This window comes from Bacillus sp. FSL R5-0434, from assembly GCF_038004745.1.
Classification (GTDB): Bacteria; Bacillota; Bacilli; order Bacillales; family Bacillaceae; genus Bacillus; species Bacillus halotolerans.
Genome location: NZ_JBBORV010000001.1, coordinates 35,001 through 92,671 on the forward strand (window position 1 = coordinate 35,001; position 57,671 = coordinate 92,671).

Sequence of the window (57,671 nt, forward strand, 5' to 3'; positions counted from 1 at the left end):
ACGATGGACGAAACGGTTAAACACCATCAAACATGTATTATTTGCGAACAAGAGAAAAGCAGAGGGATTCATCTTTATACAAAATTCATATGCTTAGATTGTGAGAGAAAAGTAATTTCTACAGCAACTTCCGATCCTGACTATGCCTATTATGTCAAAAAACTAAAGAGCATTCATACACCGCCATTATATTCTTAGACCTGAGAAGGTCTTTTTTTGTACCATTTTTCACTTTATATAAAGCAATGGATACGATAAAAGAACATGAAACTTGTTTAGGGACTAAACGTAGTAGATAATAATGTTAAATATGAAATACTCACAGGAGTCGATGAAGTGATGCATAAATTTCTTCAATTTTTGATATGGAGTTTCACAAGCAGTGCGACTTTTGTTTTCATAGGATTATTGAGTTTTTTTGGTTTAAACCAATCACTTTTTTTATCTTTTGTATATGGCGCCTCATCAGCAGCTCTCGTATACACAGCGGGTTTATGGAATGCAAGACGGTTATTTCTTAAAAAACATGAACTGACGGGAAGAGAATATGCGTACATCAAGAAAAATCTTGAGGAAGCAAGGCAAAAAATAATCCGTCTTAGAAAAGCTTTATTTCAGGCGAAAAGTATTCAGATGTTTAAGCAAAATGCAGAGATGCTGAGACTTGTCAGAAGGATCTATATATTAACCAAAAAAGAGCCAAAACGGTTTTATCGGGCTGAGCGTTTCTTTTATCAGACTCTAGATTCTGTTGTGGAACTGACTGAGAAATATGCTTTTCTTTCTTCCCATCCGAAAAAAAACAAAGAGCTTTCGATGTCGTTGAGTGAAGTGCGTATCACACTTGCTGAATTGACGAAGCGTTTAGAAGAAGATTTAACTCAATTAATGGGCGACGAAATTGGTGAACTGCAATTTGAATTAGATGCAGCGAAGCATTCTTTGAAAAAATAACGGAAGGGGCAAGGACGGTGAATAAAGATCGAAGCGAACTTCAAATAGACGGATTGTTGGCAGACCCTTTTGGAGATATCGAAATACCAAAGGGGGAGGCTGTCGAATCAGGGAAGCAGCCAGTGCGGCTTGTCGATGTTCTGCCAGAAGAAAACAAAGAAAAAGCATACCAGCTGGCTGAACAGATTGATCATAACAATATGAACAGTATTGTCTTATATGGTTCACAAGCTCAGTCTAAGCTGCTGAATTTTTCTCATACGATGATTGATCATGTTCAAAAGAAGGACGTCGGGGAAATCGGTGAAATCCTTGGTGAGCTGATGAAAAAGCTGGAACAAGTAAATCCAGATGAACTGCAGTCTAAGAAAAAAGGTTTCTTGGCACGCATGTTTGGGAAAGTGTCTCATTCTCTTCAGGAGGTACTGTCAAAGTATCAAAAGACCAGTGTGCAGATAGACAGAATCAGTTTAAAACTTGAGCATTCAAAAAATGCATTACTCAGTGATAATAAGCTGTTAGAGCAGTTATATGATAAAAACAAAGAATATTTTTCTGCACTGAATGTTTATATTGCTGCTGGTGAATTAAAGCTGGATGAATTAAGAACGAAAACAATTCCTGAACTGAAACGACAGGCCGAATCAAGTGAACATAATCAAATGGCCGTTCAAGAAGTAAACGATTTGATCCAATTTGCTGACCGACTGGATAAAAGAGTACACGATTTGCTCTTGAGCAGGCAAATTACCATACAAAGCGCTCCGCAAATCAGGTTAATTCAAAATACGAATCAGGCATTAGCTGAAAAAATCCAGTCATCCATTGTAACTGCAATCCCGCTTTGGAAAAACCAAGTAGCGATTGCATTGACACTCTTACGGCAGAGAAACGCTGTGGATGCACAGCAAAAAGTATCCGATACAACAAATGACCTTTTGCTAAAAAACGCGGAGCTTTTAAAAACGAATACAATTGAAACAGTGAAAGCCAACGAACGAGGGATTGTTGATATTGATACTTTAAAGAAGGTGCAGGAAAGCTTAATCAGTACGCTTGAAGAAACGCTGACGATTCAAGAAGAAGGGCGGCTCAAACGCCGACAGGCTGAAGAAGAGCTCATGATGATGGAAGGCGATTTGAAGCAAAAGCTGCTCGCGATAAAGGAAAGGTAGTTTACCAGTAAGTCTTAGCTTTAAGTTCTGTCATAGGAACGATATAATAAAGAGTAAGAATACACATTCAAGGGATTGTTTTAATGAACACACCTTTATATCATGCACTGATTCAACATGCGAGAAGGAATTCTCATTCATTTCACGTTCCGGGACATCACAATGGAGATGTCTTTTTTGATGAGGCTAAGACCATATACAACCCGCTTCTTACAATTGACCTGACTGAACTATCCGGGCTTGATGATTTGCATCATCCTTCAGGTGTGATTAAGGAAGCCCAAGATCTTGTCAGCCAATTGTATGGATCGGCAGAAAGTTTTTTTCTTGTGAACGGCACGACTGTCGGAAACTTAGCGATGATTTTATCAGTTTGTGATCCTGGAGATACGATCCTGATCCAAAGAAACTGCCATAAATCTGTCTTTCATGCTGTTGATTTGGCTGGAGCTGAGCCGGTTTATCTCGCACCTGACATTGATGAAATAATGCATGTGCCTACGCATGTTTCGCTTGATACGATAAAAGAAGCTCTAAAGGCATATCCAAATGCGAAGGGGTTGGTGCTGACCAATCCCACATACTATGGACATAGCGCAGATTTGACTGAAATCATTTCAGAGGCCCATCAATACGGGATTCCTGTGCTGGTGGATGAAGCGCATGGCGCGCACTTTGTTTTAGGGAAGCCTTTCCCGGCTTCAGCGTTGCAAATGGGAGCGGATATTGTTGTTCAGTCGGCGCACAAAACGCTGCCTGCCATGACGATGGGGTCTTATTTGCACCTCAATAGCAACAGGATTGAACGGAACCGGGTAGCGGATTACTTGAATCGTTTACAAAGCAGCAGCCCGTCTTATCCGATAATGGCTTCATTGGATCTTGCCCGCGCTTATCTGCAGCATATGATAGATGAACAAAAGCTTTCTGACGTTCTGCAGCATATTCAATCGATTAAACAAACGTTTGATTCACTTGCATATGCTGAAGCGGTTGAACCGGCCAATCAACGGATTACAACGGATCCGCTGAAGCTCACCATTCGTTCCAAATGCGGCCATTCAGGTTTTACACTGCAAAAAATATTTGAGTGTGTCAACATATTCACAGAGCTTGCCGATGAAAATCAGGTGTTGCTTGTTCTCCCTTTGGGAGGAAAACAGAGAATCGATTCTGAAACAATTAAGAAAATTGATCATGAGATCGAAAAGACTCCATCGGACCAGATGAATGTTTCTGCAGAATGGGAAGCACAGCCTATTACTGTAATGCCTTATCCAAAAAAGGTTTTAAACACGTTACAGAAAGAATATGTGGGTTTTGATAAAGCGGCAGGCCGGCTGAATGCAGAGGATGTTATACCTTATCCGCCGGGAATTCCGATGATTATGGCTGGCGAAAGAATCACAAGGGAAAGCGTGCAAAAGCTCAGCCGCTTGATCAGCATGAAAACGCATGTTCAAGGGAATATGAAAATCAATGAGAAGCAATTACTTGTTTATATAGAAGAGGAGAAATCATGAGCGGTTTATTTATTACTTTTGAAGGTCCTGAAGGCGCGGGAAAAACGACTGTCTTGCAGGAAATAAAAAAGATACTGGCAGCAGAAGGCCTTCAGGTTACAGCAACACGGGAACCAGGCGGCATAGATATCGCAGAACAAATTCGAGAAGTTATTCTAAACGAAAACAACACGTTAATGGATCCGAAAACAGAAGCTCTCTTATATGCAGCTGCAAGACGTCAGCATTTAGTTGAAAAAGTAACACCTGCTTTAGAGCAGGGGCATATTGTACTTTGTGACAGATTCATAGACAGTTCACTCGCATACCAAGGATATGCAAGAGGCCTTGGGATTGATGAGGTTCTTTCGATTAACCAATTCGCCATTGGGGATATGATGCCTCATGTCACAATTTATTTTTCAATTGATCCGGAAGAGGGCCTGAAGCGTATTGATGCGAACGGCTCTCGGGAGAAAAACAGGCTCGATCTGGAAAAGTTGAGCTTCCATACAAAGGTTCAGGAAGGTTATCGGGAGCTGATGAAACGTTTTCCAGAAAGATTTCATTCAGTTGATGCAGCACAATCGAAAGACCTCGTTGTTCAGGACGTTCTAAAGGTTATCAAAGAAGCGTTGAAAAAAATTCAATTGTGACCTGTTTCTCATTAGTTGATATAATAATGTAAACGAGATCATTGTTGTTTCCAATCTAAAGGAGGCCTTTACAGATGAAATTAATAGTGGCAGTTGTACAAGATCAGGACAGCAACAGACTTTTGAAAACTTTAACAGATCACAACTTTAGAGTCACAAAGCTTGCGACGACGGGAGGATTTCTTAAATCAGGAAATACAACGTTTATGATTGGTGTCGAGGATATTCGGGTCGATAAAGCATTGAGCCTCATTAAAGAAAACGGACAGAAACGTGATCAGATGATTGCTCCTGTATCTCCAATGGGCGGAAATGCTGATTCATATGTCCCTTATCCAGTCGAAGTTGAAGTTGGCGGAGCGACAGTGTTTGTCCTTCCAGTCGATGAATTTCATCAATTTTAAGGATTTGAAACTGTGAAAATTAATAAAGATATACGCACATTTATAGATAATAAGCAGCTTCCTTCTATGAAAACAGCTGAGATTTCAGCATCTTTTAAAACATCAATGGAGAACCAAAGCAGCAAATTGAAGTTTGATCAGCTGACCAGGATGTTAACGGACATAGAAGCATTTGGGAAAAGACTGACGAAATCACGGAATTTTAAAGACTTGGCAAGATTTAAAGGGCTTGTGAAACGTTTTGTCAAAGAAGCTGTTGACAGCGGCCTTTCACATGAAACGTCGAAAAGCTTTGATCTTTACGGAAACAGCAGAACGCTGGGACTTGTGAAAGAAATAGACGAGAAATTGATAAAGCTTACTGAAGAGATGATGGATCAGGAAAAACCGGCAATTGATTTGCTGGAGCGTATTGGCGAAATAAAAGGTTTATTGATTAACCTTTACACATAGAGAGTGATACAATGGCAATATCCTGGAAGGAAATGACCGAGCTTCAGCCCAGAGTAATGAAGCTTTTATATAATAGTATTGAGAAGGACAGACTATCACACGCTTATTTATTTGAGGGCAAAAAAGGAACAGGCAAGCTGGAGGCCGCAATGCTTCTTGCGAAAAGCTTTTTTTGTCTGGAAGACGGAGCAGAGCCTTGTGAGAACTGCAGAAATTGTAAGCGGATTGAGTCGGGGAACCACCCTGATCTCCATCTGGTCCAGCCTGATGGGTTATCGATTAAAAAGGCGCAAATTCAAGCGCTGCAAGAAGAGTTTTCTAAAACAGGGCTTGAATCGCATAAAAAGCTGTACATCATATCCCATGCAGATCAAATGACGGCTAATGCGGCAAACAGCCTGCTGAAGTTTTTAGAGGAACCGAACAGAGACACAATGGCCATCCTTATCACTGAGCAGCCTCAAAGGTTATTGGATACCATCATTTCAAGATGCCAAACCCTTCCTTTTCAGCCTTTGCAGCCCAAAGCAATTGAAGACCGACTGATAGAACAGGATGTCTTGCCTCATATGGCGAGGCTCGTGGCGAACATGACCAACAATGTAGCAGAAGCAGTCGAATTAAGTCGAAATGATGAGTTTGCAGAGTCTAGAGCGAAAGTGATAAAATTGTATGAAGTCTTACACCAGCGGAAAGGACATGCCTTTTTCTTTATTCAAGATCAATGGATGCCCTTTTTCAAAGAAAAAACCCATCAAGAAATGGGTCTTGATATGCTCTTATTGATATATCGCGATGTGTTGTCCATCCAAATAGGAAATGAAGATAAATTGATTTATCAAGACTTATTCCAATCAATAAAACAGCATGCGCTACAATCAACACAACAAAGCGTTACGAACCAGATACTTGCTGTTTTAGAAGCAAAGAAACGGCTTCATTCCAATGTGAATGTGCAGGGATTAATGGAGCACTTGGTGTTAATGTTGCAGGAGGGATAAGCTTGTACAATGTAATTGGCGTCCGCTTTAAAAAAGCGGGTAAAATATATTATTTCGATCCGAATGGATTTCATATAGAACAAGACAGCTGCGTAATTGTAGAAACTGTCAGAGGTGTTGAGTACGGCCAGGTTGTTGTCGCGAATAAACAGGTGGATGAGCATGATGTTGTGCTTCCGCTCCGTAAAGTGATACGCGTGGCTGACGAGCGCGATCTTCTCATTGTAGAAGAAAATAAACAAGAAGCTTTATCAGCATTTGAAATATGCCAAAAGAAAGTGATAGATCACGGCTTGGATATGAAGCTGGTCGATGTGGAGTTTACGTTCGACCGTAATAAAGTGATTTTTTACTTCACTGCTGACGGCCGAGTAGACTTCAGAGAACTTGTAAAGGATTTAGCCTCCATCTTTAAAACAAGGATTGAGCTTCGCCAGATTGGGGTGAGAGATGAGGCAAAAATGCTCGGAGGAATCGGCCCTTGCGGCAGAATGCTTTGCTGTTCAACATTCCTCGGAGATTTTGAACCTGTGTCCATTAAGATGGCGAAGGATCAGAACCTATCCTTAAATCCAACAAAGATTTCTGGTCTTTGCGGACGTCTGATGTGCTGTCTGAAATACGAAAACGATGAGTATGAGACTGCAAAGGAACAGCTTCCGGATATAGGGGAAATGATTACGACAGCAAACGGGCCTGCAAAAGTCGTCGGGCTGAATATTCTGGAACGGGTGCTTCAGGTGGAACTGATGAACCGTGAAAAAGTGATAGAATATACTTGGGAAGAGCTCTTGGAAGAGGGCGTCGTATCCGCACAAACCACAGATTAACGAGGTGTGGAACCTTGGATAAAAAAGAGTTATTTGATACCGTCATTAACTTAGAAGAACAAATCGGCTCGCTTTACCGGCAGCTGGGGGATTTAAAGCAGCATATCGGTGAGATGATTGAAGAAAATCATCATTTACAGCTTGAAAATAAGCATTTGCGTAAACGGCTGGACGATACGACGCAGCAGATTGAAAAGTTTAAAGCTGATAAAAAAGAATCAAAAACACAGAAAACAGAGCAAGCTGATATAGGGGAAGGATATGATAATCTGGCACGTCTGTATCAGGAAGGATTCCATATCTGTAACGTCCACTATGGAAGCGTCAGAAAAGAAGATTGTCTTTTCTGTCTGTCATTCTTAAATAAAAAATAAGGAAAAAGGCTTCCGCATCAGACGGAAGCCTTTTTCAAAGGTGCTGGAAAGGATAAGAAAATGGTTTCATTACATGACGATGAAAGATTAGATTATTTGCTGGCAGAGGATATGAAGATTATACAAAGTCCAACGGTGTTTGCTTTTTCATTGGACGCTGTGCTTCTCTCCAAATTTGCTTATGTTCCGATTCAAAAAGGAAAAATTGTTGATCTGTGCACCGGCAACGGCATTGTGCCGCTGCTGCTGAGTACAAGGTCAAAAGCAGATATCCTTGGTGTTGAAATTCAGGAAAGATTGCATGATATGGCTGTCCGCAGTGTGGAATATAACAAACTGGAGGATCAAATTCAGATCATACATGATGATCTGAAAAACATGCCTGAAAAGCTGGGGCATAATAGATATGATGTTGTTACCTGCAACCCGCCTTATTTTAAAACACCGAAACAGGCCGAACAAAATTTGAATGAACATCTCCGTATCGCACGACATGAAATTCACTGTACATTGGAAGATGTCATTTCAGTCAGCAGTAAATTGCTAAAGCAAGGAGGAAAGGCGGCGCTTGTTCACCGTCCGGGCCGGCTTCTCGAAATTTTTGAATTGATGAAGGCTTATCAAATTGAGCCGAAGCGTGTTCAGTTTGTCTATCCGAAACAAGGGAAGGAAGCCAATACCATTTTGGTTGAAGGCATAAAAGGCGGGCGGCCAGATTTGAAAATACTTCCTCCGCTGTTCGTGTATAACGAACAAAACGAATACACAAAAGAAATCAGGACCATTTTATATGGAGACAAATAACCATTTCTTTTATGTTGTACAGTGCAAAGACAACAGCTGGTATGCAGGGTATACCAACGATCTGCAGAAACGGCTGAAAACTCACAACGATGGAAAGGGCGCAAAGTATACAAAAGCGAGACGCCCGGTTGATTTAATTTTTGCTGAGGCATTTGCAACGAAGCGGGAAGCCATGCAGGCGGAATATTACTTTAAAAAACTGACCCGCAGAAAAAAAGAGCTTTATATAGAAGAAAAACGGAACAGCAAGGAGGCTGTATATGTTAAGGCGCCAGATGAGCTTTAATGGAAAGTCGGATATGGGGATTCTTTATTTGGTTCCGACACCTATCGGAAATCTAGAGGATATGACATTTCGTGCGATCGAAACGCTTAAATCAGTGGATGCGATTGCTGCAGAAGATACGAGGCAAACAAAAAAGCTTTGCCATGTATATGAAATTGAAACACCGCTTGTCAGTTATCACGAACATAATAAAGAAAGCAGCGGCCACAAAATCATTGAATGGCTGAAGTCCGGGAAAAACATAGCGCTGGTCAGTGACGCCGGACTGCCGACAATTTCTGATCCTGGAGCGGAAATCGTCAAGGACTTTACGGAAATGGGCGGTTATGTTGTTCCTCTGCCGGGGGCCAATGCCGCATTAACAGCGCTGATCGCTTCAGGAATTGTACCGCAGCCTTTCTTTTTCTACGGATTTCTCAACAGGCAGAAAAAAGAAAAGAAGAAAGAACTCGATGTCCTCAAAAAACGGCAAGAAACGATTATTTTTTATGAAGCACCTCACCGATTGAAGGAAACCCTGTCTGTGATGTTAGACATATTAGGAGATCGGGACATTGCGGTGACCCGTGAACTCACTAAGAAATATGAAGAGTTTATAAGAGGAACAATATCCGAAGTGATAGACTGGGCAAATGAGGATCAGATCCGCGGTGAGTTTTGTCTTGTGGTCGAAGGCAATAAAGCTGAGGAAGCAGATGAAGAAACACATTGGTGGGAGAACCTATCTGCAAAAGAACATGTCGAGCATTACATCTCAAAGGGAGCGACATCAAAAGAAGCCATTAAAAAAGCGGCTGTAGATCGTAACGTCCCAAAACGTGAAATGTATGATGCATACCATATTCAGCAATAAAAAAAACGTTCTTGTGTCATAACAAGAACGTTTTTTGTGTAAAAAATGATTATTTAAGGTTTTGAAGCTGGTTTTGGATTTCGCTGATGATTTGCTCAGCGCCTTCTTTGCTTAGTACCAATTTGCCGCCAGCAAGTTTAAGGTTATCGTCAGAAACTTCACCAGTTACTTGGCAAGTCATGTTTGGTTTATATTTTTTAAGGATGATTTTTTCATCATCAACATAAATTTCAAGAGCATCTTTTTCTGCGATTCCAAGAGTACGACGCAGTTCGATAGGAATCACTACACGTCCTAATTCATCAACTTTACGTACAATACCAGTAGATTTCATAAACATTCTCCTCCCAAGAGATAATTATTGTTTAAATTATATTTTTCTTCGTCATTATTCGACAAAATCCTTACCTTCATAGCATAACAAGGTTTCCAATAATCGTCAATCCTTTTGTTTACTATTGATTGTAAGATTTAGTTCTTATAGTCAGTAATGGCTTTGAAAATACCGGAATAACAGCATTTTATAATTTTCTAATAAAGCTATTATCCTATGAAAAATCCTTTTAAATCAAGACTTTCGAACCAAGGTTTTTTATACCGTAAGATTATATACGACAAAATTCGACATGAACAGACTTTTTTTATTTTCATTAAACATTTTTAATTTTAATTATTCTTTTTAGGGGCATACGTATATATCCTTGATCTTAAAGGCTAAGATGGTATCATAGATAAAGGATAAATATAAAAATAGGTAATCATATATGATTTGCACTTATCGCCGCTCTCGTCCTTTGGGCGGGAGCTTTTTGACATTCTGATTGGGAGGTTTCAAGATGCCGCAAGAAAACAATACATTTTACATTACAACACCGATTTATTATCCGAGCGGAAAATTACATATCGGCCATGCGTATACGACAGTCGCGGGTGACGCAATGGCTCGCTACAAACGATTAAAAGGCTTTGATGTTCGCTATTTAACGGGAACGGACGAGCATGGGCAGAAGATTCAGCAAAAAGCTGAACAGGAAAACATTACGCCTCAGGAGTATGTGGATCGCGCAGCGGCAGATATTCAGAAACTGTGGAAACAACTTGAAATCTCAAATGATGACTTTATCCGCACAACTGAAAAACGGCATAAAGTCGTCATAGAAAAGGTGTTTCAAAAGCTTCTTGATAACGGGGACATCTATCTTGATGAATACGAGGGCTGGTACAGTATCCCTGATGAAACATTCTATACGGAAACTCAGCTTGTGGATATTGAACGAAATGAAAAGGGAGAGGTTATTGGCGGGAAAAGCCCTGACAGCGGGCACCCTGTTGAATTGATCAAAGAGGAATCCTATTTCTTCCGTATGGGGAAATATGCTGACCGTCTTTTAAAATTCTATGAAGAAAACCCAACCTTCATTCAGCCGGAGTCACGTAAAAACGAGATGATTAACAACTTCATCAAACCCGGCCTTGAGGATTTAGCTGTTTCACGCACCACATTTGACTGGGGTGTGAAGGTGCCGGAAAATCCAAAACATGTTGTGTATGTTTGGATCGACGCACTATTCAACTATTTAACAGCACTCGGTTATGATACAGAAAATGATGAGCTATATCAAAAATATTGGCCTGCCGATGTTCATTTAGTTGGTAAGGAAATTGTGCGATTCCATACCATTTATTGGCCGATTATGCTGATGGCTCTGGATCTTCCGCTGCCGAAGCAAGTATTTGCGCATGGCTGGCTTTTGATGAAAGACGGAAAAATGTCGAAATCCAAAGGCAATGTTGTTGATCCAGTCACACTCATCGAACGCTACGGTTTAGACGAGCTTCGTTATTACCTGCTTCGCGAAGTGCCATTTGGATCTGACGGTGTCTTCACGCCGGAAGGTTTTGTTGAACGGATTAACTATGACTTAGCGAATGATTTAGGTAACCTTTTGAATCGTACTGTTGCTATGATCAATAAATATTTTGACGGACAAATCGGTTCTTATAAAGGTGCCGTAACGGAATTTGACCAGACGCTTTCTTCTGTGGCTGAGGAAACAGTGAAATCATATGAAAAAGCAATGGAAAATATGGAATTCTCGGTGGCTCTTTCAACGTTATGGCAGTTGATCAGCCGTACAAATAAATACATTGACGAAACGGCTCCATGGGTTCTTGCCAAAGATCCTGAAAAAGAAAAAGAACTGCAGTCGGTTATGTATCACCTTGCTGAATCATTGCGTATTTCAGCCGTACTGCTTCAGCCGTTCCTGACAAAAACACCGGTAAAAATGTTTGAGCAGCTGGGCATCACGGATGATGCTTTAAAAGCCTGGGACAGCATTACTGCTTTCGGCCAGCTTAAAGATACAAAAGTGCAAAAAGGCGAACCGTTATTCCCGCGTTTAGAGGCAGAAGAAGAAATTGCATACATCAAAGGGAAAATGCAAGGCTCAGCTCCAGCTAAAGAAGAGAAAAAAGAAGAAGAGCCGCAAGAGGTAGACCGTTTACCTGAAATTACGATCGATCAGTTCATGAATGTCGAACTTCGTGTGGCAGAGGTCATCGAAGCAGAGCCAGTGAAAAAAGCAGACCGCTTACTGAAGCTCCAGCTTGATCTAGGCTTTGAGAAACGCCAAGTCGTATCCGGCATTGCAAAACATTATAAGCCTGAGCAGCTTATTGGAACAAAACTCGTATGTGTAACAAATCTAAAACCGGTTAAGCTGAGAGGAGAGCTTTCTCAAGGAATGATCCTTGCAGGAGAAGCAGACGGCGTATTAAAAGTCGTATCCATCGATCAGTCCTTACCAAAAGGCACAAGAATTAAATAATGATAAACAAAAGGTGTTTCACGTGTAACAATTCGTCGAACACCTTTTGTGTTTCGACAAGAAAGGAGTTTTTCATTTATGTTATTTGACACACATGCGCATTTAAATGCAGAACAATACAACACAGATCTAAAAGAGGTTATTGAGCGGGCGAAAGCTGAAAAAGTGGACCGTATTGTAGTCGTCGGTTTTGACCGGCCGACCATTACCCGGGCGATGGAAATGATTGAGGAATATGATTTTATTTATGCAGCCATCGGCTGGCACCCAGTTGATGCCATTGACATGACAGAGGAAGATTTGGCTTGGATTAAAGAGCTTTCTGCTCATGAAAAAGTGGTAGCGATAGGAGAAATGGGCCTGGATTATCATTGGGATAAATCTCCTAAAGATGTTCAAAAAGAAGTATTCAGAAAACAAATTGCCTTGGCGAAAGAGGTCAATCTTCCTATTATTATTCACAACCGTGATGCGACAGAGGATGTTGTTGCCATTTTGAAAGAGGAAGGCGCAGACGAAGTCGGCGGCATCATGCATTGCTTTACGGGCAGTATCGAAGTTGCAAGAGAATGTATGAAGATGAATTTTTATTTGTCATTTGGCGGTCCTGTCACCTTCAAAAATGCGAAGAAACCGAAGGAAGTTGTAAAGGAAATTCCGAATGATAGGCTGCTGATTGAAACTGACTGTCCGTTTCTTACACCAACTCCTTTTCGAGGGAAAAGAAATGAGCCAAGCTATGTAAAATATGTGGCGGAGCAGATTGCTGAATTAAGAGGAACAACCTTTGAAGAAATTGCATCAATCACGACTGAAAATGCAAAAAGACTTTTCCGTATAAACTGACAAAAAACGCTAGCAGGTTTTGTAAGAGCTTGTCCGTTCCGGCGTTTTTCCATAAAAGTTCTACATGCTTTCTTCTCCTCATAGGATAGGTTTGTCGACAAGTCTTTCTTCCGTTTCTCGGTGTGTTTCAGGATAATGAAGAAGACACTGAGCTTTTAGGAGAAGGAGAAGGGAGGGTTGACAGCCTTTTAGATACTCTATATAATCTCTCCGAGGAGAAGGAGGCGTTTTTCATCACACAAAAAATGAAAAAGCTGTTTTCCGTAAAGCTTAGCAAAAGCAAAGTCATTCTGGTTGCTGCTTGTTTGCTGCTGGCGGGAAGCGGGACTGCGTACGCAGCTCATGAGCTGACGAAACAATCAGTCTCAGTTTCTATCAACGGCAAAAAGAAAAATATACGCACACATGCAAAAACAGTCGGTGATCTTTTAGAAACACTCGATATAAAGACAAGAGACGAAGATAAGATCACACCTGCTAAAAAGACACAGATAACAGCAGATATGAATGTTGTGTATGAGGCTGCAAAACCTGTGAAGCTTACTTTAAACGGGGAAGAAAAGACATTATGGTCAACAGCAAAAACGGTCGGTGCATTACTGGACGAACAAGATGTTGATGTGAAAGAACACGATCAAATTGACCCTGCAATAGATACAGAAGTTTCGAAAGACATGAAAATTAACATAGAACCTGCGTTCCAAGTCACTGTGAACGATGCGGGGAAAGAAAAGAAGATCTGGACGACTTCGACTACGGTCGCTGACTTTTTAAAACAGCAAAAGATGAACATAAAAGACGAAGATAAAATCAAGCCTGCGTTAGACGAAAAGCTAACGAAAGGAAAGGCTGATATTACAATAACTCGTATCGAAAAGGTCACCGATGTAGTTGAAGAGAAAATAGCGTTTGATGTGAAAAAACAAGAAGACGCATCTCTTGAAAAAGGGCAAGAAAAGGTCGTCCAAAAAGGAAAAGAAGGCAAGCTCAAAAAACATTATGAAGTCGTAAAGGAAAACGGCGAAGAAGTTTCCAGAGAGCTTGTAAAAGAAGAAACAGCCGAGCAAAGCAAAGATAAAGTGGTTGCGATCGGCACAAAGCAAAGCAGTCCGAAGATTGAAAAGGTCAGTGCTTCTGGCGATTCAAAACCAGTTGTGTCTCGGAGCAATGAATCAACCGGCAAAGTCATGACAGTATCATCTACGGCTTATACGGCAAGTTGCAGCGGATGTTCAGGACATACGGCTACAGGCGTTAATCTGAAAAATAATCCTAATGCAAAAGTCATCGCAGTAGATCCAAATGTCATTCCGCTAGGCTCAAAAGTCCACGTTGAAGGATATGGATACGCTGTTGCTGCTGATACGGGCTCAGCGATTAAAGGCAATAAAATAGATGTCTTTTTCCCTGAGAAATCATCGGCTTACCGATGGGGAAATAAAACAGTTAAAATTAAAATCTTGAATTAATATATACTTATCTATACAGAGGGTTTTGCGCCCTCTGTTTTTTTCGTTATAATAGACGAAGTGTATTTTCTGCTTATTAGACGCTCGAAATATGAAAAAGTTTCATCAATATACAAAAGTTTTTATTTTGTCTTGGAGGAAATAATGAAAATTAAAGAGATCATTGTGGTCGAGGGGCGTGACGATACGGCCCGCATCAAATTGGCTGTTGATGCAGACACAATTGAAACAAATGGTTCAGCCATCGGTGATCATGTAATTGAACAAATCCGTTTGGCCCAGGAAACCAGAGGAGTCATTATCTTAACGGATCCGGATTTCCCGGGAGAAAAAATACGAAAAACCATTTCCGAGGCTGTACCTGGCTGTAAGCATGCATTTTTGCCAAAGCATCTTGCGAAACCTAAGAACAAACGGGGAATTGGCGTAGAACACGCATCGATTGAAAGCATCAGGGCATGTTTAGAAAACGTGCACGAAGAAATGGAAGCACAGCCGAGTGAAATTTCTGCTGAAGACCTGATTCACGCCGGGCTGATTGGCGGATCTGAAGCAAAGCGCCGCCGTGAACGTCTTGGTGATTTGCTGAAAATCGGATATACAAATGGCAAACAGCTTCAAAAACGGCTGCAAATGTTTCAAATTAAAAAAAGTGATTTTATGAGTGCGCTCGATACCGTCATGCGGGAGGAACAGAATGAATAAAGATATTGCGACACCGATTAGAACGAAAGAGATACTGAAGAAATACGGTTTTTCTTTTAAAAAGAGTTTGGGACAGAATTTCTTAATCGATACGAACATTTTAGACAGAATTGTCGACCACGCCGAAGTGACAGAGAAAACCGGTGTCATTGAAATCGGCCCGGGAATCGGGGCTTTGACTGAACAGCTTGCCAAGCGGGCGAAAAAGGTCGTGGCATTTGAAATTGATCAGCGTTTATTGCCGATCCTTAAAGACACGCTCTCCCCTTATGACAATGTCACTGTCATTCATCAAGATGTGCTTAAGGCTGACGTCAAATCGGTCATTGAAGAGCAATTTAAGGACTGTGATGAGGTGATGGTTGTAGCCAACCTTCCTTATTATGTGACAACGCCGATTATCATGAAGCTGCTTGAAGAAAACCTTCCGCTGAAGGGGATTGTCGTTATGCTGCAAAAGGAAGTGGCCGAACGTATGGCAGCTGATCCTTCATCTAAGGAATACGGTTCACTTTCTATTGCTGTGCAATTTTATACAGAGGCCAAAACGGTGATGATCGTTCCGAAAACGGTATTTGTTCCTCAGCCTAATGTAGATTCAGCAGTCATTCGGCTGATTCGCCGCGACGGCCCGGCAGTGGATGTAGAAAACGAAGCCTTTTTCTTTCAGTTAATTAAGGCGAGTTTTGCTCAGCGCCGTAAAACATTGCTTAATAACTTAGTGAACAATCTGCCTGATGGAAAAGCAAAAAAACCAACGATCGAGCAAGTGCTGGAAGAAACGAATATTGACGGCAAGCGCCGAGGTGAATCCTTGTCTATTGAGGAGTTCGCTGCGCTGTCTAACGGATTGTACAAAGCCCTTTTTTAAAAGGGCTTTTTGTTTTCGCACCACATGGACTGCCGCTACATAGGCTAGAGAAGGACCTTAAAATTCAATGATAAGAAAAACTTGCACTCAGCGAAAAAAGGCGCTTTTCTCAAGGCTCTTTCTTTCATGATGAGGCTTAGTCTATGTGTGGAGTGAGGAACGTGCAATTTCAAATAGGGGATATGGTAGCCAGAAAATCCTATCAAATGGATGTTTTGTTTCGCATTATAGGGATAGAGCAAACAAGTACAGGGAATTCAATCGCCATTTTGCATGGTGACGAAGTCAGGCTGATTGCTGATGCGTATTTTTCTGATTTGGTGGCCGTGCAAAAAGATGAGCAGCTGATGCGAAAAAAGAAAGATGAAAGCAGAATGAATGAATCACTTGAGTTGCTCCGTCAGGATTATAAACTGCTGAGAGAGAAACAGGAGTACTATGCAACAAGCCAGTATCAGCATCAGGAGCACTATTTTCATATGCCGGGCAAGGTGCTTCATATGGATGGTGATGAGGCGTATTTAAAAAAATGCCTGAGTGTCTATAAAAAAATCGGTGTGCCGGTTTACGGCATTCATTGCCACGAAAAGAAAATGTCTGCTTCTATAGAAGAATTGCTCGACAAATATCGACCTGACATCTTGGTGATTACCGGGCATGATGCATACTCCAAGCAAAAGGGCGGCATTGATGATTTGAGCGCATACAGACATTCAAAACACTTTGTCGAAACAGTTCATAAAGCCCGAAAAAAAATCCCTCACTTAGATCAGCTTGTTATTTTTGCGGGGGCTTGCCAATCCCACTTTGAATCACTAATAAGAGCGGGGGCGAATTTCGCGAGTTCTCCTTCAAGAGTAAACATTCACGCTCTTGATCCTGTATATATCGTAGCGAAAATCAGCTTTACGCCTTTTATGGAACGAATCAATGTATGGGAAGTGCTTCGGAATACACTGACAAGAGAGAAAGGACTTGGAGGCATTGAAACAAGAGGAGTACTGAGGGTCGGAATGCCTTATAAGTCCAATTAACCCCGGATAGATGATTTATTCGGGGTTTTTATTTTGCATAATGATACATAATTTACCGAAACTTGCGGAAAATATTTGAGGAATCATAGAATTTTGTCAAAATAATTTTGTTGACAACGTCTTATTAACGTTGATATAATTTAAATTTTATTTGACAAAAATGGGCTCGTGTTGTACAATAAATGTAGTGAGGTGGATGCAATGGCGAAGACGTTGTCCGATATTAAAAGGTCGCTTGATGGAAATTTAGGTAAAAGGCTGACGTTAAAAGCAAACGGTGGCCGCCGAAAAACGATTGAGCGCTCGGGCATTTTAGCTGAGACGTACCCTGCTGTTTTTGTGATACAACTAGATCAAGACGAGAACTCGTTTGAAAGAGTTTCATACAGTTATGCTGATATTTTGACTGAGACTGTTGAGCTGACATTTAATGATGACGCGGCAAGTTCAGTAGCATTTTAACGGGCAGTGAACTTTTTGTTTACTGCTTTTTGTTTTGCCTTTTTTTGGTTTCCATTAATTCTCTCGATATTTTCACTGTCATTAAACAAAAGATATAAACGGTCACATTTTATCGTGACGTGCACGAATCGTTATCATCTCTAAAAAAGGGGTTGTTTCGTTTGGGCAGACGTCGTGGAGTTATGTCAGATGAGTTTAAATATGAGCTGGCTAAGGACCTTGGTTTTTACGACACTGTAAAAAATGAAGGTTGGGGCGGCATTCGTGCCCGCGATGCCGGAAACATGGTAAAACGGGCAATTGAAATCGCCGAACAGCAAATGGCTCAGAATCAGAATAACCGATAAGGAATGTGACCCGGGGGACGTATGGTTCCCCGGTTTTTGATTTTGGATGTAAATACATAATAGCTCCAATATGGATATGTTCATCCCGTACTTCAAATGTGATACAATGTTCATACTTATGTTTAGATGGAGAAGTAGGTGAAAGCTATGCGTATTTTAGAAAAAGCGCCAGCCAAGATCAATCTGTCACTCGACGTTACCCGAAAACGCCCGGATGGTTATCATGAAGTCGAAATGATTATGACGACAATTGATTTAGCCGATCGGATTGAATTGACGGAGCTGGCAGAAGATGTAGTGAGGGTTTCATCCCACAACCGCTTTGTGCCCGATGACCAAAGAAACTTAGCTTATCAGGCTGCCAAGCTCGTCAAAGACAGATACAACGTGAAAAAGGGAGTTTCCATCATGATCACTAAGGTGATCCCGGTGGCTGCAGGCCTTGCTGGCGGAAGCAGTGATGCGGCGGCAACACTCAGAGGACTGAACAGACTGTGGAATTTAAATCTTTCTGCAGAAACGCTGGCGGAGCTGGGCGCGGAAATTGGCTCAGACGTCTCGTTTTGCGTCTATGGCGGAACTGCGCTTGCCACCGGACGCGGTGAAAAGATCAAACACATCAGCCCGCCTCCGCATTGCTGGGTCATTTTGGCGAAGCCGACAATCGGCGTTTCCACGGCCGAGGTCTACAGACAGCTGAAGCTTGATGAGGTGGAACACCCGGATGTAAACGGTATGATTGACGCGATTGAGGAAAAGAGCTTTCAAAAGATGTGTAGCCGTTTAGGCAATGTGCTTGAGTCTGTAACGCTTGATATGCATCCTGAAGTTGCGATGATCAAAAACCAGATGAAACGCTTTGGTGCAGATGCTGTGTTAATGAGCGGAAGCGGCCCGACTGTGTTTGGACTGGTTCAGTATGAGTCTAAGGTACAGAGGATTTATAACGGGTTAAGAGGCTTCTGCGATCAGGTATATGCGGTGAGAATGATCGGCGAACAGAACGCTCTTGATTAAATCCGTATGTTAAGTTATATTGATCTTAAAATATTCGGATTTTGGGGGTAAGTTCATGAAGTTTCGTCGCAGCGGCAGATTGGTGGACTTAACAAATTATTTGTTAACCCATCCGCACGAGTTAATACCGTTAACCTTTTTTTCTGAGCGGTATGAATCTGCAAAATCATCGATCAGTGAAGATTTAACAATTATAAAGCAAACCTTTGAGCAGCAGGGGATTGGTACCTTGCTTACTGTTCCCGGTGCTGCCGGAGGTGTCAAATATATTCCGAAGATGAAGCAGGCTGAAGCTGAAGAATTCGTTCAGACACTTGGACAGTCATTGGCAAATCCTGAGCGTATCCTTCCGGGCGGTTATGTGTATTTAACGGATATCTTAGGAAAGCCATCTGTTCTCTCCAAGGTTGGAAAGCTGTTTGCTTCTGTATTTGCGGACCGCGAAATTGACGTTGTCATGACCGTTGCCACGAAAGGCATCCCTCTTGCGTATGCAGCTGCAAGTTATCTGAATGTGCCTGTCGTCATTGTGCGCAAGGATAACAAGGTAACTGAGGGCTCCACGGTGAGCATTAATTACGTGTCAGGCTCCTCAAACCGCATTCAAACGATGTCACTTGCAAAAAGAAGCATGAAAACGGGTTCAAACGTACTCATTATTGATGACTTTATGAAAGCAGGCGGCACAATTAATGGTATGATTAACCTGTTGGATGAGTTTAATGCGAATGTCGCGGGGATCGGCGTCTTGGTCGAAGCCGAAGGAGTAGATGAACGTCTTGTTGATGAATATATGTCACTTCTAACTCTTTCAACGATCAACATGAAAGATAAGTCCATTGAAATTCAGAATGGCAATTTTCTGCGTTTTTTTAAAGACAATCTTTTGAAGAATGGAGAGACAGAATCATGACAAAAGCAGTCCACACAAAACATGCCCCAGCGGCAATTGGACCTTACTCACAAGGGATCATCGTCAATAATATGTTTTACAGCTCAGGCCAAATTCCTTTGACGCCTTCAGGCGAGATGGTAAACGGTGATATTAAGGAGCAGACGCATCAAGTATTCAGCAACTTAAAAGCGGTGTTGGAAGAAGCGGGTGCTTCTTTTGAAACAGTTGTAAAGGCAACTGTATTTATCGCGGACATGGAACAGTTTGCGGAAGTGAACGAAGTGTACGGACAATATTTTGACACGCACAAACCGGCGAGATCTTGCGTTGAAGTTGCGAGACTTCCAAAGGATGCATTAGTCGAAATCGAAGTGATTGCGTTAGTAAAATAATAAGAAAAGTGATTCTGGGTAAACTCGGAATCACTTTTTTATTTACCTTATGCCCGAAATAAAAGCGTTATGACCTAATTGTGTATGTATATCCTATTTTTTCAAAAAATATTTTAAAAAACAGCAGGAATTCAGAAAAAATCGTGGAATTGATACACTAATGCTTTTATATAGGGAAAAGGTGGTGAACTACTGTGGAAGTTACTGACGTAAGATTACGCCGCGTGAATACCGATGGTCGCATGAGAGCGATTGCATCCATCACGCTGGATCACGAATTTGTTGTTCATGATATTCGTGTGATTGATGGAAACAATGGTCTTTTCGTTGCGATGCCGAGTAAACGCACCCCTGATGGAGAGTTCCGCGATATTGCTCATCCTATTAATTCAAGCACGCGAGGAAAGATTCAAGATGCCGTGTTAAATGAGTATCATCGTCTGGGTGACACTGAAGCATTAGAATTCGAAGAAGCTGGAGCTTCTTAAAAAATAACCAAAAAGCAAGGACTGCTGATAGGGCTGAGACAAGCCTTTTTCCGGCAGTCCTTTTTTAATTCTGATTTTTCAAACTAAAATGCACCCATAGAAAATTCTTGCACTTCATGAAGTCTCCTTGAAATCAACTGATATTTAGGATATATTTTTCTATGGATAAAAGGGATATTGGAGGCCATTAAATGGATAAGCGGTTTGCAGTTGTTTTAGCGGCTGGACAAGGAACGAGAATGAAATCAAAGCTTTACAAAGTCCTTCATCCAGTTTGCGGTAAGCCTATGGTAGAGCACGTCGTAGACGAAGCCTTAAAGTTATCTTTAACGAAGCTTGTCACGATTGTCGGACATGGTGCGGAAGAAGTGAAAAAGCAGCTTGGTGATAAAAGCGAGTATGCGCTTCAAGCAGAACAGCTTGGCACTGCTCATGCTGTAAAACAGGCACAGCCATTTCTTGCTGACGAAAAAGGTGTAACGATTGTCATTTGCGGAGATACGCCGCTTTTAACAGCGGAGACAATGGAAGCGATGCTGAAAGAACATACACAAAAAGAAGCAAAAGCTACGATCTTGACTGCAGTTGCAGAAGATCCGACTGGATACGGCCGAATCATTCGCGGTGAGAGCGGAGCGGTTCAAAAAATCGTGGAGCACAAGGACGCTTCAGAGGAAGAACGTCTTGTGACTGAAATCAATACTGGAACGTATTGTTTTGATAATGAAGCTCTATTCCGGGCCATTGACCAAGTATCGAACGATAATGTTCAAGGCGAGTATTATTTGCCGGATGTGATAGAGATCCTCAAAAATGAAGGCGAAACTGTTGCCGCTTACCAGACTGGTAACTTCCAAGAAACGCTCGGAGTTAATGATAGAGTTGCTCTTTCTCAGGCTGAATTGTTTATGAAAGAGCGGATTAATAAACGGCATATGCAAAATGGCGTTACGCTGATTGACCCGATGAATACGTATATTTCTCCTGAAGCTGTCATCGGAAGCGATACTGTGATTTATCCTGGAACTGTGATTAAAGGTGAGGTGCAAATCGGAGAAGATACGATTATCGGCCCTCATACTGAGATTATGAATAGTTCAATTGGCAGCCGTACGGTGATTAAACAATCGGTAGTCAATAACAGTAAAGTGGGGAATGATGTAAACATAGGACCTTTTGCTCACATCAGGCCTGATTCTGTCATCGGGAATGAAGTGAAGATCGGGAATTTTGTTGAAATCAAAAAGACGCAATTCGGAGACCGAAGCAAGGCTTCTCATTTAAGCTATGTCGGGGATGCCGAAGTAGGCACAGACGTCAACTTGGGCTGCGGTTCAATTACTGTCAATTATGATGGAAAGAATAAATATTTGACGAAAATTGAAGACGGCGCATTTATCGGCTGCAACTCCAATTTGGTTGCCCCTGTCACAGTCGGAGAAGGCGCTTATGTAGCGGCAGGCTCAACTGTTACGGAAGATGTACCTGGAAAAGCACTTGCTATTGCCAGAGCGAGACAAGTAAATAAAGACGATTATGTGAAAAATATTCATAAAAAATAATCCTAAATTCGGAGGTTTATCCATGTCTAATCAATACGGAGATAAGAATTTAAAGATTTTTTCTTTGAATTCTAATCCAGAGCTTGCAAAAGAAATCGCAGATATAGTTGGAGTTCAATTAGGGAAGTGTTCTGTCACAAGATTTAGTGATGGGGAAGTCCAAATTAATATCGAAGAAAGTATTCGCGGATGTGACTGTTACATCATCCAGTCTACAAGTGACCCCGTTAACGAGCATATTATGGAACTGTTGATTATGGTAGATGCGTTGAAACGCGCTTCTGCAAAAACCATTAACATTGTTATTCCTTATTACGGTTATGCGCGTCAAGACAGAAAAGCTAGATCCCGTGAGCCAATCACAGCAAAGCTTTTCGCAAACCTGCTTGAAACTGCCGGTGCGACTCGTGTCATTGCGCTTGATCTGCATGCACCGCAAATTCAAGGATTCTTTGATATACCGATTGACCACTTAATGGGTGTTCCGATTTTAGGAGAATATTTTGAAGGCAAAAACCTTGAAGATATCGTCATTGTTTCACCAGACCACGGCGGTGTGACACGTGCCCGCAAACTGGCTGACAGACTAAAAGCGCCGATTGCGATCATTGATAAGCGCCGTCCGAGACCGAATGTGGCAGAAGTCATGAATATTGTAGGTAATATCGAAGGGAAGACCGCTATCCTTATCGATGATATCATTGATACTGCCGGCACCATTACACTTGCAGCTAATGCGCTCGTTGAAAACGGAGCAAAAGAAGTTTATGCATGCTGTACACATCCGGTACTATCAGGACCTGCTGTTGAACGGATTAATAACTCAACAATTAAAGAGCTTGTTGTGACAAACAGCATCAAGCTTCCTGAAGAAAAGAAAATTGAACGGTTTAAGCAGCTTTCAGTCGGACCGCTTCTGGCTGAAGCGATTATTCGCGTTCATGAGCAGCAATCTGTCAGCTACCTGTTCAGCTAAACCGATTTTGAAAGGTTTAAACCTTTATCGTTTTGGGTATTGTTTCTAATAGGACAATAAAACGATAATAGGATGGTGCTGAATATGGCAACGTTAACGGCAAAAGAAAGAACAGGTTTCACCCGTTCGTCTCTTCGGGATATCCGTACTTCAGGACATGTTCCAGGTATCATTTATGGAAAAGACACGGCAAACAAACCGGTATCCTTAGACAGTGTGGAACTTATCAAAACACTGAGGGATGAAGGCAAGAATACAGTCATTACACTCGACGTCAACGGAGAGAAGCACGCTGTCATGGTAACAGAGCTGCAAACGGACCCGCTGAAAAATGAGGTCACTCATGCCGACTTCCAAGTAGTCAATATGAGTGAAGAAATTGAAGTGGAAGTGCCGATTCATCTGACCGGAGAAGCAATTGGAGTGAAAAATGGAGGCGTATTGCAACAGCCGCTTTACGCTCTTACCGTGAAGGCGAAGCCAAAAGCAATTCCGCAATCGATCGAGGCAGACATTTCTGGTCTTGATGTAAATGATGTACTCACGATTGAGGACTTGCCTGCCGGCGGTGACTACTCCTATAATCACGAATCAGATGAAGTTGTGGCTTCTATTCTTCCTCCGCAGCAGCAGGATGCTGCAGAAACAGACGCTGAGGAAACTGCCGATGCTCAGCCTGAAGGTGAAAACGAAGATCAATAATAGCTTAAGGCGTAACCCTCCCGCGGTTACGTCTTTTGTGCTAGAATGAGAAGAATTATAGCCCGTGTTAGAGCGGGAGCTTATGTGACTAAGGGAGGATTTGCCATGCTTGTAATTGCTGGCCTCGGAAACCCGGGAAAGAACTATGAAAATACAAGGCATAATGTCGGATTTATGGCAATAGACCAGCTTTCGAAGGAATGGAACATTGAGCTGAACCAGAGCAAATTTAACGGATTATACGGAACCGGATTTGTTTCCGGCAAAAAGGTTCTACTTGTTAAACCGCTTACATATATGAATTTATCAGGAGAATGTTTGCGGCCTTTAATGGATTATTATGATGTAGACAACGAAGATTTAAAAGTCATTTACGACGACCTTGATCTGCCGACTGGCAAGATCCGTCTAAGAACGAAAGGCAGTGCGGGCGGGCATAATGGCATCAAATCACTGATCCAGCATCTCGGAACGCCTGAGTTTGATCGCATCCGCATCGGAATCGGGCGGCCAGTGAACGGGATGAAGGTGGTTGATTATGTTTTAGGCGCTTTTACAAAGGATGAAACACCAGCAATTGAGGAAGCGATTGAAAGGTCCGTTAAGGCTTGTGAGGCTTCTCTCAGCAAACCATTTTTAGAGGTTATGAACGAATTCAACGCGAAGGTATAAAATACATAATCAAAGTCCATACTACACCAAAATGACTTTTTCATCAGGAGGGTCCCTTGTATGGCTTTGCATTATTATTGTCGTCATTGCGGAGTAAAAGTTGGAAGTCTGGAATCTTCCATGGTATCGACAAACTCACTTGGATTTGAGCACTTAACAAACGAGGAAAGAAACGATATGATTTCATATAAAGACAATGGAGATGTCCATGTTCTTACAATATGTGAAGATTGCCAAGAGGCGCTTGAACGAAATCCGCATTACCACGAACATCACACATTTATTCAATAAAAAGCTTTGGTGTAGACACTAGACCAAAGCGTTTTTCTGTTCTTACAGAAAACAGAGAGGAGGGGCCATATGGACAACATTCAAACCTTTATTAAAGAAAGCGATGACTTCAAATCCATCGTCAACGGTTTAAACGAGGGGCTGAAGGAACAACTGCTCGCGGGTCTTTCAGGTTCTGCGCGTTCTGTTTTTACTTCTGCTCTGGCTAATGAAACGAATAAGCCTATCTTTCTAATCACCCATAATTTATACCAAGCTCAGAAAGTAACGGATGATCTGACTTCACTTCTTGGAGATCGGTCTGTCCTTCTGTACCCCGTCAATGAACTCATATCATCAGAAATCGCGGTGGCTAGCCCTGAACTGCGGGCGCAGCGCTTAGATGTCATTAATAGATTAACAAACGGAGAAAAGCCTATAGTTGTTGCTCCAGTAGCGGCTGTCAGAAGAATGCTGCCGCCGGTAGAGGTGTGGAAAAACAGCCAAATGCTCATTCAGGTGGGTCATGATATCGAACCGGATCAGCTGGCATCCCGACTGGTAGAGGTGGGATACGAGCGGTCTGATATGGTTTCTGCACCCGGTGAATTCAGTATTCGCGGCGGAATTATCGACATTTATCCGCTGACCTCTGAGCATCCGGTCAGAATCGAATTATTCGACACCGAGGTTGATTCCATCCGCAGCTTTAACTCCGACGATCAGCGGTCAATTGAAACCTTGACCTCTATCAGTATCGGTCCGGCAAAGGAACTGATTATCAGAGCTGAAGAAAAAGCACGTGCAATAGAGAAGATGGATAAAGGCCTTGCCGACAGCTTGAAAAAATTAAAGCTCGACAAGCAAAAAGAAATCCTGCATATGAATATTTCTCATGATAAAGAGCGTTTATCTGAAGGCCAGACAGATCAAGAACTGGTGAAGTACCTTTCATATTTTTATGAAAAACCTGCTAGTTTGCTAGATTATACACCTGATAACACGCTTCTTATTTTGGACGAAGTCAGCCGGATTCATGAAATGGAAGAGCAGCTTCAAAAGGAAGAAGCGGAGTTTGTCACAAATCTGCTGGAGGAAGGGAAGATTTTGCATGACATCAGTCTGTCATTCAGCTTCCAAAAAATAGCTGCTGAACAAAGACGGCCTTTGCTGTACTATTCTTTGTTTTTACGCCATGTTCAGCATACGAGCCCGCAAAATATCGTAAATGTATCCAGCAGACAAATGCAGAGCTTCCACGGGCAAATGAATGTACTTGCCGGTGAAATGGAGCGGTTTAAAAAATCAAACTTCACCGTTGTGTTTTTGGGAGCAAATAAGGAACGTACACAAAGACTGTCTTCTGTTTTGGCCGATTATGAAATCGAAGCGGCGATGACTGACAGCAAAAAGGCGCTTGTTCAGGGACAGGTTTATATCATGGAAGGCGAGCTTCAATCAGGATTTGAGCTGCCGTTAATGAAGCTTGCTGTCATTACTGAAGAAGAATTGTTTAAAAACCGCGTGAAAAAGAAGCCTCGAAAACAGAAGCTTACGAATGCAGAGCGCATCAAGAGCTATTCCGAGCTTCAAATTGGTGATTATGTCGTTCATATTAATCACGGGATCGGAAAGTATTTAGGGATCGAAACCCTTGAGATCAATGGAATTCACAAAGACTATTTGAACATTCACTATCAGGGAAGCGACAAGCTTTATGTGCCGGTTGAACAAATTGACCAGGTACAGAAGTATGTCGGATCAGAAGGAAAAGAACCGAAGCTGTATAAGTTAGGCGGCAGCGAATGGAAGCGGGTTAAGAAAAAAGTAGAAACATCCGTTCAAGACATCGCTGATGACTTAATTAAACTGTATGCCGAAAGGGAAGCGAGCAAGGGCTACGCATTTTCTCCTGATCATGAAATGCAGCGTGAATTTGAATCGGCGTTCCCTTATCAAGAGACAGAAGATCAGCTCCGCTCTATTCACGAAATCAAAAAAGACATGGAAAGAGAGCGGCCGATGGATCGACTGCTTTGCGGAGACGTGGGTTACGGGAAAACAGAGGTTGCCATCCGTGCGGCGTTTAAGGCAATCGCTGATGGAAAACAGGTCGCACTGCTTGTCCCGACAACCATTTTGGCTCAGCAGCACTATGAGACCATTACAGAGCGCTTTCAGGACTACCCGATGAATATCGGCCTGCTTAGCCGATTCAGAACAAGAAAAGAAGCAAACGAAACGATCAAAGGATTGAAAAACGGAACGGTTGATATCGTCATTGGGACACACCGACTGTTATCAAAAGATGTTGTTTATAAAGACTTAGGGCTGCTCATCATTGATGAGGAGCAGCGTTTTGGTGTCACCCATAAAGAAAAGATCAAACAGATTAAAGCCAATGTCGATGTATTAACATTAACAGCGACGCCGATTCCGCGTACGCTGCATATGTCTATGCTTGGCGTGAGGGATCTATCGGTGATCGAGACGCCGCCGGAAAACCGCTTCCCTGTACAGACATATGTTGTGGAATACAATGGTGCCCTTGTCAGAGAGGCGATTGAGCGCGAGCTTGCGCGCGGAGGCCAAGTCTATTTCTTATACAACAGGGTAGAGGATATCGAACGGAAAGCAGATGAGATTTCAATGCTTGTCCCTGACGCGAAGGTTGCGTATGCCCACGGGAAAATGACAGAAAATGAATTAGAAGCTGTCATGCTGAGTTTCCTGGAAGGGGAATCAGACGTTCTCGTCAGCACAACAATCATTGAAACGGGTGTAGATATTCCAAACGTGAATACGCTGATCGTGTTTGACGCCGACAAGATGGGTCTTTCCCAGCTTTATCAGCTGCGTGGACGTGTCGGCCGTTCTAACCGTGTAGCGTATGCGTATTTTACGTATCGCCGGGATAAAGTGCTTACTGAAGTAGCTGAAAAAAGACTGCAGGCGATTAAAGAATTTACGGAGCTGGGATCTGGTTTTAAAATCGCCATGCGCGACTTAACGATTCGCGGAGCCGGAAACCTCCTTGGCGCTCAGCAGCACGGCTTTATCGATTCGGTCGGATTTGACCTCTATTCGCAAATGCTAAAAGAGGCCATAGAAGAGCGGAAAGGCGATACAGCGAAAACGGAGCATTTTGAAACAGAAATTGATCTTGAGCTTGATGCGTACATTCCGGAAACTTACATTCAAGACGGCAAACAGAAAATTGATATGTATAAACGCTTTAGATCTGTGGCTTCAATTGAAGAGAAAAATGAACTTCAAGATGAGATGATTGACAGGTTTGGAAATTATCCAAAAGAAGTTGAATACTTGTTTACCGTAGCTGAAATGAAGGTTTATGCGAAAAATGAACGGGTCGAATTGATTAAGCAAGATAAAGATGCAGTCAGGCTGACCATTTCTGAAGAGGCTAGTGCTGATATTGACGGCCAGAAACTGTTTGAGCTTGGCAACAAATACGGCAGACAAATCGGACTGGGAATGGAAGGAAAAAAACTCAAAATTTCCGTTCAAACGAAAGGCAAGACTGCGGATGAATGGCTCGAAACCGTGCTGGGCATGCTGAAGGGCCTTAAAGATGTGAAAAAACAAACCATTTCATCAACGTAAATTTTGTTACTCTCTGGTGTATATTACATTTGATGTGACGGATACTAATTTCAAGCGAGGCGGAAGGTACATAAAGTAACTGCTTTAGGTCTTTCCCACATTGTATAACCATCAAATGAAAGAGAGGCACCAGAGATGAAAGCAACCGGTATCGTACGTCGTATTGATGACTTAGGACGGGTCGTGATTCCTAAAGAAATTCGCAGAACGCTGAGAATCAGGGAAGGCGATCCGCTTGAGATTTTTGTAGATCGTGACGGAGAAGTTATTTTGAAAAAATACTCTCCGATAAGTGAGCTTGGAGACTTTGCAAAGGAGTATGCAGACGCGCTTTATGACAGTCTTGGCCATTCAGTGCTTATCTGTGACCGTGATGTCTACATTGCCGTCTCCGGAAGTTCCAAAAAAGACTACTTAAACAAGCCGATCAGCGAAATGCTGGAAAAAACAATGGATCAGAGAAGTTCCGTGCTTGAGAGCGATGCAAAATCCGTGCAGCTTGTGAATGGCATTGATGAAGATATGAGTTCGTATACTGTCGGCCCGATTGTGGCGAATGGCGACCCGATAGGTGCTGTTGTGATTTTTTCAAAGGATCAGACGATGGGCGAAGTAGAGCATAAAGCCGTTGAAACAGCAGCTGGGTTTTTGGCTCGTCAAATGGAACAGTAGGTCTTATTACAATTATCAAAATAGGTATAGAAAGAACAGCTCTCCTTGGGACGCTGTTCTTTTTTGTGCAGGCTGAAAAAGGATTCCAAGGGTTGGGGTATGGTATAATAACCTCGTTTTTATTTGTGCCAAGGTCATTGCGAACTCTGCATGGCCCCTGACGTTGGGAAGGAGCTTTTGGATGGATGATTCAATACGCGTCAAACGGCATTGGATGTGGCAGGGGGCTTTTGTTTTAATTCTGGCAGGCGTTATTTCAAAAATATTAAGCGCCGTTTACAGAGTCCCATTTCAAAACATTGTCGGCGATGTTGGATTTTATATATATCAGCAGGTATACCCTTTTCTTGGTATTGCCGTCATGCTTTCAACATCAGGATTTCCGGTGATTATTTCTAAACTGATGAATGATTATAGTGAAAAAAACCATAACACCATAATGAAAATTTCAGCGCTGGTTTTATCGGTAATAGGTGTTTTTTTATTTCTGTGTTTATATATGGGAGCTGTTCCGATCGCTCTGTTTATGGGTGACTCGCATCTCGCCCAGTTAATTCAAGTAACTGCATATGCGTTTCTTCTGTTTCCATTTGTCGCGCTGCTCAGGGGCGTTTTTCAAGGGAGGCACAATATGCTGCCATCCGCTTTATCGCAAATCATGGAACAGTTTCTGCGGGTAGCGGTGCTTTTAGGGTTATCTTTTTGGCTCATCAAAAAGGGTGCCTCGCTTTATACTGCGGGAGCGGCAGCTGCTTCTGGTTCTCTTGCCGGAAGTTTGATTGCGCTTATCATCCTCGTCTTTTTTTGGTTCAAAACGAAAAAGCCTGAAAAAGCGGAAATAGAAAAAGAAAATCACATTACAACAAATCAATTAATTAAGAAACTGCTTTTATATTCGGTAACGATCTGTGTAAGCAGCCTGCTGCTTTTGTTTATTCAGCTTGTCGATGCGCTGAATTTATATTCTTTGCTGTCTGGCGGTGAGGTGAGTGAAGAAGCAAAGCGGCTGAAAGGAATTTATGACCGGGGGCAGCCTCTTTTGCAGCTCGGTTCTGTTTTCGCAATGAGCATCGGGACCTCACTCGTACCGTTGATTTCAAAAGCGGTAAAGGACAATCAAGTGCTGGTGATGAAACAAAGAGTGACGTCTTCCTTAAAGCTGTGTCTTGCGATTGGCGTTGCGGCGTCTGCTGGTCTCATCTGCATCCTCAAGCCGGTCAACATTATGCTGTTTCAAAATAGTGAAGGAACAGCTGCGTTACAGATATTTAGCTGCTCCATTTTGTTTGCGTCCTTGGCGGTCACGGCTGCTGCTGTCTTACAGGGAACGGGAAACACGGTGTTTCCTGCAATAGCGGTAGGCGCAGGCGTGGCTGTGAAATGGGTGTTAAATACCTTTTTGGTTCCGCGTTATGGAATTGAAGGGGCTTCATTTGCGACAGCGGCTACCTTTGCGGCTGTCGCCGGCCTTAATTTATATCGCCTGCGGCAAAAAGAATGGCTGGACAAGCTGAGAGGCGTTATGCTTCCGATTATTGGGTCCGCTTTATTGATGTCTGCTGTCTTGCTTGCTTATTTACGCCTTTGGTCTTTTCTGTTTGATGCGGAAGGAAGAGGATATGCGGCGGTTGAAAGTCTTTCTGCTGTCGCCATTGGAGGCGCGGTGTTTATTTATTGTATGATGAAATTGGGAATATTTACGGATGAAGAGCTCAACGGTGTGCCTTTTGGCAGCAAGTTAAGCAAACTCACAAGAAGGAGAGAACAAAATGGCAGGTAACATTACAGTCGTCGGGCTTGGCGCCGGAGACATGGACCAGTTGACAATTGGCATACATAAGCTGCTGACAAAGGCGGACACTCTGTTTGTCAGAACAAAAGACCATCCTTTAATTCAGGAGCTAGAAAGCGAAACGAAGAACATTCGTTATTTTGATGATATATATGAGAAGCACGACCAGTTTGATGCGGTATACGAAGAAATTGCTGACATTCTCTTTGGAGAAGCGAAGCATCAGGACGTTGTTTATGCGGTTCCGGGGCATCCATTTGTAGCGGAAAAAACAGTACAGCTGCTGACGGAGCGGCAGGAAGAAAAAAACATTCAGGTGAAAGCCGCGGGAGGGCAAAGTTTTCTTGATGCTACTTTTAATGCCTTGCAAATTGATCCCATTGAAGGCTTTCAATTTGTGGATGCCGGCACATTGAGCGCGGATGAGCTTGAGCTCAGACATCACCTGATCATTTGTCAGGTTTACGACCAAATGACTGCATCCGAAGTGAAGCTGACATTAATGGAGAAGCTGCCGGATGATTATGAAGTTGTGATTGTAACGGCCGCCGGAAGCCGCGATGAGGATATTCGGAGAGTGCCTTTATTTGAATTGGACCGTAATGTCGCCATGAATAACTTAACAAGTGTGTATATTCCGCCGATTAAAGAAGAGAAGCTGCTGTACCGGGAGTTCTCCGCGTTTCGGCGCATCATCAGAGAGCTTCGCGGGCCTAACGGCTGTCCGTGGGATAAAAAGCAGACTCATCAGTCATTAAAACAATACATGATTGAAGAGTGTTATGAACTTCTCGAAGCAATTGACGAAGAAGACACAGACCATATGATCGAAGAGCTTGGCGACGTTTTGCTTCAGGTCCTGCTTCACGCGCAAATCGGTGAAGATGATGGTTATTTCACAATAGATGATGTGATTAAAGGGATCAGTGAAAAAATGGTCCGAAGACATCCCCATGTGTTTAAAGATGTTAAGGTTCAGGATGAAAACGATGTTTTGGCAAATTGGGAAGATATTAAAAAAGCCGAAAAACATACATCTGAAGAATCCTTGTTAGACAACGTCCCGAAAACCCTTCCTGCTCTTTCTAAAGCTGCTAAACTTCAGAAAAAAGCGGCAAAAGTCGGTTTTGACTGGGAAGATGTGAGTGATATTTGGGAAAAGGTGAATGAGGAGATGGAGGAATTTTCTTCGGAGGTTTCTGAAGACCCTCATGAACACAATCTCAAGGCCGAATTTGGCGACGTTCTCTTCGCCTTGGTAAATGTAGCCCGCTTCTACAAAATAGAACCGGAGGAAGCATTGGCGATGACAAACGATAAATTCCGGAGACGTTTCTCTTATATTGAGCAAACAGCGAAGGAAAAGGGAATCGAGCTGGCTAATATGTCTCTTGAGGACATGGACAACCTGTGGAATGAAGCAAAAGAAACTGAGAGGAGATCATAATATGAGATTAGATAAATTTTTAAAAGTATCACGGCTGATTAAACGACGTACACTAGCGAAGGAAGTAGCTGATCAAGGCAGAATCTCCATTAACGGAAATCAGGCTAAAGCAAGCTCAGACGTAAAACCTGGAGATGAATTAACGGTCCGCTTCGGCCAAAAGCTTGTAACGGTACAAGTGAATGAGCTCAAAGACACGACGAAAAAAGAAGAAGCCGCAAATATGTATACGGTGCTAAAGGAAGAAAAACTCGGCGAATAGGCTTGTTCTAAAAGAATCCCCCGCCTCATACAATGCAGTAATAATGCTAAAAGTATCGAGGATATGGGGGCTGAATAGATGAATTCATATTATGAACAAAAAGGTTCTTCTTCTGTTCCGGAACAGCACGATGTGACAATGAAAGGCCGGAAACATTTAGATATTTCTGGGGTTAAGCAAGTTGAAAGCTTTGATAACGAAGAATTCCTGCTGGAAACAGTGATGGGAATGCTCTCAGTCAGAGGCGAAAACCTTCAAATGAAAAATCTTGATGTAGAAAAAGGGATTGTTTCGATCAAAGGCAGGGTATTTGATTTAGTGTATTTAGACGAGCAACAAGGGGATAAAGCTAAAGGGTTTTTTAGCAAGTTGTTTAAATGACGCTGACGACACAATTCTATACAATGCTGGCGATGTCCGGTATGGGCCTCTGGCTTGGCGCGTCGCTTGATACGTACAGGCTCTTTGTCATTCGTGCCAGAACAGCCAGATGGCTTTTATTTATTCATGATATTCTTTTCTGGATTTTGCAGGGGCTGCTCTTCTTTTATGTCTTGCTTCATGTAAATGAGGGAGAATTCAGGCTGTACATTTTTTTGGCGGTTCTGCTGGGCGTTGCGACGTATCAAAGCCTTTGCAAACGAATCTATATAAAAATACTGAAATTCGTCATTTATCTTGTTGTTTCTGTTTATCAATTCTTAAAAAAGCTCATTCAGCACGTGTTATTTCGTCCTATTGTGTGGACATGCGGAGTCATCATCTGGCTGGTCACGTTTCTTTTTCAGAGAACATACCGCCTGATCGGTTTTCTCATGTTATGTCTTTATAAAATAGTCATGGTTCTGTGTTTTCCGATCCGCTTTATCGTGAAACAATGTATGAAACTTCTTCCTGAAAAACTGCGTCTAACTTTCAGACGATATTTTCAAAAAGGTGCAGGATTTCTAAAAAAGAAGAAGAAACTATTGGTAACCATAAGAACGACCATTACACGTTTTTTGAAGAGATGAAAGGAGGACCGTCTGATTTGAATTTTTCCAGAGAACGAACGATAACTGAAATACAAAACGACTATAAAGAAAAAGTAGAGCGGCAAAATCAGCTGAAGAAAAGAAGAAGAAAAGGGCTGTACAGACGGTTGACTGTATTCGGCGCCCTCGTATTTCTGACGGCAATTGTACTGGCAAGCTCTGTATGGAGCCAAACATCTTCCCTTAGCGCAAAAGAAGAAAAGAAAGAACAGCTTGAAAAAGAACTGAAGAATTTAAAGACAAAGCAAACGGATTTAAAAGAAGAAATATCCAAATTAAAAGATGAAGATTATGTCACAGAGCTTGCCAGAAGAGACTTATTCATGTCTGGAGACGGTGAAATAATCTTTAATGTGGAGAAGAAGAACAAGTAGCCTTGTTGACACTTAAATTTTTATTTAGGTATAATTAAGCAAACGATCTTTTTATAAGCCTAAGGAGGAGCACTTTTTTTATGTCGATTGAAGTGGGCAGCAAGTTGCAAGGGAAAATTACAGGTATTACAAATTTTGGAGCATTTGTTGAATTGCCTGGAGGCTCAACCGGTCTCGTTCATATCAGTGAGGTAGCCGATAATTATGTTAAAGACATTAATGATCACTTAAAAGTCGGCGACCAAGTTGAAGTGAAAGTCATCAACGTTGAAAAAGACGGGAAAATTGGTTTATCTATTAAAAAAGCTAAAGACCGTCCGCAAGCCAGACCTAGAAATGATTTCCGTCCGAAAGAATCTTTTGAACAGAAAATGAACAAATTTTTAAAAGATAGCGAAGATCGCTTGTCATCTTTAAAACGCAATACGGAATCAAAACGTGGAGGGCGCGGAGCAAGAAGAGGATAACTTGCTGCTTTCTATAAATAAATGAAGCATCCGTTCGTCCCAACGGGTGCTTTTTTTATATGCTCTCTCAAGGTAAGAGTCAGAAAATTATAACATTAAAGTTTCTGTTGACGAAAAGGACAAACCTTTGTATTATATAACTTGTGCTTAGAAGCACAAAACAATATGGCGGTGTAGCTCAGCTGGCTAGAGCGTACGGTTCATACCCGTGAGGTCGGGGGTTCGATCCCCTCCGCCGCTACCATATTTGTTAGGCCCGTTGGTCAAGCGGTTAAGACACCGCCCTTTCACGGCGGTAACACGGGTTCGAATCCCGTACGGGTCATACTGAAAAATCGGTTTCTGTAACAGAAACCGATTTTTTTCATTTTTAGACATCTTTCTGGAAATTCTCCGCATAAACGAATTTCAGGGCAGAAACCGTCGAAGACTTCTTTGGTATACTTACCTTCTTTTGACAAAATCCTATCTGTGCTTTCGCTATAATGACAGGCAACGAATATAACAGGTGGGAGATGAGAGAAATGGAAAAAGCAGAAAGAAGAGTGAACGGGCCAATGGCGGGACAAGCTTTTGAAAAACTCCAATCGTTTTTTAACAGGGGAGCGAAGCTGGTGACTCATCATTTGCATTCACTGTTTTTCTATAAAGGATTCATTTATGTCGTCATCGGGTTTTTGCTTGGACGAGCTTTCATATTATCCGAGGTCCTTCCTTTCGCCCTTCCTTTCTTTGGGGCAATGCTTCTGATCAGAAGAGACAAGGCGCTGTATGCAGTGCTGGCTGTGCTTGCAGGTGCAATGACAATTTCTCCGAAGCACTCATTACTCATATTAGCGGCGTTGCTTGCATTCTTCGTGTTTTCTAAAGTAGCATCCTTCATCACAGATGATCGTGTGAAAGCCCTTCCGATTGTCGTGTTCTTCTCCATGGCGGCGGCAAGAGCGGGTTTTGTTTACGCTCAGAATGGCGCGTTTACAACCTATGATTATGTGATGGCTGTTGTAGAAGCCGGGCTGTCCTTTATTTTAACGCTGATTTTCCTCCAAAGCCTTCCGATTTTCACAGTGAAGAAAGTAAAACAATCCTTAAAAATAGAAGAAATCATTTGCTTTATGATTCTGATTGCTTCGGTGCTGACTGGACTTGCAGGCTTGTCCTATCAAGGGATGCAGGCAGAACATATCCTGGCCCGTTATGTTGTATTAAGCTTTTCCTTCATCGGCGGTGCAAGCATCGGCTGTACAGTGGGTGTCGTGACAGGCCTGATTCTCGGCTTAGCCAATATCGGAAATCTCTATCAAATGAGTCTGCTCGCATTTTCTGGCTTATTAGGCGGCTTGCTGAAAGAAGGAAAAAAAGCAGGTGCGGCAATCGGGCTGATTATCGGATCGCTTCTTATTTCTTTATATGGAGAAGGCTCTGCCGGTCTGATGACAACGCTCTATGAGTCATTGATAGCAGTCGGCCTGTTTCTGCTTACGCCTCAGTCCATCACAAGAAAAGTGGCGAGATATATTCCGGGTACTGTGGAACATCTTCAGGAGCAGCAGCAATACGCGAGAAAAATCAGAGATGTCACTGCTCAAAAGGTGGATCAGTTCTCCAATGTATTTCATGCATTGTCAGAAAGCTTTGCAACCTTTTATCAAGCGTCTGACGAACAAACAGATGACAGCGAAGTCGATCTGTTTTTAAGTAAAATTACGGAGCATTCCTGTCAAACGTGCTACAAGAAAAACAGGTGCTGGGTTCAGAACTTTGATAAAACATATGATTTAATGAAACAAGTTATGCTTGAAACAGAGGAAAAAGAGTATGCTTCAAACCGAAGGCTGAAAAAAGAGTTTCACCAGTATTGCTCTAAATCGCGTCAGGTTGAAGAGTTGATAGAGGATGAACTTGCCTATCATCATGCGCATTTAACTCTTAAGAAAAAAGTGCAGGACAGCAGGCGGCTTGTGGCTGAACAGCTCTTAGGTGTTTCAGAGGTCATGGCAGACTTTTCTCGGGAAATAAAAAGGGAGAGGGAGCAGCACTTTATCCAAGAAGAACAAATTATTGAGGCTCTTCAGCATTTTGGAATAGAGATTCAGCAGGTGGAGATTTACAGCCTTGAACAGGGGAACATTGATATTGAAATGACAATCCCATTCAGCGGGCATGGAGAAAGTGAAAAAATCATAGCGCCTATGCTTTCTGACATTTTGGAAGAGCAAGTTCTCGTGAAAGCCGAGCAGCATTCGCCGCATCCAAATGGATACAGCCATGTCGCGTTTGGATCAACAAAATCGTACAGAGTGTCTACGGGTGCGGCTCATGCAGCGAAGGGCGGCGGCCTTGTCTCCGGCGACAGCTACAGCATGATGGAGCTGGGCGCAAGAAAATATGCAGCTGCTATCAGTGACGGGATGGGCAATGGCGCGAGGGCTCACTTTGAAAGCAATGAAACGATTAAACTTCTTGAAAAGATCCTTGAATCAGGAATTGATGAAAAAATAGCAATCAAAACGATCAACAGCATACTGTCTCTGCGGACAACGGATGAAATATATTCCACGCTCGATCTTTCTATTATCGACCTTCAGGATGCGAGCTGTAAGTTTTTAAAGGTTGGATCAACACCGAGCTTTATCAAACGGGGTGAGCAGGTGATGAAAGTCCAAGCGAGCAATCTGCCAATCGGCATTATTAACGAATTCGACGTTGAGGTTGTGAGTGAGCAGCTGAAGGCGGGAGACCTCCTGATCATGATGAGTGACGGTATTTTCGAAGGCCCTAAACACGTGGAAAATCATGATTTATGGATGAAGCGCAAAATGAAAGGGTTAAAAACAGATGATCCGCAGGAAATTGCTGACTTACTCATGGAGGAAGTGATTCGCACAAGATCAGGCCAAATTGATGATGATATGACGGTTGTTGTCGTCCGAATTGATCACAATACACCAAAGTGGGCGTCTATTCCCGTTCCGGCCATCTTTCAAAGCAAACAAGAAATTTCATAACGCTTCCGTATAAATCAATTTTCTTCTGGCGAAGATGGAAATATATGAATCTGAGAATCATCGTATTCTCCAGGAGGAATGAATGTGAACAACGGACGTTTGAATCAAATTCTGCTGATAACGGATGGCTGCTCAAATCATGGTGAAGATCCGCTTGCTATGGCTGCTTTTGCTAAAGAGCAAGGGATTACAGTAAATGTCATAGGTATAATGGAAGAAAACAAAATTGACCACGAGGCTATGAAAGAAGTCGAAGGGATTGCGCTTGCTGGAGGCGGCGTGCATCAGGTCGTTTACGCATCACAGCTTTCGCAAACGGTTCAAATGGTAACGAAAAAAGCAATGACGCAAACCCTGCAAGGGGTGGTAAATCAAGAACTGAAGCAAATCCTGGGAAAGAATGTGGAAATGGAGGAGCTTTCTCCGGAAAAACGCGGCGAAGTCATGGAAGTGGTGGATGAACTGGGAGAGACGGTGCATCTTCAGGTTTTGGTTCTCGTTGATACAAGCGCGAGTATGGCGCCAAAGCTGCCTACAGTGAAAGAAGCGCTGATTGACTTGTCCGTGAGTCTTAACTCCCGAATAGGGAATAACGAATTTGCGATGTGTATATTTCCCGGGAAAAAACAGGAGGTCGAGCTTGTGCTAAATTGGACACCGAAGTTGCAATCTCTTTCCACACTCTTTGCGAAGCTATCGACAGGCGGCATCACGCCGACAGGTCCGGCGATTCGTGAAGCGACACAGCAATTCGAAAAAATCCGCTCAAGAAGGAGCATGCTGGCAGATGATGAACGACACTTTGACGAGTTTGGCATGTAGCCTTAAGCCGGGAACGAGAGTAAAGGGCAAGTGGAATGGAAATACTTACACACTGCGTAAACAGCTTGGAAAAGGGGCCAATGGAATTGTGTATTTGGCAGAAGCATCAGATGGACATGTTGCCTTAAAGGTAAGCGATGACAGCCTGTCTATTACTTCTGAAGTGAATGTCTTAAAATCTTTTTCAAAGGCCCAGTCCGTAACGATGGGGCCTTCTTTTTTTGACACTGATGATGCCTTTATTCCCAGTGCTAATACAAAGGTTTCATTTTATGCAATGGAATACATAAAAGGCCCGTTGCTTTTACAATTCGTCAGTGACAAAGGAGCAGAATGGATTCCGGTCTTGATGATTCAGCTGTTAACCAGCTTATCCGTGCTTCATCAGCAAGGGTGGATATTCGGCGACCTTAAGCCGGATAATCTGATTGTCACCGGTCCGCCAGCCAGAATCCGCTGCATAGATGTAGGCGGAACAACCAAGGAGGGCCGAGCGATAAAAGAGTATACCGAGTTTTACGACAGAGGATATTGGGGGTATGGGACAAGAAAAGCAGAGCCCTCTTACGACTTGTTTGCGGTTGCTATGATTATGATCAACTGTGTACATAAAAAGGAATTCAAAAAAACAAGCCAGCCAAAGGAACAACTGCGATCTTTAATCGAAGGCAGTTCGGTGTTGCAAAAGTATAAAAAAGTGCTTATTTCTGCTTTAAATGGCCATTATGATTCCGCTGACGAGATGAAAAGAGAGATGCTCGCAGCAGGGCAAAAGGCAGCGCAAAGAAAACAGGCCGGAAAAACGCCAACTTCGGCGCAACCTATCTCAAGACAAAGACAGCAAAAAATGCGCCAGGGAAAAGTAACACAGACGAGATATGCACCTAAAAAGAAGGGCGCTAAGTCCGGAGGGTTATTCGAAACCGCTCTTATCGTAATCAGTGTTTTGGCGCTTTATTTCGCTTACATTATCTTTTTCCTTATTTGACAGCCGCAATCTGCAATACCCATGCTTCTTCTTTGCTTGGAAGGATTGAAAGTGATAGGATATGAATATCTTTAAAATACCTGCTCATTGTGAGGAGGACATTGTGAACAGTGTCAAAGATTTTTTTATCAAACACAATCTTACGTTAAAAGGGGCGACAATTATTGTAGGCGTTTCCGGCGGTCCGGATTCGATGGCTCTCCTTCACGCGCTTCATGCGTTATACGGCCGTTCAGCCAATGTGATTGCGGCTCACGTAGACCACCGGTTCAGAGGGGCACAATCTGAGGAAGACATGCGTTTTGTCCAAGCATATTGTGAGGCTGAACAGATCAAATGTGAAACGGCTCAAATCAATGTAACTGCGTATGCTGAGAAAAACGGTCTCAACAAGCAGGCAGCTGCCCGTGATTGCCGATATCAGTTTTTTAAGGAAGTGATGTCCAAGCATCAAGCGGATTATCTTGCACTTGCTCAACATGGAGATGATCAGGTTGAAACAATGCTTATGAGACTGGCTAAAGGCACACTCGGAGCTGGACTTGCCGGCATGCAGCCGGTAAGACGGTTTGAAACGGGACAGATGATCAGACCATTTCTAGCCATTACAAAAGAAGAGATTCTTCATTATTGCCATGAAAACGCTTTGAGCTACCGGACGGACGAAAGCAACGCCAAAGATGATTACACTAGAAACAGATTCAGAAAAGCAGTGCTCCCTTTTTTGAAACAGGAATCACCGGATGTGCATAAAAGGTTTCAGAAAGTAAGCGAAGCACTGACTGAAGATGAGCAATTCTTACAGTCATTAACGAAAGAAGAAATGAATAAAGTAATCACAAGCCAGTCTAAAATATCAGTTGAAATCAATTCCTCTCAATTGCTTGCCCTCCCGATGCCTTTACAAAGAAGAGGAGTTCAACTAATATTAAACTATCTTTATGAAAACGTTCCATCATCCTTTTCCGCTCATCATATTCAGCAGTTTTTGGATTGGGCGGATAAGGGCGGTCCTTCAGGAGTACTGGACTTTCCGAAAGGACTGAAGGTGGTCAAATCATATCAGACATGTTTGTTTACATTTGAACAATGGCAGTGCAAAAATGTTCCCTTTGAATATCAAATAAGCGGAGCTGCCGATGAGACGGCAGTGCTCCCAAACGGATTTCTGATAGAGGCAAAGCGTAACGCGGAATCTCTTGAAGGTCATGGGAATTCTGTTTTTATTACAAGTCAAGATAAGGTGAGATTTCCCTTGACGATCCGGACAAGAAAAGCCGGCGATCGGATAAAACTAAAAGGGATGAACGGCTCGAAAAAGGTAAAGGATATATTTATTGATAAGAAATTGCCTCTGCAAGAAAGAGACAACTGGCCGGTTGTGACGGATGCAAGCGGTGAAATTATCTGGATACCGGGCTTGAAAAAATCCATTTTTGAAGATCTTGTGATTCCAAACAGTGACCGCATTGTATTACAATATAGACAGCATGAAAAGTGTAGGGGGCAAGCATAATCATGATGAAACATGATATTGAAACAGTTCTGATCTCAGAGGAAGAGATACAAGAGAAAGTAAAAGAGTTAGGTGCAGACTTAACAAGCGAGTATCAAGATAAATTTCCGTTGGCAATCGGTGTGTTAAAAGGAGCTCTTCCTTTTATGGCGGATCTTATCAAGCATATTGATACATATTTGGAAATGGATTTCATGGATGTATCAAGCTACGGAAAATCTACGGTTTCATCTGGAGAAGTAAAAATCATTAAAGATTTGGATACATCTGTAGAGGGCCGGGACATCTTAATTATTGAAGATATCATCGACAGTGGGTTAACCTTAAGTTATCTAGTAGAGCTCTTCCGATACCGTAAAGCAAAATCAATTAAGATTGTTACCCTTTTGGATAAACCAAGCGGAAGAAAAGCGGACATTAAAGCAGACTTCGTCGGCTTTAAAGTTCCTGACGCGTTTGTAGTGGGTTACGGACTTGATTATGCTGAGCGCTATCGCAATCTGCCTTATATCGGAGTGTTAAAACCGGCAGTTTATGAAAGCTGATCGGCAGCCTGCTTCCGAGATGGTTATTGGTTGTATTGGAATGATTTTCTATGGTACTATTGAACATAGTTGTGCTTACTGTGGGAGGAGGTAAGGAATGAATCGGGTCTTCCGTAATACCATTTTTTATTTACTTATTTTATTAGTAGTAATCGGGGTTGTGAGCTACTTCCAGACCTCAAATCCGAAAACAGAAAATATGTCGTACAGCACGTTCATCAAAAACCTGGATGACGGGAAAGTTGATAGCGTGTCGGTTCAGCCTGTCAGAGGTGTTTATGAGGTAAAAGGACAGCTGAAAAATTACGACAAGGATCAATACTTTTTGACTCATGTTCCTGAAGGAAAGGGAGCAGACCAGATCTTTAATGCTATAAAAAAGACAGATGTAAAGGTTGATCCCGCTCAAGAAACAAGCGGATGGGTGACGTTCCTGACGACCATCATCCCATTTGTCATTATCTTTATTCTGTTCTTCTTCCTGCTCAATCAAGCTCAAGGCGGCGGCAGCCGTGTCATGAACTTTGGTAAGAGTAAGGCGAAGCTATATACAGAGGAAAAGAAACGCGTCAAATTTAAAGACGTTGCAGGGGCAGACGAGGAGAAACAAGAACTTGTGGAAGTTGTTGAATTTCTGAAAGATCCCCGCAAGTTTGCCGAGCTTGGCGCAAGAATCCCTAAAGGTGTGCTTTTAGTCGGACCTCCGGGTACCGGTAAAACACTTCTTGCAAGAGCATCAGCCGGTGAAGCCGGTGTACCATTCTTCAGCATCAGCGGATCTGATTTCGTTGAAATGTTTGTAGGTGTCGGTGCTTCCCGTGTGCGTGACTTGTTCGAAAACGCGAAAAAGAATGCGCCTTGTTTGATCTTCATTGATGAAATTGACGCAGTCGGACGCCAGCGTGGAGCGGGTCTCGGCGGCGGACACGATGAACGTGAACAGACGCTCAACCAATTGCTTGTTGAAATGGACGGATTCAGTGCCAATGAAGGAATTATCATCATTGCCGCAACGAACCGTGCGGACATCTTGGACCCAGCCTTACTTCGTCCGGGACGTTTTGACCGTCAAATCACAGTGGACCGCCCAGATGTAATTGGACGTGAAGCTGTATTGAAAGTCCATGCAAGAAATAAACCGCTGGATGAAACGGTAAATCTGAAATCGATTGCCATGAGAACACCTGGTTTCTCAGGCGCTGACTTAGAAAACCTATTGAATGAAGCTGCTCTTGTGGCGGCTCGTCAAAACAAGAAAAAAATCGATGCTCGCGACATTGATGAAGCTACGGACCGTGTTATTGCCGGACCAGCTAAGAAAAGCCGCGTCATCTCCAAGAAAGAACGCAATATCGTGGCATATCACGAAGGCGGACACACCGTTATCGGACTCGTTTTAGATGAGGCTGATATGGTTCATAAAGTAACGATTGTTCCTCGGGGTCAGGCTGGCGGTTATGCAGTTATGCTTCCAAGAGAAGACCGTTACTTCCAGACAAAGCCGGAGCTGCTTGATAAAATTGTCGGTCTCTTGGGCGGGCGTGTTGCTGAAGAAATTATCTTTGGCGAAGTCAGCACAGGAGCGCACAATGACTTCCAGCGTGCGACAAATATTGCAAGACGAATGGTTACAGAATTCGGTATGTCAGAAAAACTGGGACCGCTGCAATTTGGACAGTCTCAGGGTGGCCAGGTATTCTTAGGCCGTGATTTCAACAACGAACAAAACTACAGTGATCAAATTGCCTACGAAATTGATCAGGAAATTCAGCGCATTATCAAAGAGTGTTACGAGCGTGCGAAAACAATCCTGACAGAAAATCGTGACAAGCTTGAATTGATTGCTCAGACGCTTCTGGAAGTTGAAACACTGGATGCTGAACAAATCAAACATCTTGTCGATCACGGAACATTGCCTGAGCGTAAGTTCTCTGATGATGAGAAGAACGATGATGTCAAAGTAAACATTCTGTCAAAAACAGAAGAAGAAAAGAAAGACGATACGAAAGAGTAACGCTTTCTGATAAAAACTGCCGGCTGACGCTGGCAGTTTTTTTATGTGAATCCCGCCTCTGCTGCCCCTCTTTTCAATCATCCAATTATGGTATCGATTTGTTTACAAATGAGCCGCCGATCGTGTATGGTATTGTAGAATGTTTGTAAAAGTAATGATAGAGAAACTATTCAAAAGTGGTGATAGAGGTTGTTACTTGTTATTGATGTGGGGAACACCAATACTGTACTTGGTGTATATCATGAGGGTGAATTAGAATATCACTGGCGTATAGAAACAAGCAGGCATAAAACAGAAGATGAGTTTGGGATGATTCTGCGCTCTTTATTTGATCATTCAGGTCTCATGTTTGAACAAATAGAAGGCATTATTATTTCTTCAGTTGTGCCGCCAATCATGTTTGCGTTAGAGAGAATGTGCACAAAATACTTTCATATCGAACCGCAAATTGTCGGTCCTGGTATGAAAACCGGTTTAAATATAAAGTACGACAATCCGAAAGAAGTAGGCGCTGACAGAATCGTAAATGCTGTTGCGGCCATTCACTTGTACGGCAATCCTTTGATTGTTGTTGATTTCGGTACAGCTACAACGTACTGTTATATCGATGAAAACAAACAATATATGGGCGGAGCGATTGCGCCTGGAATTACAATTTCGACTGAGGCGCTGTACTCGCGTGCGGCGAAGCTTCCGCGTATTGAAATCGCCCGGCCTGACAATATTATCGGAAAAAGCACTGTAAGCGCGATGCAATCAGGGATTTTATTTGGCTATGTCGGCCAAGTGGAAGGAATCGTAAAACGAATGAAATGGCAGGCAAAACAAGAACCGAAAGTCATTGCGACAGGCGGTCTTGCGCCATTAATCGCAAACGAATCAGATTGTATAGACATCGTTGATCCATTCTTAACCCTAAAAGGGCTGGAATTGATTTATGAACGAAACCGCGTGGGAAGTGTATAGGAGGTTTTGCAATGGATTATTTAGTAAAAGCGCTGGCGTATGACGGAAAAGTTCGCGCATATGCTGCAAAAACGACTGATATGGTGAATGAAGGACAGAGACGGCATGATACATGGCCGACAGCATCCGCTGCACTGGGCCGTACAATGACAGCTTCACTAATGCTTGGTTCTATGCTGAAAGGTGATGATAAGCTGACAGTGAAAGTGGAAGGCGGCGGGCCAATCGGCGCGATTGTTGCTGATGCAAATGCTAAAGGGGAAGTCAGGGCATATGTCTCAAACCCGCATGTTCATTTTGACTTGAATGAACACGGCAAGCTGGATGTCAGACGCGCTGTCGGAACAGATGGAACATTAAGTGTTGTAAAAGATTTAGGCCTGCGCGAGTTCTTCACAGGGCAAGTAGAAATCGTTTCCGGAGAACTGGGGGAAGATTTTACGTACTATCTTGTATCATCGGAGCAGGTTCCTTCTTCTGTAGGTGTCGGCGTGCTTGTTAACCCAGACAACACCATTTTGGCGGCAGGAGGTTTCATTCTTCAGCTCCTTCCGGGAACAGATGATGAAACCATCACAAAAATTGAACAGCGTCTATCTGTAGTAGAACCTATTTCTAAACTGATTCAAAAAGGGCTTGCGCCGGAAGAAATTTTGGAAGAAGTCTTAGGAGAAAAGCCTGAGATTTTGGAAACCATGCCTGTTAAATTCCATTGCCCTTGTTCAAAAGAGCGTTTTGAAACAGCCGTTTTAGGACTAGGCAAAAAAGAAATTCAAGATATGATAGAAGAAGATGGACAAGCCGAAGCAGTATGCCATTTTTGTAATGAAAAGTACTTATTTACAAAAGAAGAGCTGGAAGAGCTTCGAGACCAAACGACCCGCTAAGCTCTTTAGCGGGTTTTTTGAATTTAAGAAAAGGGGCTGACAGTAAATTTGAAATCAAGAACAATCTGGACAATCATTTGGGGCGCGCTGCTGGTATGCTGTATCGCAGTGGCATATACACTGACGAAATCTCAAGCCAGTGCTTCCCCGTCCGACGAGTCCATTGCTACTATTGGAGGCAAAAGCGTCACAAGAGAAGAATGGCTGAAGGAAATGGAAGATGAATACGGAAAATCAACACTTGAAGATATGATCAATGTCCGAGTGGTAGAGCAGCTTGCCAAAAAGAACAATCTCAAAGTATCTAAAAGTGAAATTGATCGGGAATTTCTGCTGATTAAGGCGGTGAATAATTCATTTTACGAAGACGAGCATACAACTGAAAAAGAGTGGAAAGACCAAATTCGCTATAATATTCTTCTTGAGGAATTATTAACAAAGGATATTGATATTTCAAAGACAGAAATGAAATCATTTTATAATCAAAATAAAGAACTGTATCAGTTTGATGATTCGTATCGTATTCGGCATATTGTTGTAAAGGATGAAGAGGAAGCCAAACAAGTTTTAAAAGAGCTTGAAGGCGGCTCGAGCTTTGAAGCTGTTGCGGCGGAACGGTCCACAGACAGGTATACGTCACCGTACGGGGGAGATTTAGGGTTTGTCACCGAGGCATCAGACAACATTCCGTCATCATACATTGAAGAAGCAAAGACACTAAAACAAGATGAATGGTCAAACGAACCGATAAAGGTAAACAACGGCTATGCGATTATTCAACTGAAAGAAAAGTTAAATGCGAGAACGTTCTCATATGATGAAGTGAAGAATCAGATTAAACGCCAGATCGCAATGGATCAGTTAGGTGATAAAGCAACTGTAAAATCGCTTTGGAAAGAAGCTGACGTGTCTTGGTTCTATGGGGAAAAAAGTACTAAATGATTGACAAAAAATTTTGAAATTGATAGATTATATACATAATACCAATACAAATAGTCGGAAATTGAGGTGTCGAGAATGGTACGTGTAGCAAACTCCATTACTGAATTAATTGGGAATACGCCAATCGTTAAATTAAATCGCCTTGTTGATGAAAACAGTGCGGATGTATATTTGAAGCTTGAATACATGAACCCTGGAAGCAGTGTAAAAGACCGTATCGGTTTAGCGATGATTGAAGCCGCTGAAAAAGAAGGGAAATTAAAAGTTGGCGATACAATCATTGAACCGACAAGCGGAAATACAGGAATCGGGCTGGCAATGGTTGCTGCTGCTAAAGGTTTAAAAGCGATTTTGGTTATGCCTGACACAATGAGCATGGAGCGCCGCAACCTTCTTCGCGCATATGGTGCTGAGCTTGTGCTGACTCCGGGTGCGGAAGGCATGAAAGGCGCCATTAAGAAAGCGGAGGAGCTTGCTGAAAAACACGGATACTTCGTGCCGCAGCAGTTTAACAATCCATCGAACCCTGAAATCCACCGCCAAACAACAGGTAAAGAAATCGTTGAGCAATTCGGTGATGACCAGCTTGATGCATTTGTAGCCGGAATCGGAACAGGCGGAACGATTACAGGAGCGGGTGAAGTCCTGAAGGAAGCATATCCTTCCGTCAAAATCTACGCTGTTGAACCGTCAGATTCCCCAGTGCTTTCAGGAGGAAAACCAGGCCCTCACAAAATTCAGGGAATCGGAGCTGGCTTTGTGCCCGACATCTTAAACACTGAAGTATACGATGAAATTTTCCCTGTGAAGAATGAAGAAGCATTTGAATATGCACGCAGAGCTGCACGTGAAGAAGGAATTCTCGGAGGCATCTCATCAGGTGCGGCCATTTATGCTGCTATTGAAGTAGCGAAAAAACTCGGAAAGGGCAAAAAAGTATTAGCTATCATTCCGAGTAACGGCGAACGTTATTTGAGTACGCCGCTGTATCAATTCGATTAAAAAGCTCGAAAAAACTCCCGGTGCCCGGGAGTTTTTTTATTTGTGCATCAAATATGCCGTGTCCGCGACGAATCTTATCCTTGGAAGAGAAATTCACTTTTTTCACTCATGATATTGCTTTACAATAAAAAAAGCAGAAAAAGAAAACAGAGGAATGATATAAATGGCACAACGCAGACCGGCAGGCAGAAAAGTACCTTTTCAAAAAGATTCATTCTTGCAACAATATGAGAAACTTTCACAATCCAGAAAACAGCACGTGCTTCTTGAAAGTGCAAGAGGCGGCAGATACAGTATAGCCGGTCTTGATCCAATTGCGGCTGTCAAGGGAAAAGACGGAATTGCAACCATTAAGCATGGGGATGAGACACTGTTTAAAGAGGGTGACCCATTACGCGCCTTCCACAGTTGGTTTAAAACGCTGGAAACAGAAACGGATGAAGAATTGCCTGATTTTCAAGGGGGAGCAATCGGCTTTCTTAGCTATGATTACGCACGCTACATTGAAAATTTTAAAATGCTCTCATTAGATGACCTGGAGACACCTGATATCTATTTTCTTGTCTTTGATGATATCGCCGTCTATGACCATGAAGAACAGGCTCTTTGGCTGGTCACTCATGTGAATGATGAGAACGAATCAGCGGACGAAAAGCTGTCCCAGCTCGAACATATGTGGCTGACTGAGCTTCCCGGTGAGCCGTTACAAGAGATGACATATACAGCTGACGGTTCCTTTGCAGCGCCTTTTACTGAAGAAGGCTTTTCTCAGGCTGTAGAGAAAATCAAGCAATACATTGCCAGCGGAGATGTTTTTCAAGTCAATCTATCGATCAGGCAGTCGCAGCCGCTGTCTGCTCACCCGTATGAGATCTACAAAAAACTGAGAGAAGTGAATCCTTCTCCATATATGGCATATTTAGAAACACCAGATTTCCAAATTATTTGCGGATCTCCTGAACTTCTTGTCAGCAAAAAGGGCAAACTGTTAGAGACAAGACCGATCGCGGGCACTCGTTCCAGAGGGAAAACGGATGAGGAAGACGAAGCGCTCGCAAATGAATTAATCCATAATGAAAAAGAACGCGCTGAGCATGTCATGCTAGTTGATCTAGAACGAAATGATCTCGGCAGAGTTTCCCGTTACGGATCAGTGCGGGTTAATGAATTCATGGCAATTGAAAAATACTCCCACGTCATGCACATTGTGTCTAATGTCCAAGGTGAACTGCAGGATGGATACGACGCTGTAGATATTATTCATGCTGTATTTCCTGGAGGAACGATTACAGGTGCTCCTAAAGTAAGGACAATGGAAATTATAGAAGAACTTGAGCCGACACGCCGTGGGCTTTATACTGGATCTATAGGGTGGTTTGGGTATAATCAGGATCTTCAGTTTAATATCGTGATCCGAACCATTTATGCAGCCGGAGGGCAGGCGTTTATGCAATCCGGAGCAGGAGTTGTGATTGATTCTGTTCCTAAGCATGAATACAGAGAATCATTCAAAAAAGCTTTTGCGATGCAAAAGGCGTTAGAGCTGAGCGAAGCAGAGACAAAAATTAGATGAGGTGAGCGGAGAAATGATTTTAATGATTGATAACTATGATTCTTTCACGTACAACTTAGTGCAGTATTTGGGCGAGCTTGGAGAAGAGCTGATTGTAAAACGCAATGACGATATCACAATAGAGCAAATTGAAGAGCTGTCACCGGATTTCTTAATGATTTCACCCGGACCGTGCAGTCCTGATGAAGCTGGAATCAGCCTTGAAGCAATTAAATACTTCGCAGGCAAAATTCCCGTTTTTGGCGTGTGTCTCGGACATCAGTCTATCGCACAGGAGTTTGGCGGAGACGTGGTCAGAGCAGAGCGGCTGATGCACGGAAAAACCTCAGAAATCGAGCATGACGGCAAGACGATCTTTAAAGGTTTGCAAAACCCGCTTGTGGCGACACGATACCACTCACTGATCGTAAAACCTGAGACGCTGCCAAGCTGTTTCACAGTAACCGCACAAACGAAAGAAGGAGAAATCATGGCTATTCGGCACAATGACCTTCCGATAGAAGGCGTTCAATTTCATCCAGAGTCTATTATGACTTCCTTTGGAAAAGAAATGCTCAGAAATTTTATTGAAACGTACCGCAAGGAAGTCATTGCGTGATGATATATGTAAACGGCCGATTTATAGAGGAGAAAGATGCAGTTCTTTCTCCTTTTGACCATGGTTTTTTATATGGGATCGGTGTTTTTGAGACCTTCAGGCTTTATGAAGGCCGGCCGTTCCTGCTTGATTGGCATATAGAACGGCTTGAACGCGCACTTAAGGATCTGCAAATCGAATACACTGTGACAAAACAAGAGATGATTGAAATGCTGGACAAGCTGCTCGGGCTGAATGATATCAAAGACGGCAATGCCCGCGTCAGGCTGAACATATCAGCCGGCATCAGTGATAAAGGCTTCGCTGCTCAAACTTACGATAACCCGACTGTTTTATGTTTTGTTAATCAGTTAAAACCAGAAAGTCTTCCTTTGCAAAAGGAAGGAAAGGTTTTATCGGTACGGAGAAACACACCGGAGGGGCCGTTCCGGTTAAAATCACATCACTATTTAAATAATATGTATGCGAAACGGGAGATCGGAAATGATCCGCGGTTTGAAGGGATCTTTTTAACGGAGGATTGCGCTGTAGCAGAGGGCATCATTTCAAATGTCTTCTGGAGAAAAGGCAGCTCTATCTATACACCATCACTTGATACCGGAATTCTTGACGGCGTCACGAGACGTTTTGTCATGGAGAACGCAAAGAAAATAGGGATGGATGTCAAAACAGGCCGCTACCAGCTTGAAGCCCTTTTGACGGCAGATGAAGCATGGATGACCAACTCGGTTCTTGAGATCATTCCGTTTTCTAAAATAGAAGAAGTGAACTATCCGGGCCAAAACGGAGAAATAACTTCCGCTTTACAAACGCTATACCACCAAGAAATAAAGAACATGAATTCATGACAGGGAGGAAGAGAATGGCGCGGCAAACGATAGACCAAACACAAGTAATCCATACCAAACCCAGCGCATTATCATATCGAGAAAAGACGCTGGTGATGGGTATTTTAAACGTAACGCCTGACTCTTTCTCGGATGGCGGAAAATATGACAGCCTGGACAATGCCCTGTTGCATGCGAAAGAGATGATTGATGACGGTGCGCATATCATTGATATCGGAGGCGAATCGACAAGACCCGGCGCCGAATATGTGTCCGAGGACGAAGAAATGTCCAGAGTGATTCCTGTGATTGAGCGGATTACAAAAGAGCTCGCAGTGCCGATCTCTGTAGATACGTACAAGGCTTCTGTCGCAGATGAAGCTGTTAAAGCCGGCGCTTCAATCATCAATGATATTTGGGGAGCGAAGTACGATCCGAAAATGGCTTCTGTTGCAGCTGAACACAATGTTCCGATCGTTCTCATGCATAACCGCAAAGAGAGAAACTACAACGACTTAATACCGGATATGCTGTCGGACTTAATGGAAAGTGTAAAGATTGCTGTTGAAGCAGGTGTAGAGGAAAAGAACATTATCCTCGATCCCGGTATTGGTTTTGCGAAGGACTATCACGATAATCTGGCAGTCATGAACAAACTCGAAGTTTTCAGCGGACTTGGCTATCCGGTTCTTCTTGCAACCTCCCGAAAAAGATTTATCGGCCGTGTCCTGGATCTTCCGCCTGAGGAGCGGGCTGAGGGCACAGGCGCAACCGTGTGTCTAGGCATTCAAAAAGGCTGTGACATTGTGAGAGTCCATGATGTAAAACAAATAGCCAGAATGGCGAAAATGATGGATGCAATGCTGAACAAGGGAGGGATGCATCATGGATAAAATCTACGTAGAAGGCATGGAGTTTTACGGCTATCACGGTGTGTTAAAAGAGGAGAACAAGCTCGGACAGCGTTTTAAAGTCGATTTAACCGCAGAATTGGATTTAAGCAAAGCCGGACAAACAGACGAGCTTGAGAAAACCATTAACTATGCCGAGCTTTACCACGTATGTAAAGATATCGTCGAAGGTGAGCCTGTGAAACTAGTGGAAACACTGGCAGAACGTATTGCGGACACTGTCCTGAAGAAATTTCATCAGGTGCAGCAATGTACTGTAAAAGTGATTAAGCCAGATCCGCCAATTCCCGGCCACTATAAATCAGTAGCAATAGAAATCACGAGAAAAAAATCATGAACAATACAGCTTATATAGCACTTGGATCTAATATTGGAGAAAGAGAAACGTATTTACGGCGAGCGGTGGCGATGCTGCATCAACATGAGGCAGTGACAGTCACAAAAGTGTCTTCTATTTACGAAACAGACCCAGTCGGATACGAAGCTCAAGATGAATTTTTAAATATGGCAGTTGAAATCGAGACGTCGCTGAATCCGTTTCAGCTCCTGGAGCTCACGCAGCATATAGAAAATGAATTGGGCAGGACGAGAGAAGTCAGATGGGGGCCGCGGACGGCAGACCTTGACATTTTACTGTTTAATCGTGAAAATATTGAAACAGAGCAACTAATTGTTCCGCATCCGAGAATGTATGAGCGTTTATTTGTCCTTGCACCGCTTGCGGAAATATGCACGCGGGTTGAAAAAGAGGCAAAAAGCGAGGAAACCGACCAAGAAGGTGTAAGAGTATGGAAGCAGAAATCTGGGGTAGACGAATTCGTGCATTCAGAAAGCTGAAAGGTTATACTCAAGAAGGATTTGCGAAAGCGTTAGGTATATCAGTTTCTATTCTCGGCGAAATTGAACGCGGAAACCGATTGCCGTCAGCTGCCATCATTCAAAGTGCAGCAGATGTTTTAAATATAAGCGCGGACGAATTAGCGCCGCCAGAAAATAATAACAAATGAAAGGAGGGGAAAAATGTTTAAAATCGGTGATATTCAATTAAAAAACCGGGTTGTGCTGGCCCCTATGGCCGGTGTCTGCAACTCAGCATTCAGATTGACTGTAAAGGAATTCGGAGCCGGATTGGTCTGCGCTGAAATGATCAGTGACAAAGCGATCCTTTACAACAATGCCAAAACAATGGGTATGCTTTACATTGATGAACGTGAAAAACCGCTCAGCCTTCAAATCTTCGGAGGAAAAAAGGAAACCCTTGTGGAAGCGGCGAAGTTTGTAGACCAGAACACAACTGCTGATATCATTGATATTAACATGGGATGCCCAGTACCAAAGATTACAAAATGTGATGCGGGAGCAAAATGGCTTCTCGATCCCGATAAGATTTATGAAATGGTTTCTGCAGTAGTGGATGCCGTCGATAAACCAGTCACAGTGAAAATGAGAATGGGCTGGGATGAAGACCACATTTTCGCGGTGAAAAACGCACAGGCTGTCGAGCGTGCGGGCGGAAAAGCAGTTGCGCTTCACGGCCGTACAAGAGTGCAGATGTACGAAGGAACTGCAAACTGGGATATTATCAAAGAAGTAAAACAATCTGTATCGATTCCGGTTATCGGGAACGGCGATGTCAAGACGCCGCAGGATGCTAAGCGTATGCTTGATGAAACAGGAGTAGACGGGGTCATGATTGGCCGTGCCGCGTTAGGCAATCCGTGGATGATTTACCGTACGGTTCAATACCTTGAAACGGGTGAATTAAAAGAAGAGCCGCAAGTACGCGAAAAAATGGCGGTATGCAAACTGCATCTTGACCGCCTGATTAACTTAAAAGGTGAAAATGTAGCGGTAAGAGAAATGAGAAAACACGCTGCATGGTATCTGAAAGGCATAAGAGGCAATGCGGAGGTTCGTAATGGAATCAATCATTGCGAGACAAGAGAAGAGCTTGTACAGCTTTTAGATGCATTTACTGTTGAAGTTGAGGCAAAAGAGCTTCAAGACGCAAAAGTAGGATAACTTTCACCTCTATTTGCTGCTCACTGCCAGTTTTACGCTGGCAGTTTTTCTGCTTTTTTCATGAAACAATATCTGTAATGGAGTGATAACAATGAGTCAAGAAGAGCATAATCATGAAGAATTGAACGACCAGCTGCAAGTCAGACGCGACAAAATGAATCAGATGAGAGAAAACGGTATAGATCCATTCGGCGCACGTTTTGAAAGAACTCATCAATCTGAGCAAATTATTGCGGCATATCAAAATCTAACGAAAGAAGAGTTAGAGGAAAAAGCGATTGAAGTCACAATCGCAGGCCGTATGATGACAAAACGCGGCAAAGGAAAAGCCGGCTTCGCGCACCTTCAGGATTTAGAAGGTCAAATTCAAATCTACGTAAGAAAAGACAGTGTCGGTGACGACCAATATGAAATCTTCAAATCTTCCGACCTTGGCGACCTTATCGGCGTAACCGGAAAAGTGTTCAAAACAAATGTAGGCGAACTGTCTGTAAAAGCAACATCATTTGATTTACTGACAAAAGCGCTTCGTCCGCTGCCGGATAAATACCATGGTTTAAAAGACGTTGAGCAGCGCTACCGTCAACGTTACTTGGATCTTATCGTAAATCCAGAAAGCAAACATACGTTCATCACACGCAGCAAGATCATTCAAGCGATGAGAAGATACCTTGATGATCATGGATACTTAGAAGTAGAAACACCAACTATGCACAGCATTCCAGGGGGAGCCTCCGCGCGTCCGTTCATTACCCATCATAATGCTTTAGATATTCCGCTCTACATGCGTATTGCGATTGAACTGCATCTGAAACGCTTGATTGTCGGAGGTTTAGAAAAAGTATATGAAATCGGCCGTGTTTTCCGTAATGAAGGCGTCTCTACACGCCATAACCCTGAATTTACAATGATTGAATTATATGAAGCGTATGCTGACTATAAAGATATCATGAGTTTAACTGAAAACCTTGTCGCTCATATCGCACAAGAGGTGCTTGGCACGACGACAATCCAATACGGGGAAGAGCAAATCGAACTGAAACCTGAGTGGAAAAGAATCCATATGGTTGACGCAGTCAAAGAAGCGACAGGCGTTGACTTCTGGGAAGATGTAACTGTTGAGCAAGCCCGTGAATATGCAAAAGAGCATAGTGTAGAGATTAAAGACTCTATGACAGTGGGCCATATTATAAACGAATTCTTCGAACAAAAAATCGAGGAAACGCTTATCCAGCCAACGTTTATTTATGGACATCCAGTAGAAATTTCTCCTCTTGCTAAGAAAAATCCAGAGGATCCGCGCTTCACAGACCGTTTTGAACTGTTTATCGTAGGCCGTGAGCACGCAAATGCATTCACAGAGCTAAATGATCCTATTGATCAAAGAGAACGCTTTGAAGCCCAATTAAAAGAACGAGAAGAGGGTAATGATGAAGCTCATTTAATGGATGAAGACTTCGTTGAAGCCCTGGAGTATGGCATGCCGCCAACAGGAGGCTTAGGCATCGGGATCGATCGCCTGGTCATGCTGCTTACGAATGCTCCTTCGATCCGAGATGTACTGTTATTCCCGCAAATGAGACAGCGCTAATTTAAAAGAGCGTCAACCTTTCTAATAGAAGGGTGACGCTCTTTTATAATTCCTTAGGTTTTTCTTCAAAAAACTATTGCACTATTATTTACAAGGTGGTATATTATTATTCGTTGCCGCTAAACAAGGCGATGACAAAAAAATAACTTCAAAAAAAGTTATTGACTTCAATGAGTCAACGAGTTATAATAATAAAGTCGCTTAAACGAAGTGACAAAATGATCTTTGAAAACTAAACAAGACAAAACGTACCTGTTAATTCAAGTTTTAATATAAAATCGCACAGTAATGTGCGTAGTCAGTCAAACTACTTTATTGGAGAGTTTGATCCTGGCTCAGGACGAACGCTGGCGGCGTGCCTAATACATGCAAGTCGAGCGGACAGATGGGAGCTTGCTCCCTGATGTTAGCGGCGGACGGGTGAGTAACACGTGGGTAACCTGCCTGTAAGACTGGGATAACTCCGGGAAACCGGGGCTAATACCGGATGCTTGTTTGAACCGCATGGTTCAAACATAAAAGGTGGCTTCGGCTACCACTTACAGATGGACCCGCGGCGCATTAGCTAGTTGGTGAGGTAACGGCTCACCAAGGCAACGATGCGTAGCCGACCTGAGAGGGTGATCGGCCACACTGGGACTGAGACACGGCCCAGACTCCTACGGGAGGCAGCAGTAGGGAATCTTCCGCAATGGACGAAAGTCTGACGGAGCAACGCCGCGTGAGTGATGAAGGTTTTCGGATCGTAAAGCTCTGTTGTTAGGGAAGAACAAGTACCGTTCGAATAGGGCGGTACCTTGACGGTACCTAACCAGAAAGCCACGGCTAACTACGTGCCAGCAGCCGCGGTAATACGTAGGTGGCAAGCGTTGTCCGGAATTATTGGGCGTAAAGGGCTCGCAGGCGGTTCCTTAAGTCTGATGTGAAAGCCCCCGGCTCAACCGGGGAGGGTCATTGGAAACTGGGGAACTTGAGTGCAGAAGAGGAGAGTGGAATTCCACGTGTAGCGGTGAAATGCGTAGAGATGTGGAGGAACACCAGTGGCGAAGGCGACTCTCTGGTCTGTAACTGACGCTGAGGAGCGAAAGCGTGGGGAGCGAACAGGATTAGATACCCTGGTAGTCCACGCCGTAAACGATGAGTGCTAAGTGTTAGGGGGTTTCCGCCCCTTAGTGCTGCAGCTAACGCATTAAGCACTCCGCCTGGGGAGTACGGTCGCAAGACTGAAACTCAAAGGAATTGACGGGGGCCCGCACAAGCGGTGGAGCATGTGGTTTAATTCGAAGCAACGCGAAGAACCTTACCAGGTCTTGACATCCTCTGACAATCCTAGAGATAGGACGTCCCCTTCGGGGGCAGAGTGACAGGTGGTGCATGGTTGTCGTCAGCTCGTGTCGTGAGATGTTGGGTTAAGTCCCGCAACGAGCGCAACCCTTGATCTTAGTTGCCAGCATTCAGTTGGGCACTCTAAGGTGACTGCCGGTGACAAACCGGAGGAAGGTGGGGATGACGTCAAATCATCATGCCCCTTATGACCTGGGCTACACACGTGCTACAATGGACAGAACAAAGGGCAGCGAAACCGCGAGGTTAAGCCAATCCCACAAATCTGTTCTCAGTTCGGATCGCAGTCTGCAACTCGACTGCGTGAAGCTGGAATCGCTAGTAATCGCGGATCAGCATGCCGCGGTGAATACGTTCCCGGGCCTTGTACACACCGCCCGTCACACCACGAGAGTTTGTAACACCCGAAGTCGGTGAGGTAACCTTTATGGAGCCAGCCGCCGAAGGTGGGACAGATGATTGGGGTGAAGTCGTAACAAGGTAGCCGTATCGGAAGGTGCGGCTGGATCACCTCCTTTCTAAGGATATTTACGGAATATAAGACCTTGGGTCTTATAAACAGAACGTTCCCTGTCTTGTTTAGTTTTGAAGGATCATTCCTTCGAAACGTGTTCTTTGAAAACTAGATAACAGTAGACATCACATTCAATTAGTAACACAAGATATCACATAGTGATTCTTTTTAACGGTTAAGTTAGAAAGGGCGCACGGTGGATGCCTTGGCACTAGGAGCCGATGAAGGACGGGACGAACACCGATATGCTTCGGGGAGCTGTAAGCAAGCTTTGATCCGGAGATTTCCGAATGGGGAAACCCACCACTCGTAATGGAGTGGTATCCATATCTGAATTCATAGGATATGAGAAGGCAGACCCGGGGAACTGAAACATCTAAGTACCCGGAGGAAGAGAAAGCAAATGCGATTCCCTGAGTAGCGGCGAGCGAAACGGGATTAGCCCAAACCAAGAGGCTTGCCTCTTGGGGTTGTAGGACACTCTATACGGAGTTACAAAGGAACGAGGTAGATGAAGAGGTCTGGAAAGGCCCGCCATAGGAGGTAACAGCCCTGTAGTCAAAACTTCGTTCTCTCCAGAGTGGATCCTGAGTACGGCGGAACACGTGAAATTCCGTCGGAATCCGGGAGGACCATCTCCCAAGGCTAAATACTCCCTAGTGACCGATAGTGAACCAGTACCGTGAGGGAAAGGTGAAAAGCACCCCGGAAGGGGAGTGAAAGAGATCCTGAAACCGTGTGCCTACAAGTAGTCAGAGCCCGTTAACGGGTGATGGCGTGCCTTTTGTAGAATGAACCGGCGAGTTACGATCCCGTGCAAGGTTAAGCAGAAGATGCGGAGCCGCAGCGAAAGCGAGTCTGAATAGGGCGCATGAGTACGTGGTCGTAGACCCGAAACCAGGTGATCTACCCATGTCCAGGGTGAAGTTCAGGTAACACTGAATGGAGGCCCGAACCCACGCACGTTGAAAAGTGCGGGGATGAGGTGTGGGTAGGGGTGAAATGCCAATCGAACCTGGAGATAGCTGGTTCTCTCCGAAATAGCTTTAGGGCTAGCCTCAAGGTAAGAGTCTTGGAGGTAGAGCACTGATTGGACTA

59 protein-coding genes, 2 tRNA genes and 2 rRNA genes (1 of these 63 only partly in view) are annotated in these 57,671 nt (G+C 43.2%); 62 read left to right on the forward strand and 1 reads right to left on the reverse strand.

What is annotated here, in order from left to right:
• Positions 1 to 3 precede the first annotated feature (3 nt).
• The 13 genes from NYE43_RS00180 to rsmI all read left to right on the forward strand — a co-directional run bounded on the left by NYE43_RS00180 (position 4) and on the right by rsmI (position 9,292).
• A complete protein-coding gene (locus NYE43_RS00180) occupies positions 4 to 198 on the forward strand; it encodes a sigma factor G inhibitor Gin (protein ID WP_326323722.1) in 195 nt (64 codons plus the stop codon).
• A gap of 141 nt (positions 199 to 339) precedes the next feature.
• Positions 340 to 954, forward strand: a complete 615-nt coding sequence (locus NYE43_RS00185) for a 5-bromo-4-chloroindolyl phosphate hydrolysis family protein (RefSeq protein WP_339237522.1) — start codon at positions 340 to 342, stop codon at positions 952 to 954.
• 17 nt (positions 955 to 971) lie between these two features.
• A complete protein-coding gene (locus NYE43_RS00190) occupies positions 972 to 2,129 on the forward strand; it encodes a toxic anion resistance protein (RefSeq protein WP_341060561.1) in 1,158 nt (385 codons plus the stop codon).
• An 83-nt stretch (positions 2,130 to 2,212) separates the two neighbouring features.
• Positions 2,213 to 3,652, forward strand: a complete 1,440-nt coding sequence (locus NYE43_RS00195) for an aminotransferase class I/II-fold pyridoxal phosphate-dependent enzyme (RefSeq protein ID WP_341060563.1) — start codon at positions 2,213 to 2,215, stop codon at positions 3,650 to 3,652.
• Entirely contained in the window at positions 3,649 to 4,287 is a 639-nt protein-coding gene (gene tmk / locus NYE43_RS00200) for a dTMP kinase (protein WP_101860946.1), read from the forward strand. Before NYE43_RS00195 ends, tmk begins: the two co-directional genes overlap by 4 nt.
• A gap of 74 nt (positions 4,288 to 4,361) precedes the next feature.
• Positions 4,362 to 4,691, forward strand: a complete 330-nt coding sequence (darA, locus tag NYE43_RS00205) for a cyclic di-AMP receptor DarA (RefSeq protein WP_003218295.1) — start codon at positions 4,362 to 4,364, stop codon at positions 4,689 to 4,691.
• A 12-nt stretch (positions 4,692 to 4,703) separates the two neighbouring features.
• Positions 4,704 to 5,144 carry a YaaR family protein gene (locus NYE43_RS00210; protein WP_024123606.1) on the forward strand — a complete coding sequence of 147 codons (441 nt, stop codon included), beginning with the start codon at positions 4,704 to 4,706 and terminating at the stop codon, positions 5,142 to 5,144.
• Between the two features lie 11 nt (positions 5,145 to 5,155).
• Positions 5,156 to 6,145: a DNA polymerase III subunit delta' gene (gene holB, locus NYE43_RS00215; RefSeq protein WP_326374425.1), complete on the forward strand. Its 990-nt coding sequence runs from the start codon at positions 5,156 to 5,158 to the stop codon at positions 6,143 to 6,145.
• Positions 6,146 to 6,147: 2 nt separating this feature from the next.
• Positions 6,148 to 6,975 carry a competence/sporulation regulator complex protein RicT gene (gene ricT, locus NYE43_RS00220; RefSeq protein ID WP_010332686.1) on the forward strand — a complete coding sequence of 276 codons (828 nt, stop codon included), beginning with the start codon at positions 6,148 to 6,150 and terminating at the stop codon, positions 6,973 to 6,975.
• A 14-nt stretch (positions 6,976 to 6,989) separates the two neighbouring features.
• Complete coding sequence (yabA, locus tag NYE43_RS00225; RefSeq protein ID WP_010332687.1) at positions 6,990 to 7,349, forward strand: replication initiation-control protein YabA; 360 nt, start codon at positions 6,990 to 6,992, stop codon at positions 7,347 to 7,349.
• A 60-nt stretch (positions 7,350 to 7,409) separates the two neighbouring features.
• Positions 7,410 to 8,153: a tRNA1(Val) (adenine(37)-N6)-methyltransferase gene (locus NYE43_RS00230; protein ID WP_069487697.1), complete on the forward strand. Its 744-nt coding sequence runs from the start codon at positions 7,410 to 7,412 to the stop codon at positions 8,151 to 8,153.
• A complete protein-coding gene (locus tag NYE43_RS00235; RefSeq protein ID WP_010332689.1) occupies positions 8,140 to 8,439 on the forward strand; it encodes a GIY-YIG nuclease family protein in 300 nt (99 codons plus the stop codon). The genes NYE43_RS00230 and NYE43_RS00235 overlap by 14 nt, the downstream gene beginning before the upstream one ends.
• Positions 8,414 to 9,292 (forward strand): 16S rRNA (cytidine(1402)-2'-O)-methyltransferase, encoded by an 879-nt coding sequence (gene rsmI, locus NYE43_RS00240; protein WP_059334656.1) that lies wholly within the window; start codon positions 8,414 to 8,416, stop codon positions 9,290 to 9,292. The genes NYE43_RS00235 and rsmI overlap by 26 nt, the downstream gene beginning before the upstream one ends.
• Before the next feature lie 49 nt (positions 9,293 to 9,341).
• Here rsmI and abrB read toward each other — a convergent pair whose 3' ends face one another.
• Positions 9,342 to 9,632: a transition state genes transcriptional regulator AbrB gene (abrB, locus tag NYE43_RS00245; RefSeq protein ID WP_003226760.1), complete on the reverse strand. Its 291-nt coding sequence runs from the start codon at positions 9,630 to 9,632 to the stop codon at positions 9,342 to 9,344.
• 496 nt (positions 9,633 to 10,128) lie between these two features.
• Here abrB and metG point away from each other — a divergent pair, with 496 nt between their 5' ends.
• The 49 genes from metG to NYE43_RS00490 form a co-directional block, all read left to right on the forward strand.
• Entirely contained in the window at positions 10,129 to 12,123 is a 1,995-nt protein-coding gene (metG, locus tag NYE43_RS00250) for a methionine--tRNA ligase (protein WP_024123610.1), read from the forward strand.
• Positions 12,124 to 12,201: 78 nt separating this feature from the next.
• Positions 12,202 to 12,969 (forward strand): TatD family hydrolase, encoded by a 768-nt coding sequence (locus NYE43_RS00255; protein WP_103672540.1) that lies wholly within the window; start codon positions 12,202 to 12,204, stop codon positions 12,967 to 12,969.
• A gap of 245 nt (positions 12,970 to 13,214) precedes the next feature.
• Positions 13,215 to 14,438: a G5 and 3D domain-containing protein gene (locus NYE43_RS00260; RefSeq protein WP_024123612.1), complete on the forward strand. Its 1,224-nt coding sequence runs from the start codon at positions 13,215 to 13,217 to the stop codon at positions 14,436 to 14,438.
• A gap of 144 nt (positions 14,439 to 14,582) precedes the next feature.
• Entirely contained in the window at positions 14,583 to 15,143 is a 561-nt protein-coding gene (gene rnmV / locus NYE43_RS00265) for a ribonuclease M5 (protein ID WP_044153503.1), read from the forward strand.
• Positions 15,136 to 16,014, forward strand: a complete 879-nt coding sequence (gene rsmA / locus NYE43_RS00270) for a 16S rRNA (adenine(1518)-N(6)/adenine(1519)-N(6))-dimethyltransferase RsmA (protein ID WP_024123614.1) — start codon at positions 15,136 to 15,138, stop codon at positions 16,012 to 16,014. The genes rnmV and rsmA overlap by 8 nt, the downstream gene beginning before the upstream one ends.
• A gap of 161 nt (positions 16,015 to 16,175) precedes the next feature.
• Positions 16,176 to 17,048, forward strand: a complete 873-nt coding sequence (gene prtG / locus NYE43_RS00275) for a sporulation-specific protease PrtG (RefSeq protein ID WP_024123615.1) — start codon at positions 16,176 to 16,178, stop codon at positions 17,046 to 17,048.
• A 201-nt stretch (positions 17,049 to 17,249) separates the two neighbouring features.
• Positions 17,250 to 17,510, forward strand: coding sequence for a biofilm formation stimulator Veg (gene veg, locus NYE43_RS00280; RefSeq protein WP_024123616.1), 261 nt, complete (start codon positions 17,250 to 17,252; stop codon positions 17,508 to 17,510).
• A 161-nt stretch (positions 17,511 to 17,671) separates the two neighbouring features.
• Positions 17,672 to 17,857: a small, acid-soluble spore protein, alpha/beta type gene (locus NYE43_RS00285; RefSeq protein WP_010332697.1), complete on the forward strand. Its 186-nt coding sequence runs from the start codon at positions 17,672 to 17,674 to the stop codon at positions 17,855 to 17,857.
• Positions 17,858 to 18,004: 147 nt separating this feature from the next.
• Positions 18,005 to 18,874 (forward strand): 4-(cytidine 5'-diphospho)-2-C-methyl-D-erythritol kinase, encoded by an 870-nt coding sequence (gene ispE / locus NYE43_RS00290; RefSeq protein WP_024123617.1) that lies wholly within the window; start codon positions 18,005 to 18,007, stop codon positions 18,872 to 18,874.
• 55 nt (positions 18,875 to 18,929) lie between these two features.
• Positions 18,930 to 19,787 (forward strand): pur operon repressor, encoded by an 858-nt coding sequence (gene purR, locus NYE43_RS00295; RefSeq protein ID WP_024123618.1) that lies wholly within the window; start codon positions 18,930 to 18,932, stop codon positions 19,785 to 19,787.
• The gene (gene ridA / locus NYE43_RS00300; protein WP_003226738.1) at positions 19,784 to 20,161 is read left to right on the forward strand and encodes a 2-iminobutanoate/2-iminopropanoate deaminase; all 378 of its coding nucleotides are present in this window, start codon (positions 19,784 to 19,786) and stop codon (positions 20,159 to 20,161) included. The genes purR and ridA overlap by 4 nt, the downstream gene beginning before the upstream one ends.
• A gap of 194 nt (positions 20,162 to 20,355) precedes the next feature.
• A complete protein-coding gene (gene spoVG, locus NYE43_RS00305) occupies positions 20,356 to 20,649 on the forward strand; it encodes a septation regulator SpoVG (RefSeq protein WP_003218346.1) in 294 nt (97 codons plus the stop codon).
• 191 nt (positions 20,650 to 20,840) lie between these two features.
• Entirely contained in the window at positions 20,841 to 22,211 is a 1,371-nt protein-coding gene (glmU, locus tag NYE43_RS00310) for a bifunctional UDP-N-acetylglucosamine diphosphorylase/glucosamine-1-phosphate N-acetyltransferase GlmU (protein ID WP_024123619.1), read from the forward strand.
• A gap of 22 nt (positions 22,212 to 22,233) precedes the next feature.
• Complete coding sequence (locus tag NYE43_RS00315) at positions 22,234 to 23,187, forward strand: ribose-phosphate diphosphokinase (RefSeq protein WP_003218353.1); 954 nt, start codon at positions 22,234 to 22,236, stop codon at positions 23,185 to 23,187.
• An 84-nt stretch (positions 23,188 to 23,271) separates the two neighbouring features.
• Positions 23,272 to 23,889 (forward strand): 50S ribosomal protein L25/general stress protein Ctc, encoded by a 618-nt coding sequence (locus NYE43_RS00320; protein WP_024123620.1) that lies wholly within the window; start codon positions 23,272 to 23,274, stop codon positions 23,887 to 23,889.
• A gap of 105 nt (positions 23,890 to 23,994) precedes the next feature.
• Entirely contained in the window at positions 23,995 to 24,561 is a 567-nt protein-coding gene (pth, locus tag NYE43_RS00325; RefSeq protein WP_024123621.1) for an aminoacyl-tRNA hydrolase, read from the forward strand.
• 60 nt (positions 24,562 to 24,621) lie between these two features.
• Entirely contained in the window at positions 24,622 to 24,852 is a 231-nt protein-coding gene (locus tag NYE43_RS00330) for an anti-sigma-F factor Fin family protein (protein ID WP_024123622.1), read from the forward strand.
• 69 nt (positions 24,853 to 24,921) lie between these two features.
• A complete protein-coding gene (gene mfd / locus NYE43_RS00335; RefSeq protein WP_024123623.1) occupies positions 24,922 to 28,455 on the forward strand; it encodes a transcription-repair coupling factor in 3,534 nt (1,177 codons plus the stop codon).
• Positions 28,456 to 28,590: 135 nt separating this feature from the next.
• The gene (gene spoVT, locus NYE43_RS00340) at positions 28,591 to 29,127 is read left to right on the forward strand and encodes a stage V sporulation protein T (protein ID WP_024123624.1); all 537 of its coding nucleotides are present in this window, start codon (positions 28,591 to 28,593) and stop codon (positions 29,125 to 29,127) included.
• A 181-nt stretch (positions 29,128 to 29,308) separates the two neighbouring features.
• Positions 29,309 to 30,907 (forward strand): putative polysaccharide biosynthesis protein, encoded by a 1,599-nt coding sequence (locus NYE43_RS00345; RefSeq protein WP_341060575.1) that lies wholly within the window; start codon positions 29,309 to 29,311, stop codon positions 30,905 to 30,907.
• Positions 30,897 to 32,366, forward strand: a complete 1,470-nt coding sequence (gene mazG, locus NYE43_RS00350; RefSeq protein WP_268498729.1) for a nucleoside triphosphate pyrophosphohydrolase — start codon at positions 30,897 to 30,899, stop codon at positions 32,364 to 32,366. The genes NYE43_RS00345 and mazG overlap by 11 nt, the downstream gene beginning before the upstream one ends.
• Before the next feature lies 1 nt (position 32,367).
• A complete protein-coding gene (locus tag NYE43_RS00355; protein WP_024123627.1) occupies positions 32,368 to 32,628 on the forward strand; it encodes an RNA-binding S4 domain-containing protein in 261 nt (86 codons plus the stop codon).
• Positions 32,629 to 32,706: 78 nt separating this feature from the next.
• The gene (gene yabP / locus NYE43_RS00360) at positions 32,707 to 33,009 is read left to right on the forward strand and encodes a sporulation protein YabP (RefSeq protein ID WP_024123628.1); all 303 of its coding nucleotides are present in this window, start codon (positions 32,707 to 32,709) and stop codon (positions 33,007 to 33,009) included.
• Positions 33,006 to 33,641 carry a spore cortex biosynthesis protein YabQ gene (gene yabQ, locus NYE43_RS00365; RefSeq protein ID WP_024123629.1) on the forward strand — a complete coding sequence of 212 codons (636 nt, stop codon included), beginning with the start codon at positions 33,006 to 33,008 and terminating at the stop codon, positions 33,639 to 33,641. The genes yabP and yabQ overlap by 4 nt, the downstream gene beginning before the upstream one ends.
• A gap of 17 nt (positions 33,642 to 33,658) precedes the next feature.
• Positions 33,659 to 34,036 carry a cell division protein DivIC gene (gene divIC, locus NYE43_RS00370; RefSeq protein ID WP_010332711.1) on the forward strand — a complete coding sequence of 126 codons (378 nt, stop codon included), beginning with the start codon at positions 33,659 to 33,661 and terminating at the stop codon, positions 34,034 to 34,036.
• Between the two features lie 80 nt (positions 34,037 to 34,116).
• Positions 34,117 to 34,503 (forward strand): S1 domain-containing RNA-binding protein, encoded by a 387-nt coding sequence (locus NYE43_RS00375; protein WP_003218379.1) that lies wholly within the window; start codon positions 34,117 to 34,119, stop codon positions 34,501 to 34,503.
• A 167-nt stretch (positions 34,504 to 34,670) separates the two neighbouring features.
• Positions 34,671 to 34,747, forward strand: a tRNA-Met gene (locus tag NYE43_RS00380).
• A 9-nt stretch (positions 34,748 to 34,756) separates the two neighbouring features.
• A tRNA-Glu gene (locus tag NYE43_RS00385) sits at positions 34,757 to 34,828 on the forward strand.
• A gap of 199 nt (positions 34,829 to 35,027) precedes the next feature.
• Positions 35,028 to 37,511, forward strand: coding sequence for a stage II sporulation protein E (spoIIE, locus tag NYE43_RS00390; protein ID WP_024123630.1), 2,484 nt, complete (start codon positions 35,028 to 35,030; stop codon positions 37,509 to 37,511).
• A gap of 84 nt (positions 37,512 to 37,595) precedes the next feature.
• Complete coding sequence (locus NYE43_RS00395; RefSeq protein ID WP_024123631.1) at positions 37,596 to 38,333, forward strand: VWA domain-containing protein; 738 nt, start codon at positions 37,596 to 37,598, stop codon at positions 38,331 to 38,333.
• On the forward strand, positions 38,299 to 39,321 hold the full coding sequence (locus NYE43_RS00400; RefSeq protein ID WP_341060582.1) for a serine/threonine-protein kinase: 1,023 nt from the start codon (positions 38,299 to 38,301) through the stop codon (positions 39,319 to 39,321). Before NYE43_RS00395 ends, NYE43_RS00400 begins: the two co-directional genes overlap by 35 nt.
• Positions 39,322 to 39,424: 103 nt before the next feature.
• Positions 39,425 to 40,837, forward strand: coding sequence for a tRNA lysidine(34) synthetase TilS (tilS, locus tag NYE43_RS00405; RefSeq protein WP_341060584.1), 1,413 nt, complete (start codon positions 39,425 to 39,427; stop codon positions 40,835 to 40,837).
• 2 nt (positions 40,838 to 40,839) lie between these two features.
• Positions 40,840 to 41,382 (forward strand): hypoxanthine phosphoribosyltransferase, encoded by a 543-nt coding sequence (gene hpt, locus NYE43_RS00410; RefSeq protein ID WP_038954341.1) that lies wholly within the window; start codon positions 40,840 to 40,842, stop codon positions 41,380 to 41,382.
• A gap of 97 nt (positions 41,383 to 41,479) precedes the next feature.
• Positions 41,480 to 43,396: an ATP-dependent zinc metalloprotease FtsH gene (gene ftsH, locus NYE43_RS00415; RefSeq protein WP_024123634.1), complete on the forward strand. Its 1,917-nt coding sequence runs from the start codon at positions 41,480 to 41,482 to the stop codon at positions 43,394 to 43,396.
• A gap of 189 nt (positions 43,397 to 43,585) precedes the next feature.
• Positions 43,586 to 44,362 (forward strand): type III pantothenate kinase, encoded by a 777-nt coding sequence (locus NYE43_RS00420; RefSeq protein ID WP_024123635.1) that lies wholly within the window; start codon positions 43,586 to 43,588, stop codon positions 44,360 to 44,362.
• A gap of 11 nt (positions 44,363 to 44,373) precedes the next feature.
• Positions 44,374 to 45,249 carry a redox-regulated molecular chaperone HslO gene (gene hslO, locus NYE43_RS00425; RefSeq protein WP_024123636.1) on the forward strand — a complete coding sequence of 292 codons (876 nt, stop codon included), beginning with the start codon at positions 44,374 to 44,376 and terminating at the stop codon, positions 45,247 to 45,249.
• 48 nt (positions 45,250 to 45,297) lie between these two features.
• Complete coding sequence (locus tag NYE43_RS00430; RefSeq protein ID WP_095714739.1) at positions 45,298 to 46,191, forward strand: peptidyl-prolyl cis-trans isomerase; 894 nt, start codon at positions 45,298 to 45,300, stop codon at positions 46,189 to 46,191.
• 75 nt (positions 46,192 to 46,266) lie between these two features.
• Entirely contained in the window at positions 46,267 to 47,193 is a 927-nt protein-coding gene (gene cysK, locus NYE43_RS00435; protein WP_326323726.1) for a cysteine synthase A, read from the forward strand.
• Between the two features lie 163 nt (positions 47,194 to 47,356).
• Positions 47,357 to 48,766: an anthranilate synthase component I family protein gene (locus NYE43_RS00440; protein ID WP_341060586.1), complete on the forward strand. Its 1,410-nt coding sequence runs from the start codon at positions 47,357 to 47,359 to the stop codon at positions 48,764 to 48,766.
• Between the two features lie 13 nt (positions 48,767 to 48,779).
• On the forward strand, positions 48,780 to 49,364 hold the full coding sequence (gene pabA, locus NYE43_RS00445) for an aminodeoxychorismate/anthranilate synthase component II (protein WP_095714741.1): 585 nt from the start codon (positions 48,780 to 48,782) through the stop codon (positions 49,362 to 49,364).
• Complete coding sequence (gene pabC / locus NYE43_RS00450) at positions 49,364 to 50,212, forward strand: aminodeoxychorismate lyase (RefSeq protein WP_095714742.1); 849 nt, start codon at positions 49,364 to 49,366, stop codon at positions 50,210 to 50,212. The genes pabA and pabC overlap by 1 nt, the downstream gene beginning before the upstream one ends.
• Before the next feature lie 14 nt (positions 50,213 to 50,226).
• Complete coding sequence (folP, locus tag NYE43_RS00455) at positions 50,227 to 51,084, forward strand: dihydropteroate synthase (RefSeq protein WP_101860936.1); 858 nt, start codon at positions 50,227 to 50,229, stop codon at positions 51,082 to 51,084.
• A complete protein-coding gene (gene folB / locus NYE43_RS00460) occupies positions 51,077 to 51,439 on the forward strand; it encodes a dihydroneopterin aldolase (RefSeq protein ID WP_341060587.1) in 363 nt (120 codons plus the stop codon). Before folP ends, folB begins: the two co-directional genes overlap by 8 nt.
• The gene (gene folK / locus NYE43_RS00465) at positions 51,436 to 51,939 is read left to right on the forward strand and encodes a 2-amino-4-hydroxy-6-hydroxymethyldihydropteridine diphosphokinase (RefSeq protein WP_101860934.1); all 504 of its coding nucleotides are present in this window, start codon (positions 51,436 to 51,438) and stop codon (positions 51,937 to 51,939) included. Before folB ends, folK begins: the two co-directional genes overlap by 4 nt.
• Complete coding sequence (locus NYE43_RS00470) at positions 51,891 to 52,109, forward strand: helix-turn-helix domain-containing protein (protein ID WP_024123645.1); 219 nt, start codon at positions 51,891 to 51,893, stop codon at positions 52,107 to 52,109. Before folK ends, NYE43_RS00470 begins: the two co-directional genes overlap by 49 nt.
• 13 nt (positions 52,110 to 52,122) lie before the next feature.
• Positions 52,123 to 53,124, forward strand: a complete 1,002-nt coding sequence (gene dusB, locus NYE43_RS00475; protein WP_024123646.1) for a tRNA dihydrouridine synthase DusB — start codon at positions 52,123 to 52,125, stop codon at positions 53,122 to 53,124.
• A 91-nt stretch (positions 53,125 to 53,215) separates the two neighbouring features.
• Positions 53,216 to 54,715 carry a lysine--tRNA ligase gene (gene lysS, locus NYE43_RS00480; protein WP_101860933.1) on the forward strand — a complete coding sequence of 500 codons (1,500 nt, stop codon included), beginning with the start codon at positions 53,216 to 53,218 and terminating at the stop codon, positions 54,713 to 54,715.
• 312 nt (positions 54,716 to 55,027) lie between these two features.
• A 16S ribosomal RNA gene (locus NYE43_RS00485) occupies positions 55,028 to 56,577 on the forward strand.
• Between the two features lie 169 nt (positions 56,578 to 56,746).
• Positions 56,747 to 57,671: ribosomal RNA gene (locus NYE43_RS00490) — 23S ribosomal RNA — on the forward strand; it runs 2,003 nt beyond the window's last position.
• Together the 16S and 23S rRNA genes form the textbook arrangement of a ribosomal RNA operon.

Excerpts from the sequence above, each read along its gene's own strand:
- NYE43_RS00180 (WP_326323722.1), top strand. The coding sequence starts at position 4 with ATGGACGAAACGGTTAAACACCATCAAACATGTATTATTTGCGAACAA.
- NYE43_RS00185 (WP_339237522.1), top strand. The coding sequence starts at position 340 with ATGCATAAATTTCTTCAATTTTTGATATGGAGTTTCACAAGCAGTGCG.
- NYE43_RS00195 (WP_341060563.1), top strand. The coding sequence starts at position 2,213 with ATGAACACACCTTTATATCATGCACTGATTCAACATGCGAGAAGGAAT.
- tmk (WP_101860946.1), top strand. The coding sequence starts at position 3,649 with ATGAGCGGTTTATTTATTACTTTTGAAGGTCCTGAAGGCGCGGGAAAA.
- darA (WP_003218295.1), top strand. The coding sequence starts at position 4,362 with ATGAAATTAATAGTGGCAGTTGTACAAGATCAGGACAGCAACAGACTT.
- holB (WP_326374425.1), top strand. The coding sequence starts at position 5,156 with ATGGCAATATCCTGGAAGGAAATGACCGAGCTTCAGCCCAGAGTAATG.
- NYE43_RS00230 (WP_069487697.1), top strand. The coding sequence starts at position 7,410 with ATGGTTTCATTACATGACGATGAAAGATTAGATTATTTGCTGGCAGAG.
- NYE43_RS00235 (WP_010332689.1), top strand. The coding sequence starts at position 8,140 with ATGGAGACAAATAACCATTTCTTTTATGTTGTACAGTGCAAAGACAAC.
- rsmI (WP_059334656.1), top strand. The coding sequence starts at position 8,414 with ATGTTAAGGCGCCAGATGAGCTTTAATGGAAAGTCGGATATGGGGATT.
- abrB (WP_003226760.1), bottom strand. The coding sequence starts at position 9,632 with ATGTTTATGAAATCTACTGGTATTGTACGTAAAGTTGATGAATTAGGA.
- metG (WP_024123610.1), top strand. The coding sequence starts at position 10,129 with ATGCCGCAAGAAAACAATACATTTTACATTACAACACCGATTTATTAT.
- NYE43_RS00255 (WP_103672540.1), top strand. The coding sequence starts at position 12,202 with ATGTTATTTGACACACATGCGCATTTAAATGCAGAACAATACAACACA.
- NYE43_RS00260 (WP_024123612.1), top strand. The coding sequence starts at position 13,215 with ATGAAAAAGCTGTTTTCCGTAAAGCTTAGCAAAAGCAAAGTCATTCTG.
- rnmV (WP_044153503.1), top strand. The coding sequence starts at position 14,583 with ATGAAAATTAAAGAGATCATTGTGGTCGAGGGGCGTGACGATACGGCC.
- rsmA (WP_024123614.1), top strand. The coding sequence starts at position 15,136 with ATGAATAAAGATATTGCGACACCGATTAGAACGAAAGAGATACTGAAG.
- veg (WP_024123616.1), top strand. The coding sequence starts at position 17,250 with ATGGCGAAGACGTTGTCCGATATTAAAAGGTCGCTTGATGGAAATTTA.
- ispE (WP_024123617.1), top strand. The coding sequence starts at position 18,005 with ATGCGTATTTTAGAAAAAGCGCCAGCCAAGATCAATCTGTCACTCGAC.
- purR (WP_024123618.1), top strand. The coding sequence starts at position 18,930 with ATGAAGTTTCGTCGCAGCGGCAGATTGGTGGACTTAACAAATTATTTG.
- ridA (WP_003226738.1), top strand. The coding sequence starts at position 19,784 with ATGACAAAAGCAGTCCACACAAAACATGCCCCAGCGGCAATTGGACCT.
- glmU (WP_024123619.1), top strand. The coding sequence starts at position 20,841 with ATGGATAAGCGGTTTGCAGTTGTTTTAGCGGCTGGACAAGGAACGAGA.
- NYE43_RS00315 (WP_003218353.1), top strand. The coding sequence starts at position 22,234 with ATGTCTAATCAATACGGAGATAAGAATTTAAAGATTTTTTCTTTGAAT.
- NYE43_RS00320 (WP_024123620.1), top strand. The coding sequence starts at position 23,272 with ATGGCAACGTTAACGGCAAAAGAAAGAACAGGTTTCACCCGTTCGTCT.
- pth (WP_024123621.1), top strand. The coding sequence starts at position 23,995 with ATGCTTGTAATTGCTGGCCTCGGAAACCCGGGAAAGAACTATGAAAAT.
- NYE43_RS00330 (WP_024123622.1), top strand. The coding sequence starts at position 24,622 with ATGGCTTTGCATTATTATTGTCGTCATTGCGGAGTAAAAGTTGGAAGT.
- mfd (WP_024123623.1), top strand. The coding sequence starts at position 24,922 with ATGGACAACATTCAAACCTTTATTAAAGAAAGCGATGACTTCAAATCC.
- spoVT (WP_024123624.1), top strand. The coding sequence starts at position 28,591 with ATGAAAGCAACCGGTATCGTACGTCGTATTGATGACTTAGGACGGGTC.
- NYE43_RS00345 (WP_341060575.1), top strand. The coding sequence starts at position 29,309 with ATGGATGATTCAATACGCGTCAAACGGCATTGGATGTGGCAGGGGGCT.
- mazG (WP_268498729.1), top strand. The coding sequence starts at position 30,897 with ATGGCAGGTAACATTACAGTCGTCGGGCTTGGCGCCGGAGACATGGAC.
- NYE43_RS00355 (WP_024123627.1), top strand. The coding sequence starts at position 32,368 with ATGAGATTAGATAAATTTTTAAAAGTATCACGGCTGATTAAACGACGT.
- yabP (WP_024123628.1), top strand. The coding sequence starts at position 32,707 with ATGAATTCATATTATGAACAAAAAGGTTCTTCTTCTGTTCCGGAACAG.
- yabQ (WP_024123629.1), top strand. The coding sequence starts at position 33,006 with ATGACGCTGACGACACAATTCTATACAATGCTGGCGATGTCCGGTATG.
- NYE43_RS00375 (WP_003218379.1), top strand. The coding sequence starts at position 34,117 with ATGTCGATTGAAGTGGGCAGCAAGTTGCAAGGGAAAATTACAGGTATT.
- spoIIE (WP_024123630.1), top strand. The coding sequence starts at position 35,028 with ATGGAAAAAGCAGAAAGAAGAGTGAACGGGCCAATGGCGGGACAAGCT.
- NYE43_RS00400 (WP_341060582.1), top strand. The coding sequence starts at position 38,299 with ATGATGAACGACACTTTGACGAGTTTGGCATGTAGCCTTAAGCCGGGA.
- hpt (WP_038954341.1), top strand. The coding sequence starts at position 40,840 with ATGATGAAACATGATATTGAAACAGTTCTGATCTCAGAGGAAGAGATA.
- ftsH (WP_024123634.1), top strand. The coding sequence starts at position 41,480 with ATGAATCGGGTCTTCCGTAATACCATTTTTTATTTACTTATTTTATTA.
- hslO (WP_024123636.1), top strand. The coding sequence starts at position 44,374 with ATGGATTATTTAGTAAAAGCGCTGGCGTATGACGGAAAAGTTCGCGCA.
- cysK (WP_326323726.1), top strand. The coding sequence starts at position 46,267 with ATGGTACGTGTAGCAAACTCCATTACTGAATTAATTGGGAATACGCCA.
- NYE43_RS00440 (WP_341060586.1), top strand. The coding sequence starts at position 47,357 with ATGGCACAACGCAGACCGGCAGGCAGAAAAGTACCTTTTCAAAAAGAT.
- pabA (WP_095714741.1), top strand. The coding sequence starts at position 48,780 with ATGATTTTAATGATTGATAACTATGATTCTTTCACGTACAACTTAGTG.
- pabC (WP_095714742.1), top strand. The coding sequence starts at position 49,364 with ATGATATATGTAAACGGCCGATTTATAGAGGAGAAAGATGCAGTTCTT.
- folP (WP_101860936.1), top strand. The coding sequence starts at position 50,227 with ATGGCGCGGCAAACGATAGACCAAACACAAGTAATCCATACCAAACCC.
- folB (WP_341060587.1), top strand. The coding sequence starts at position 51,077 with ATGGATAAAATCTACGTAGAAGGCATGGAGTTTTACGGCTATCACGGT.
- folK (WP_101860934.1), top strand. The coding sequence starts at position 51,436 with ATGAACAATACAGCTTATATAGCACTTGGATCTAATATTGGAGAAAGA.
- NYE43_RS00470 (WP_024123645.1), top strand. The coding sequence starts at position 51,891 with ATGGAAGCAGAAATCTGGGGTAGACGAATTCGTGCATTCAGAAAGCTG.
- dusB (WP_024123646.1), top strand. The coding sequence starts at position 52,123 with ATGTTTAAAATCGGTGATATTCAATTAAAAAACCGGGTTGTGCTGGCC.
- lysS (WP_101860933.1), top strand. The coding sequence starts at position 53,216 with ATGAGTCAAGAAGAGCATAATCATGAAGAATTGAACGACCAGCTGCAA.